The organism is Psychrobacter vallis (genome assembly GCF_904846715.1).
Lineage (GTDB): Bacteria > Pseudomonadota > Gammaproteobacteria > Pseudomonadales > Moraxellaceae > Psychrobacter > Psychrobacter vallis.
On record NZ_CAJHBU010000013.1, the window covers coordinates 1 to 57,671 of the forward strand.

Genomic DNA, 57,671 nt, shown 5'->3' on the forward strand with positions numbered 1-57,671 from the left:
TAATAATTTTAATAAAAAATATGCCGATTAGCGCCAAAAAAAGAGTAGAATTAGGAATTCTCTCAAAAATTTTACTATTACTATTCATAATATAAAGCAGTCCATTTCTCTATTATATCTTTCAAAGAAAATTTTTCCTGGACATGGTTTAAGTTTTTATTGATTACGATACTCTTATCTTCGTCTTCAAGCTCTAAAGCATATTTCATCTTATTCTTTAACGCTATAGCATCAGCAGGTGGTGCTAAGAAGTCAGAGTTGCTTAAGACCTCAGCCACCCCTCCACAGTCGGTTGCTACCACTAAACATTCACATGCCATTGCTTCGGCAACCACTAAACCAAACCCTTCATACTTAGATGGCAGAACAAATAAATCTGCGGCATTCATAAGCTCAGGAATATCACTTCTTCTACCTAGTAATACAACTTCTTTTTTTAAGCTCAAACTACTAATCATATCTTCTATTAGGTTTCTTAACTCGCCATCACCAGCAATTACTACCTTCAAAGGATAGGTTATCTCTTTTTTTAACAAACTAATCGCTTTTAATAGATTAGGATAATCCTTTTGCTCATTAAACCTTCCAACTGCGAGAATTATTCCACATTCTTCCGTAAGATCTAACTCTTGTTTTAATTTTGCTCTAGCTTCTGGTATACAATTAAATTTTTCTAGGTCGATGCCATTATATACAGTCTGCATTCCATTATTAGGAACAGCACCTATAGCTTCAAATGCTTCAGTAGCTTCTTGACTCACATTAGTAGAAATATTGGCCAAATTATGAGTTACCCTATAACTCAACATCCTTAGAGCACCTCCTTCATTACTATTATGAGCGGTGCATATTAATTTTTTGATAGGGGTAGTTACTCTAACCAAACGCATCAGAATATTTGCATGTACCATATGCGAATGCACCACATCTGGTCTAAACTTCCTAATAATTTTTGCTAATCTAATATAAGTTGGCAGCAATGATTTAAAGTCATTCAAATTAGCCTTTATAAGCTCAATCTCTTTGTAATCTGGCTTAGTAAGTGCCTCACCAGTGAGATAAGCAATCTTAACATCATGACCTTTTTTGAACATCTCATTTGCTAAATCGCAAACAACACGCTCAGCGCCTCCGCTACCCAATCCAGTGATTACATATAATATTCTCACTTAATTTACCTTATTCTTTTCAATTAACAATAATTCGATACCTTGAGTAATTTGCCCTAACACTTTGTCTTCATTAAATAATTTAGCTTTATCTATACAAGCATCGTAATAACTGTCTGCATTATCAATCAGAGACAATACACTTTGCTGAAATTTGGGCGACTCTATATCTCTAGGAATAAATGAAACTCCAGTAACACCAGCAAAACCTTCTATAAACTCCGCACAAAACCCCGCGCTCTTGGTTGTAATTGCTGGTATACCACGAGCATGTGCTTCGAGTAAAGTAGTTGCAAATCCCTCATGATGACTGGTTATAGCAAAACATTTGATACTGTCATATATTGCTGGCAACTCTTTTCTATCAGCCCAATCTTGCAAAACTATACTATCTTCTAGACCTGCTTGCTCAATAGCTTTAACTAGATTACTTCTTTCTTCACCACGTCCTAATATCAACGCCTTGATTGGTTCAGCTCGTTGAGAGTTGAGACGTTCAATTAAGTCGATAAAAAGAGGTATATTTTTCTCTCTAGAAAGTCTAGAAATAATGCCTAAATCATATTTTTTAGCCACTTTACAGTCGCTAAAAAACCATGGCGATATAAAATTACCGACAAAATCCACTTCAACTGGAAATATATCTACGTTCTCTTTATTCACACTAAAAATTTTGTCACAAAAAAGACTAGAAAATTTTAATAATTTATATTCAAAAGGAGCATATCCTAGACCAGCAGCATTTTTCTTTTGTAAATAGATATGCAAAAGAGCTACTACTTTTATACCGTGAGATTTAAATATAGGCGCTAGCCAAAGAGAGGACAAGTCATTGAGGACTATTATTTTAATATTGGATTTCTTAAGCTTCTTAGCAAAAGAATATGAATCTAGCAATCGCTTTTTTTTAGAAATTACAGATTCCATTTTCATAGTAGGACAATCAAAGCTCTCTGGTTCAGAAGTCGCAATAGTTGTAGACAGACCTTTATTGTTCATATATTTACATAAATATTCTATATAAACTTGGCCACCACCCCAAATATTCTCACTAGGTGAGTAAATACATATCATAAAATAGTCCAGTAATTTTTTAATTGAGACATTTACTATATTGGTTATTAAACCTATTTATTTTATTCCTTTATAGCTTTTAATAGATTTCTCTAAAGTTACTTTAGGAGCTATACTAATTGCTAAAGCAAATATATACATTTTATCAGCTTGAGGCAAAGCCAATTTTGAGATTTTTTTGGCAGATACAATATCACCTCTATATAGCGAATGTTTAATTCCACTATGCAATCTACTATTTATATATCTTCTAATATTTTTTTGCTTCAAAATTGATGGCTTTAGTTTTGATTCATTTACAATTAAATTTATCGATGGAGATATATCATTTAATATCAAGAACTCTTTAGCTTTTTTAACAGTCTCTTGAGAATCCATTGCACCATTAGTGCCCCTGAAGTAATAAGATGTAACTTTATCTGATATTGCTACAGGATAAGACAACGATATTTTTGCCCAATACTCTAAGTCTTCGCCCATTTTTTTATTACTAAACCCTCCGATTTTATTAAAAATTTCTTTTTTTATAGCAACAGAGGAACTAGTTATTACGCTTATTTTCTTCGAAGCTTCAAAAAAATAATTTACAGAGTGGATATTACTAGACTTATATTCATCAACAGTAGAAAATTCTTTACCATCTTCTAACTCTAAAATTTTTGTAGAAACCATGCCGGAATCAGGAAATTCTTTTATTATATTAAACAACTCACTTAAATGATTCGTAGACCAAGCATCATCAGCATCAAGTAAAGCAATCCACTTATAATTGGATTCAGTCATACCTTTATTTCTCGCCGCACCTACACCTTGATTAGCTTGCTTTATGACTCTAATCCTAGAATCTGAAATATCTTTAATACTTATTAAACTATTATCAGTTGAACCATCATCTACAACAATCAGCTCAAATTCTTTATATGTCTGAGCCAGTACGCTTTCTACTGCACGAAGGATATATTTTTCTTTATTATATAAAGGTATTACCACACTAAACATTGTAGAACCTCAAATTAAATTAAAATCGGTGTACATCCTGATTTTTTACTAAGCTCAAAAAGCTCAGGAGTTTGTATAGAGTCCTTCGGAAGTAGAACAATACATTCTTTACAAAGTGGGCCTATGTTAAGCATCACGCTACTAAACCAACCAACTAATACGATAGAGGCATCTTGTGCATCCGTTATTATTGCCTCTTCAGCAATTCTACCCTTTTTATCTAAAAATTTAGCACCTAAATTAAGAGGGTTACGTTCTCTTGGATGAGTAACGTAACAATCTATTTTTAAGTCTTTGACATGACCTTCTAATCTTTTGATCTGCTCTTGAGACATAACTTCTTCAAATGGGCTGGCTATGAAATAGGTCTTAGTCGTACTTGATTTCTTATATTTGTTTTTTTCAAAGTAATCTATATATCTTAGCTGTTCATTTTCAACAATATTTTCATAATTTTTATATATAGTATAATGGTAGGAAATTCTTCTTTTTATAATATTAAGTGGAACAGCACCTATAGCAAATTGATAAATTCTAGATCTATTAGAGTTAAGATCACTATAAAATATACCGTTATTAACTATATTAGCAGCCCCGTCATCAAAGGTAATTAATTTTGCTTTATTATGTTTAGAGATTAAAGAATTTGGTACTAAAGCATTTATGCTAGCAAAGATCACAGTATTATATTTTTTATACCTATACCACTTATTTGCTTTTAATCGAAATGTTATATGAGAGATTATATCAAATCGTTTAAACCTAACAAATATATAGTCTGACTTATGGGCTTTTAGAGCTAAAGCACTATAATAGTGTTTATCTTCTTCAGAATTATTCTGAGTAAAATACACAAGATCAAAATTAAAGATATTTTCCTTTTCTAAAACTATATTTGCTAACCATGCTTGAAAAGGCGTCCTAACAATCAGTAAAGTTTTCATCATGTATCCTGTTGTTAGTATCAATTTTATAAAAATATAACTAATTATGCCATTAAATAAATTTCAAACATTAATTTTCAAGCAAAAATCTAGCTAACTCAAAGTCATTTTCGGTATCGATATCTATGGATGACTTTCTATTCATTACATAGGCATAAGTCCCATCACTATACAAATTATCTAAATCGCCCACGTAACTTCTATCAAATAGATATACAGCACCATTTAATCTAAAGAAAGTCTCAAGATCCTGAGTTCTTTTATTACTATCAGGCTTTATAAAACCATCCATCGAACCATTTATACCTAGCGTATTGCAGAATTGAATAGGATGCTCAAGCTCACATACAGAAATAACTGCCTTCGCTGACCTTTCATGCATCAGATCCATGGATTCTTCTATGTGTCTTGCATTTCTTAAAGGAGATGTAGGTTGCAAAATAGCTATATTAGAGACCTGCTGACTGTGGTTCTTATCAAACCATTCTACTAAGTGAGTGATAACATCATTAGTTGTTGCAGTATCACTAGCTAATTCCGTAGGCCTCATAAATGGTATCTCAGCACCAAACTTCTTAGATATTCTTGCAATTTCTTTATCATCTGTACTTACAAATACATGATCAAATATATTGCTTTCTAAAGCGGCTTCAATAGTCCATGCAATCAAAGGCTTACCTGCTAGTAGCTTTATATTTTTACCTGGTAAACGCTTGCTACCACCACGAGCAGGAATAATAGCAATGTTCATTAAGTAAATCCTTTAATATCTTGCTGTGCTTTTTGATAATCTGCCATCTGTCCAATATCAAGCCAATAGTCATAGCTGGTATAAATACCAACTTTTTCTTGCTTTTCCATTCTCTCTGCAAGCAATGTAGGTAAATCTATCTTTATGTTTGGTTTAACTGAAGCTACACACTCAGGACTTAAGACGTATATGCCAGTATTGATATGGTAGCGATAAGTTGGTTTTTCGACCATGGCAGTAATTAGATTATCCTGACTTTCTACAACGCCGAAAGAAACTTTGTGTTCAAGTTCACGGACACACATGGTAGCATCGAATTGATGGAATTCATGATGATCTAGTAAGTGTTTAAAATCTATTTTTGTTAAGACATCACCGTTCATCATAATTAAAGGTAATTTAGGTAAGTTTTTTGGTAGTAAACCTAAAGCTCCCCCAGTTCCTAGTGGTGACTCTTCATGAATGTAAGTAACACTAATATTCCATTTGCTTCCGTCATCGAAATGATCTCGAATGACTTCTGACATATAGTGAGTAGATATATAAAAATCGTGAAAACCAAGTCTAATAAACTGATTAATCAAATGCTCTAGCATAGGCTTATCACCTACAGGTAGCATAGGTTTAGGACAATGGTCTGTTAGCGGACGTAAACGTGTACCAAAGCCACCAGCCATGATAAATACAGGGTTATCAATCTTTTCAGGATGTAAAACTTGGTGTAATGTCTCTAATCCTATCAGATGACCCTTATCATCGACCACCAGCAGAGACAATACACCATGTTTGTCCATTATTTCGATACGCTGTTGTCTAGTATGAGATGCCGTTACCGTTTTAGGGTCCCTATTCATCACAGTAGTAACAGAGTCAGTCATATCACATGACACTAATAAACCCCGCCGAATATCACCATCCGTCACTGTGCCAAGTATTTTATTATTATTATCACACACTACCGCTATGCGTAAAGCCGTATCATTGAGTGTACGCATGGCATCTCGAATTGTTGATTTAGGTGTCAGCACCACATCTTTCCAATTAGTCATTAGCTCTTGCTCCTAGCGCAGAATTCGGTTACGTGCAGGGACAATGACCTGTTTTTCTGGTACATCGCGAACTACTGTACATCCAGCGCCTACAACAGATTGCTGTCCGATTTTTATACTTTGTATCACGTTTGCTCCAGTACCTATATGTACTTGAGATCCAGTAATTACACCACCACTTAATGTGGCATTTGGTGCAATATGATTATGAGGTCCAATTGAGCAATCATGCTCAACAATTGCGCCACTATTAATTAAGCAGTTACGATTTATATTCGCGTTAGTCTGAATAATTGCGCCATGCATGATCTGTACACCTTGCGCCAGTTTAGCACTGCTAGCTACAATAGCATGAGGTGAAATTACTGATGAGAAAGTGTATCCATGCTCTGAAAAATAGTTAAATAACCTAAAATGTGTATCGTTACCTGGTATAGCACCAATACCATTTATTAATTCAATTTGATCTGGCGAGTATGTATCTAGCAAACTTTCATCACTTACTAAACGAGTTATACCTTTTAGAGGACTATTCTCATAAACCTGTATGGGCGAAACAACAGCAACAATGTCTCGTCCCTGATTCAAGAGTATTTCAGCGATAACAGACGCATGCCCTCCCGAGCCTATAATCACTAGCGGCTTAGGCATTGATAAGGTCTCCCTCATCATAATCTTTCTGAGATTTTTTACCTAACAATGACCAGTATTTGCATGGCGATAAACCATCGCCTGGTCGCTTAATAGTTAAGTTATTTTCAGTAAACACTTCACCCGCCTTTATTACCTCCGCTGCCACTAAACTTTTACGCGCTATTGGTTTGTTTTTTATCTCTGATGGCTGAGGGCCTTTTATACCATTACCTAAAGCCTGCTCAACATCACGAATAGCTTGTACCATAGCGGTTAATTCATCAGGTTCTAATGATGCTTTATGATCAGGGCCTTGCAGCGTTTTATCAAGAGTAAAATGTTTCTCAATTAATTGAGCACCTAAAGCTGTTGCTGCTATCGGTATAGTAATACCAGCACTGTGATCTGAATAACCAACCGTCAGTTTAAAAGCTGATGCCAATGTCTGCATAGCATTCAGATTAATTTCATTGATAGGTGCCGGATACTCAGTTGTACAATGTAAAAGGGTCACTTTTTCCTGAAGTGCATTTTGACCTGCTTTACTATTATATGCCTCAAAAAAAGCTTGCTCACTAGGCTGTGAATTATGGGTATTCGTTAAACCAAACGCAATCACTGATAATGCGGCCTCGACTTCAGCCAAGCTAGCCATACCAGTAGATACTATTAAATCACAACCTGTTAATGCATGCTCAAGTACAAAAGGAGCATTAGTTAATTCGCCTGATGGAATTTTAAGTGTCTTTAATTTGAGGTCGTCTACTAAAAAATCTAAGCTTTCTTTATCAAAAGCTGTAGACAAAAATTCAATACCAAGTTTATCGCAGTATGCAACTAACGATTTATGTGTATCATAGTCAAGCTCAAGACGATTCAACATGTCAAACTGCGATTCAGTCACACCTGTATTTTGTTTTTGATAATCAGCCTGTTGGGCATTTTTAGTAACTAGATTTTTAGCTTTAAAAGTTTGAAATTTTACGATATCAACACCTGCAGCATAGGCGGCATCAATCAACTTATAGGCCAAATCTGTACTACCATTGTGGTTAACACCAGCTTCAGCTATTATTTTTGTCATAGTTTAGTACTTCCTTAAATGTCATGAAATCTTTTTATAGTTGATAAATCAGCCAATATAAGGACTTCTAAGATAGCTTTACTCGCTTGACCCTTACCATATGGGTTAACAACTTTACTGAAATCACTTTCTAGTGCTACATTTAGCGCGTCGACAATACTTTCAGTCTTAGGAGCACAAGATATTACACTCTCAGCAGCTAACCGTCCGCGCTGTCTTTCCCCAATATTTACTGTAGGTACTTTAAAAGAGGGTACTTCTATGATTCCGCTAGAAGAATTTCCCACAACAGCAGCAGCATTACTTACGGTACTTAAGTAGCGTAATTGACCTAAAGAAGGTATAGCCAACACTCGTTGCGGCTGTTTTTTAGCATAATCTTCTAGAATAGCAACAATCTCTCTGCCACCATCATCAGCATTTGGATACGTCAATACAATTTGTAGCTCTGGAAATTTATCAAGTGCAGCTAATAGATTTAAAAAAGATTGTTTCGCTGGCTCAGAAGCTAAGGTGACGGGGTGATAAGTAACCAAGACATAAGGTTGTTTCAGCTTGAAATTTAAAGAGTCACTCAACTCATCAACTGACATCAATTTGCTACGTTTTAAATGATCTAGCCCTACTGCGCCAACATTAAACACTCTTTCAGGTGACTCACCTAATTGGATAACGCGGTTTCTATGCATTTCAGCAGATGTAAAATGCAACAAACTTAGTTTAGTAATAGCATGACGAATTGCATCATCATATGCACCCTCAGTTATCTCTCCGCCGTGAATATGCGCAATCGGAATACGCAAAATCATAGCAGCCTGAGCCACTGCTAATGCTTCAAAACGATCACCTAAAACTACTAGTACATCAGGGTTCATACGAGCTAAAGCATCTGCAAAACCAATTACACCTAAGCCGATACTTTTAGCAGTACCTACTGCAGAATCTGTAGAAAGTAACATTTCAACTTTCTCAGTAATTATAAAACCATCAGCTTCAATCTGCTGATACGTCATACCAAACTCAGGTGACAAATGCATGGCTGATACAAGTAATTGTAACTCTAAAGTAGGGTCTGCTTGTATATCTTTTAATAACCAATATAACAAACCATATTCTGCTCGTGTACCAGTAAATACTGCAATTTTTCTCATTTAGACTCCTACAGGTGAGCTAGGCAAATTAACAAGCCTAGCCTCTGCCCACTCAGAATGAGTGAGATCACCTCTTAAAGCATCAGCAAACATAGGCAATCGGTGCATCAGCTGCCAAACTGGGCGAGTCATGACACCTTGTGCATTGGTAGTTTCCAACAAATCGTTACGTGTAGCTGCATCAGGGCAAATAATAGCGTTCAACCAATAGTTAGAATGTGCATAATCAGGCTCTTTTACAAACTGAAGGTCACTGTCTTCAAAGAAATTAGCGTACTGTTCAGCTATAACACGTTTACTCGCAAGCTTCGCTTCAAGTTGCTCCATTTGCGCACAGCCTAGAGCAGCATTCAGATTAGGCATTCGGTAATTAAATCCTGCTTCATCATGATAAAACTCATAAGGGTGTGGTACTTTAGCAGTAGTGGTTATATGCTTGGCTCTATCTCCATCCACTTGCCCACGGCATAACAACATACCGCCGCCACCAGTAGTAATTACCTTATTACCATTGAAGCTTAGTGCGCCAAACTGGCCTAAAGTTCCAGTATGCTTGTCTTTATAATAAGAACCTAAACTTTCAGCAGCATCTTCAACTAAAGTTAAATTCCAATCTTTACATACGGCTAATAACTCATCAATCTGGACAGGGTGGCCAAAAGTATGCATAGGCATAATAGCTTTTATTGCTGCACCACTAGCTTTATGGCGGCATTGACTATCAGCATCTAATGTAGCGTTTTCGGATAACCATTCAGATGTAGCCTTAGGACATAAACCAAATGCAATAGGCTCTATATCAATAAAAACTGGCTTGGCGCCCATGTGATGTAACACATTGCAAGTTGCTACAAAGGTTAAAGCCTGAGTCAGTACCAAATCACCCGATTTTATGCCCGCTAAATTTAAAGCCGTATGTAATGCAGCAGTGCCATTTACAGTAGCAATTGCACGTGTGGTACTTGTAAAGTTTTGAATTTTCTGCTCGAACTCATCAACAAACTTACCAACGCTCGATACGAAGGTGCTGGATATTGTCTCTGCTAAATAAGCCTGCTCGTTACCTTTAAAAGTTGGCGCATGTAAAGGAATAAATTCATTAGTAGAATAAATATCTCTTACGAGTTTAATTAGTTTTCTCTGCATTATTGTCTCACATTTTTCCATCTAAATACTTACCCGTTTCTTTATGTCCGAAATCTGGGATCATTTTAAAAAACAGCTCGACAATATCTTTTTTATTCCAAGAAAGATTTTTTCTCATGGAATGAATGCTAGCTTCGAACTCTAAAAGCAAGTCTTTATTGAAAACAGCATCATTTTTGATAATACCTAAATTACTAAAACGCTGCATATCCAAGATTTCTGCATCCGTAAAAAACTCTTCAAAGTCTTTTTCACCTGTTGTATCGCTACCAGTAAAGAGGCAGGGCCATTTGCCTTGTGCAGGTAGAGTTTTAGCTAAATCGCGCGCTTCCTCTTCAGTGCTACATAAAACAGGCTCGAACCCTTTTTGTTCAAGATATTTAATAGCAATATCTGCGAATGAAATCAGATGTAGACTCTCACTAAGTTTAGGAAAAAATATATCGCGATTCTCACCAAATATACATGACATCAAGCATAACTCGCCAGACTCTTGAGGCGTTACAAAATAACGTTTTATATCGTTAGGTGCAACGATAGGCTGATTTTTTTCTAAGCGTTGATTAAAACTATGTAATAGGGAGCCATCAGAAAAAGCAACATTAGCAAAACGCGCAGTAGAAATATCAATTTCTAAACTATGACGCATTAGGAACATTTCCATAATACGCTTAGATGCACCCATCATATTAACTGGGTTAGCAGCTTTATCAGTTGATACGCAAAAATATTTCTTAACACCCGTATTGATAGACTGTTGTAATGTCTTATCAGTATTAAATATATTAACATCAATCATACGCATCAATGTATATGGATCTTTCTCACTACGCACATGTTTCAGTGCAGATAAATTAAGCACATAGTCAAATTGACCATCAGCCTTGATAAAAGCATCATATTCAATAGAGCCTATATCTAAAGCGAAGGTTTGGAAGTCACCATTAATATAACCATATGAACTACGAATATCCCGCACCATTTCGGCTAGGTTATTTTCACTGATATCAACCACATGAAGTTTCTTTGGGTTGCGTTTGAAAATCTCTTTAGTAACGGCCTGACCGATAGAGCCAGCACCTCCAAGCACTAAGAACCTAGAGTTAGAAACAGTTACTTTTAATTGTTCTTCTTGATTTTCTATATCTGCGGCAAAAAGCTCTTTTTCTCTACCGATCAAACTTAAAATAGAAGTCATAATAAACCCATTTACTGAATAAAACTAAACCAAGGCATTGGATGACGCTTTTGAGCTATCCACCAAGTTAGTAAAAATCGAATACCCATAGAAGTAGCAAACGCAATTGCTGCCCCTTCTAAACCAAAAACTCGAACCAATAAAATTAATAAAACTAAATTTAAAATGCCAGAACTGATAGAAGCTGCTGAGAGCAAACCCGTTCTTTTAGAGTAAAATACGTAGTTGGTTACCATAAGATACATTCCTTGAAAACCCTGTCCTAATGCCAACCATCCTACTACCTTACCTGCTTCTGCATATTGCTCGCCTGCTATTAGTACTATTAGAGGAGGACCTATCCAAAATGACAAAATGACACCAGCCAAAATGACACCAAACCATACATAAGTTAGTTTAACTATCTTTTGCTTTTCTTGTAACTGATCTGCTGTTAACCGTTCAAACAGCCAAGGTACATAAGCTTTATTGATAGCATCAAATATAATACCTATAGCGGCTGTTAGTTGGACAGCAACCATATAAATACCTGCTTCAGCCAGTCCAATTTCTCGATTAATCACAATCCTATCGACAGTAGTTAATAGAAATCCACCAGCTACATGGGGCATTAAAGGCACGCCAAATTTTAATACTTCAGATAAATAATCTTTACGCCATGCAAAAATATTGAGTAAGTTATCTTTTTTAAGAAGAAGCAATGCTATTACTACAAAAACCAGACTTGTAAAGATTTGTGCATCTATACGTCCTTCTGCACCTTTTAACAATACGACTACTAACAACAAAGACAACAACATATTAAATAAGCTTTGTGAAATTTGTAGAGCACCATACTTAAATGCCTCTTTTCTTATTTGCCACTGCCCTAACCGCAGATTTATAATTACCATACAAAAAGAAACAGCAACTGCAAAAAGAATATAACTAGGTTCTAAACTCAACCATTCAGAAAACTTATCTTGGAAAACGAAAAGAACTAAAAATACAAGTAATGAAAAAATAATTGTTAATTGAATGCATGCTCCAACAAAGTCAGCCAGTTCTTTTTTGTCAAGATTGGCGTCATAAAACTTCCTATTTGCTGCACCTACGAAAGTTACACCTATAAACGCACCTAATGCGCCTAATAATGTCTGAAACATGGCTACTTCACCATATTCAGATGGACTTAAGTAGCGAGTTAATATAGGCAGTAGAATAAAAGGTATAACAGCATTAAGAATATTTGAAACTAAATAAACACCTGCACCACTAATAAAGCTATTTTTTTTAATCATGCCCATACTAACAGCACCCAGATATTATATTAAGCATTTGTATTATTAAGTGTCGCAATCGACTTTAAAGTATCAGTAGCGGTATCTGACTGATAACCGTCTACAAATTGCTTAAATTGTTGCTTTAGCCAAGTGACATCGAATTGTCTCTGCTTTTCAGTAAGTTCAAACAGTACTGCCTCAAGCTCATTTAGTGGAAAGCTATGCTCTATCGCTTGCATAATCAGAGGATGAGCAGTGTCTTGTACATTATCTTCACCAATAATAAGCTCTTCATAAAGTTTTTCACCAGAGCGCAGCCCAGTAAAGACGATTTCAATATCACCATCAGGATGCTTGTCATCTTTGACCTCATGTCCACTTAAATGAATCATTCGGTGCGCCAAATCCACAATTTTGACTGGCTCTCCCATATCAAGGACAAACACTTCGCCGCCCGAGGCCATTGCGCCTGCTTGGATAACTAAGTTTGCCGCTTCTGGTATCGTCATAAAATAACGAGTCACATCAGGATGGGTCACGGTGATTGGCTTACCTTGCTCTATCTGCTTAGTAAACAATGGTACAACAGATCCTGACGAGCCCAGCACATTACCGAAACGCACCATACTAATGCAGGTTCGGCTATCTGTCTGACTTAGGCCTTGACACACCAACTCTGCTAAACGCTTAGAAGCCCCCATAATATTAGTCGGTCGTACGGCCTTATCTGTAGAGATTAAGACAAAGGTTTCAACATTGGCTGCGATAGCCGCGCGCGCACAGTGGTAGGTTCCTTTGCTGTTATTAATAACGCCTTCAAAAGGGTTGTGCTCCACTAATGGCACATGTTTGTAAGCAGCCGCATGATATACGGTCTGTATATTGTACAGGTTAAAGATTCTCAGTAGGTTAGATTCATTGGTGACATTTCCAATGATGGCGACGATTTTAATCTGTTGATAAGCAGGTGTATTTGCTTGCTTTATAGTTAATTCTTGATGAATACTATAAAGTGCAAATTCAGATAACTCATAGAGTACGAGATATTTTGGCTTATTTTTGATGACTTGACGACATAGCTCACTACCGATAGAGCCACCAGCACCAGTGACCAGTACACATTTGTCACTGATATTTTTTAGTAATAAGAAAGCATCAGGCTCAACAGTTTGGCGATCTAATACATCTAAGATGTCTACTTTTCGCATACTGCTAACAGTCACTTTTTCGTCAGCGATTTCTTCTAGACTTGGTAATTCTTTGATTTTTATAGCAATGCCTGAGAGCTTATCTATAATATGCCTTTTTTGGGCACGGCTAATAGAAGGGATAGCCAAAAACACTTGTGCAATATCCAGCGATTCTACCAAACTTACCAACTCATCAGCAGGATAGATCTTTTTGTCGAGCAGATAAGCACCTGTAAGCTGCGGGTCATCGTCGATATAAGCCACAACATTATATTTGTGAGAGTTTCTTAGACCTTCTAATAAATCTCTGCCCGCTTCTCCTGCACCATAAATAACGACATTATCATAACCTTCTGTATGTTTAGCGCGTTGCTGGCTTTTGCCTTGTAGACGCGTTAAAAATTCACGAATAGTCAGCCTGCTATTCCATAACCAAATAAAGAACAAAAACAAAAATATGATAGGTGCTGAGCGCGGCATAGCAGGAAAAACAGCAAACGAGATAATAACTTCATAAAATATAATGAGCAAAAAAAACAATTGCGAGACGCTTGCCATCACTGCATCAAAGAAACCTCTAGCGACACCTCTGTAGAACCCTATTACATATAAGCCGACGATAGGAATAACGGCATAAAAAAATAATGCCGGTAAACCGATGTGATTGCCAAGATAGCCATAACGTAAAGATAGGGCTAAAAACAAACAAACTAATGACATTACCATGTCAGTGGTAAGTAAAATTCCTCGCTTAACGCTACGGGGCAATGATAAGAAATACTCGGCCATATGTTGTAACCAGCCAACTTTAGCATCAGATGACTGAGACGCATTTTTAGCTTCTGACTTTATGAACATAGCAATCAACTACTTAAAGGATATTAATTTAGATAACACTTTTAAAAATTTAATTATTGGTTATTACCATAAGCATAATTATAGTGATAACTATATTTACTCATAATACCTTGTTGTACATCGTTGAGAACAATACCATCTACTTGTACATTTGATTTTTTCAGCTGATTGATAGCGTAAACCAATTGTCCTTCAATTGAATTATCATATCTAGTAACCATCAATACTTTATCAGCATACTGTGACAGTACCAAGGCATCTGAAGCAGCCAATACAGGTGCTGAGTCAATAACAATATAATCATAATGAGCATTGAGCTCAATCATCAAAGTGTTGAATTTCGCACTTGATAATAATGATATCGGGTTATATGGTTTTTTGCCTCTAGGTATAAAGTCCACATTATCTATACCCGTAGCATGGATCACATCGGCTATTTGATGCTCATCTTGCTGCAAATAGTCAGCCAGCCCGTTGTCTTGGCTCATATTGAATGCTTTATGCAACTCTCCCAAACGCATGTCTGCATCTATAATAAGTGCTTTTTTATCTAATTGCGCAAAGACTTCTGTCAAGTTTGAAGAGATAAAAGATTTGCCGACCCCAGGACTTTCACCAGTAATTAATATAACCTTTGCTCGTTGTCCCATTCGACTTTCTTTTGGCATCCCGAACATCAGGCTGGTTCTCAAACTTTTAATTGCTTCGTAGCTCAAACTGTTACTATCACTATAAGCAAGCAGTCGGCTTGAGGATTTTTTGGTTTTATTTAATTTTGTCAATAATGGTGAGCGTGGAATGGTCGCAATAACTGGCACTCCTGTCTTGGCTTCAAGACGCTCAGGATCTTTGACTACATTTCTCAATAAGCTTTTTAGTAGTACTAAAATTGTACCTAACATAGTACCCAATAACGCTGCTAATACCCAAATTTGCATCTTATTTGGTGCAATCGCATTGAAAGTATTAATAGGCAAATCGATTATACGAGCGTAGCCAATCTGACCAGCTCTTACTATTTTCAACTGCTCATAGTTCTTGAGCAACGTCAGATAGATTTCTCTATTGATTGCCGTATCTTCAGAGAGCTGTAAAAACTCTCGTTGTATCTCAGGCAAGCCTGCAATGGTGTCATTTATTTCTTGCTTTCTACTATTCAATACTGTGAGCTGGTCATTTATTTGAATGACCAAGGGATGATCTTCTGTATAATAAGTCGTCAGCTCCGCTTTTTTCAGTTGAAGCTCACTCAGTTGTGAGTCAATTTGCGCATTCTCTGACAATAGGATTGACGCTTCTTGGCTAACGTCAATAGTGCCGTTTCTAGTACGGAACTCATTAAATATTGCTTCAGAATCCTCTAGCTTTTTCTTTAAAGCTGGAATCTGCGTTTCCATAAATTTAATTGTTTTGGTTGTTTCTTCAGAGCCACGGGTTTGGTTTTGATCTATGTAAGAAAGAATGATTTCTTTCAAAATTAAACTGACCTGTTGTTGATTCGGCCCTGTCATAGACAACTCAACGATACCTGTCTGCTGACCCTGCTCAACCACGGATAAAGTGCTATTTATGGCATCCGTAGTAATTTGTACTGATTGCTTGGTTACCGTAACAGAATGAGAGTTAATAGGTAAATCAACGACCGTTATTTGAATTTGGCCATCTACACCCTTAAATGAGTGCGATTTGTTGAACTCACCTTTAAAGTCATCAAACCCATTGCTAAGTACAAAACCTGTGTCCGATCTCGTTATAGTAAAAGCCTGATTTAGATACCCTTGTGAGACATTAAACTGACTGATCTGCGCTTGGCCGTTTTCAGTCCTTAATGATACTCCTTCGGAAGTACTTACTTGAGTGTCGACACGATTGCTCTTAATTCTATCCATATAGCCAATAGAAGGATCCGCAAGTCGTATTCGTAAATTCAGTTTATCCACAACAGGTTCAAGTATCATACGAGATCGTATAAGCTGAGACTCTGTCTGCGCCTTGCTGGCCTGCGGTGTGATGAGCTCTGATGCAAGATTGCCCAACGCTGATACACCTTGAGAGTTTTCCTCTATTTGTATCAATGCATCTGACTTAAAGGTAGGATTTATATAGCGACCGTAGAGCACCCCTATTAGCAATGCTATCAATGCGAAAAACAATATGGTTTTCCAACCACGTAACACTACAAACAGCAGAGCCAATACATCAATATCATCTTTGTCTTCTACATTAGACTGCCCTGCATTCTTTGTATCTGTATTCATAACCATATGTTCATCACTTAATACTATTAATTAAATATTAGTCATTCAACTAATTTTGTCGGTCCAAAGCTTAAGACTATCAACAATATCCTGTCTTGCTATTTCGAATAATGATATGTCATGCTGATAAGGATCAGCAACCTCCTTATCAATCCAGTGCCCTATCTTAAAAGTTTTTCCACGGCAATATGGCCATCGTTCTTCTATCCACTTAGTTTGACCATCTGACATGGTGAATATAATATCTGCTCTCATAACCAGTTTTTCGTCTACTTGCTTTGCAACATGATGAGACATATCTATATTATACGGATCCATCACTGCTTGTGATTTTGGATCAACTGGATTACCAACTACCGCCGAGAGACCTGCAGAATCAATTCTTTTTTGTGGATATTGTTCTTTTAATAAAGCTTCAGCAATCGGGCTTCGACAAATATTACCCACACAAACCACCAAAATATTATCAAACGCCATGCTGATGACTCCCTATAAACTTGTAAAACCTCTGATCGCTGAAGTTGATGGCAATAGTGAACTGATGATACGGTTCCAACGAGTTAGGCCTGTAGGATCAACATAAATAATATCGTTTGGCTGCATCTCAAACCGATTGGCTAATGCAAAACTGGTGATGGCCTGCATATCTACATAATAAATATTTGTATACTGGGAGTTAGGTTGATCCCGTACCACGTAAATTTTCGCAGCATTGGCAGTATTTGAATTTAAACCTGACGATTCTCCGATAACTTGTGCCAAGCTCAAACCCTGATCCAAGATAGGTACAGGTGCAACTTTGCCAAACTCACCCAAAACGTATACCTTATTGATATCTTCCTTACTGACACGGATAGCATCGCCATTTTGAACATAGATCTGGTTGGCAGACAACCCCGTTTGCTGTAGTGACTGTAGGCCTATACGATAGTCCGTACCATTACGTCTGAGTACAATATTGTTTGAGTCGCCTATCTCTGTTGCCCCACCAGCCATAGAAATGGCACTATATAGTGAAACTGGTGCATCCGTGATGTTAAACTCTCCAGGCTTATTTACTTCGCCATCAATAAAGAATTTGTTACCACGATACTCACTTACTTTCACTTGTGGGTCTGGATATTTTAGATAACGCTGCAAACGCGCACTCAGGTTTGCCGTAAATTGCGGCACACTCAAACCACCGGCCTGTATACGTCCAATCAGTGGGAACTGTATAAAACCCTGTTGATCTACCGGATATCCCGAAGCACCTGCGGTGGTGATATCAGGATAGCCGACCAAAATAATACTCAGTATATCAGATGGTGCAATGCGATAGTTCATTCGACTAGATGAGCTAACTAAAGTAGATATATTACTACTGAGTTGTGGTCGAGTTACTTGCTTGGGCGGTAATGTGGCGAGGGTGAGAGGCTGCACATTAAAATTGATACCGTTGCTTGCCGTAAAAGAACCACTTGGTGGCAACTCACCCGCTTGAAGTCCAGAATTAATAGTGGTAGTGGCGCACCCGTAAAGCATACTGCTAAGTAATAAACACGCTGTACTTAACAACTTAGTTGCCTGTCTCATATAAAAGAGCCTCATCAATCATCGCAATCACGCAAATTTTTAAAAGTAAATTTACTAAAAAACTGCTCTAATCTTGCGTTTTTAACATAAATAATCTGCATAATAACATAAGTTATCCATGTTACTGTGGAGGTAATTTTAGCTGATACAAAAAAAATACGCTTAAATATACTTAATTATATTTAACATAAGTTTTATTTTTCCTAAAAAAGCACTTAGGCATATTAGGGCGTGTCCTCAATTCAATCGATTATCCTCTAAATGGGCTAAAAATGGCGAAATTTTGCCAAACATCGTCAAATAGCTTATCAATATCTCAATATTATTTGCGCTACTTTCCTTGTTTGACGGCAACTTATCTCATTTTTATCCCCATTTTTAAAATGAGGACACACCCTAGCTAAAAGCTAACACTTTACGAAAACATCGATACTGTATATCTCTGCATAGATACTAGAGTGACATTAGTCAAATAAAGAAACCAAAAAGACCAATATCAAATGTCGTTTACTAGTATAATAGCGCGTCATTAAACACTTGCACCTTCTTTATACTGTAAATCCATGTATAAAATGGTGCCTATTCATACATTGAGAAATGTAAACCCACCGACTCAAGGACATCACAATGAAAGATGAAAAATTACAGAAAGCCCTCGCCCGCATGGGGCTAGGTTCGCGCCGTCAAATGGAAGAAGTCATTAAAGCAGGCCGTGTGTCTGTTAATAATGGTCCAGCAACCATTGGCGATCGCGTCGAGCAAGGCGATGAGATTCGCGTTGATGGTCGTCAGATCAAATATACGGCGGAAAATGAGAAGCGTCGCCGTGTGCTAGCATACTACAAGCCTGAAGGCGAAGTTTGCTCAGCCAAGGATCCAGAAGGTCGTCCAACTGTTTTTGAGCGTTTACCAAAACTGACTCACGACCGCTGGGTTATGGTTGGACGTCTGGATATCAACTCAACTGGACTGTTATTGTTTACCAATGATGGAGAGATGGCGCATCGACTGATGCATCCGTCTGGTGAAGTCACGCGTGAATATGCAGTTCGTGTATTAGGTGAAGTAACACCTGATATCGCCCGTGCTTTAACTTCTGGTGTCATGCTAGAAGATGGTATGGCGCAGTTTGAAGACATCAAAGATGGCGGCGGTGAAGGCGTCAATAAGTGGTATCACGTCCAGCTAAAAGAAGGCCGTAATCGTGAAGTGCGTCGTCTATTTGAGTCACAAGGCCTAAAAGTAAGCCGTCTACTTCGTACACGCTACGGTACGATTGCGCTACCAAAAGAATTGCGTACTGGTCGCTTCTTAGAGCTGGATAAAAAAGACATCAATACGTTGACAGATTTGGTGAGCTTACGTCCCCGTTATGGTACTGGTCTACATGGCGCGGCCAAAGAAAAGCAAGAGCGTATCAGAAATAAGCCGCTTAAAGCTCGTCGTACTACTGATACTCGTAGCGATAGCCGCAGTAATAGTGCAAAACCTAAAAGTAGTGCGAGCCCTGCCAGTCGCGGTACACGCAATACTCGTGACCGTAATGACAAGCGTTAATTTCACTTGACCCTCTTTAAGAGGTAGAGTAAACCATAAAAAAGCGGCCAATGACTATTTATCATTGGCCGCTTTTTTATGGTTTGTTTTACAAGAATTTTTGACTATGTATAGTTGAAATACCTTAAAGTCGCGATAGTATTGCTGGGGTAAATTTTTTGCAGCATCGAGCTGCGAAGGCACAGCAAGCAAGAAAAATTTGCACCAGCAGTATGTGCTGTATCGATATGACTTTTCACCGACTATAGCTCAAATTTTAACTATCGTGACTGTCTATATAGCTGTTCATTACTCGTAAACTCTGTAGATGCTGAGCCTCTATTTGCTCTAAAAGAGCGTCTAAACGCTGCTCAATATTATTCAATACTTTTTGCAATAACTCACTGGCTTCAACATTTCTTTCATGATGCGCATTTTTAGCGCTTGTATCGATAGTTGTTAATTGGTGATAACTGGCCAACATTTCAGGCAATCGAGCATGAAGCATCTTATGTAATACGAATTGGGATTCTGTTGCTACAGGCGTTATATTCTGCTGCGGTAACTCTTTTTGATAAACTTCATAGCGGTATACCTTTTCATCGATACACTGTAATTGCCGTAATTGGTGCTCTGGCACATTTTTCAGATGCTTTTGGTTCAGATTTAACCGCTGCCAACTTACAGCGGCTGGCGACAATGGCGTATGGTAATCTTGGTAAGTGAGTACGCCTGGGGTGATGCCAACCGCTTTATGAAAAGCTTGCCAACCCTTTCGCCCCAAATAAAAGGTGGTGATCGTCGTCAAAACGCCAATGCCTATCAATATACTCATACATACTCACTATTTATCGTTCACTTATCTGTCCTATCACATAATTAAAATAACTTACTTTTCACAATCTAATATCCTCAGATTTTGGGCTTTTATCGCTAGGGTTTTCAATGGCTGTGAGGGTGTCTTCGGTATGTGTCAAAGATGGCGCATCAGCCTCTATTTTTGGGATATCAAAACGCTTTTGCAGATACCTGTTGGTGGCGAGTAGTTTTTGCCCATCCTGATGATAAGAGGCATTGAGTAAATCATCAAACTGAGTATTAATCGTCCTCAGCACCTCCAATAACGCTTCTTTCCCCGTGACATTAGAGTGTTTGATCTTGGTGGTATCAGCACGCGCACCATCTAAATCATGCAATCGGCGATAGTCAGCCACGGCGAGTGGAACATGCCTATCCATTAAATTTTGGATCATGACATAAGTTTCATTGACGGTATCTTTGTCATCGATTTTGCCATCATTATTGGTGTCACCATACATAACCCGCAGCTTTTCACCTTTTTGGTTAATTTGGGCGAGTGCTGTTTTGACTTCTTCTGGTAAACTTTTTTCAGGAATATAGCCCAATTGTGGCATCGCTTCATACTCAAGCATTTTGGGCGCCGTTACTTTTTTGATGCCACGATAACCCAGATATAACCCAGCTGCTGGCAGCACCCCATATAACACAAACATCACTAACATCGCAGTCACTTGGGTCATTATATTGTCCTTATCAATTGGCAAATTTACTATAATCGATACCAAACAAAATGGATACCCGATATTATTACGCAAGACTGGTACAAATGTCAGGCAAAAAAGCTAACTCTTTGTCCGGCTTTTGACATAACGGTGCGTTGAGGCGAGGCGATTCATCACCGTTTGATGCAGCTCATCTAATAACTCATCAAGCTCATAATCAACTTCTAAAAACAAATCAGTCAGCAAATCGCCAGCAGTCATTTTGCCTTGTATTGTATTATTTTTGGTGCGATGCGGACTAAAGCGTTGTAGCTGCTCATAATGGGATAACGCCTCAGGAATACTTTCAGATACCAGCTTATCAATGACAAATTGGCGCTCATTGTGTTGCTGCTGTTGCTGGTCATTTAGCTCGCTACTCCACTCTCGGTAGCGCTTCAACTTACTATTGATTCGATCTAGTATAGCAACGGCTTCAATCGGCATGGCATTTAGGGTGGCCTCATCGACCACATCAACAAGCTCAGTCATAATCGGACAGCGTCCATGTTTGAGATACCATAACGTATCTGGGTCAAAAGGGGGTCTGTTTTTGGGGCGAATCTGAGCACGATTGGACAAATAGCGATCTGTCAAAGGCGTGGGCGTTCGAATGTCATGCACTTGCGCCAATGCATCACAAATACGATCTGCACGCTCAGGCGCGGTAAGCGCAGAACGCGTGCTCTTCGCTTGAGCATTATCGTCATCAACGCCTACGTTCTGACGGCTACTCACTTCTTGAGCATTTTTCGCGGCTAGCGTTGGCAGGTCATCTTGAGCTTGTCCAAATGACTGCAGTATTCTCGTCAAACTTACCACCATGACCTACTAGCCCCTCACTCAATGCGTTCATATTGTGCCCGTATTGCATACATGCATTCAATAGCGTATCTTAACAGCTTTTTTTGGCGCTGCCAGTAAACAAAATGTCACCCTTTCTAACCTTCAACCCACTAAGCACATTATTATGAACACGCACGATTATATTTCTGGATTTTTACTTGGGTTATCGCTCATCATCGCAATTGGCTCACAAAATACGTTTGTGCTCAAACAAGGACTCAAACGCGAGCACATATTTTTTGTTTGTCTGTTTTGTGCAGTGAGTGATGCGGTGTTGATATCTGCAGGCGTTGGTGGCTTTGGCGCGGTGACAGCACGCTATCCGCAAGTGGTAGACATCGCAAAATTTGCTGGGGTGATATTTTTGCTGGGTTATGGATTGCAGAGTTTATATGCCAGTGTGCGTGTCTCGCATGCTCTAACTATCGATGGACAAGTCGTGACCAGCTTAAAAAAAGCCTTGCTACTGTGCTTTGGTTTTACTTGGCTCAACCCACACGTTTACTTAGATACATTGGTGCTCGTTGGCATGGTTTCAACAGGCGCAAGCAGCAAACTGACTTTTGCCGCAGGTGCCGTTAGCGCGTCGTTCTTTTTCTTCTTTGCTTTGGGGTATGGTGCTCGTCTACTCAGACCTTTATTTGCCAAACCAAAAGCGTGGAATGTACTTGATGGATTGGTAGGTATATTGATGTTATATCTGGCGTGGCATTTGTACCAAAGTTAAAAGAGCCACTTAAAAATACAATGATATTTACTGGAAATTTGATTGATGGCTGAGTGGGTAGAAAATCTCTATAATGAGTAGAAAACCACTATACCAAATCAGGAAATAAGGTACGCAGACCGTTGACGATAATTTCGATAGAAACCGCAGCCAATAACATGCCCATGATTCTACTCATGATATTCAGACCTGTATCACCCAATAAACGACTGATACGACCTGCTGCCATTAAGGCCAAATAACAAAACAGACTGATGAATAATCCAGCGATTAATATAGCGGATACTTGCAAAACGCCAGAAACTTGTGAAGAGTAAATGATGACCGTCGAAATACCACCCGGTCCAATCATCATAGGAATGGCAAGCGGTACGACGGCAGAGGCCATCGTTGGGGGCGCATCTTGTACATGGTCAACATCAAAATTTTCTTGATCAGGCTTAACGGGATTGCCTTCGCCATTCATCATATTTAGCGCAATTAAAAATACCAATATACCGCCTGCCAACTGAAACGAGCCGATGGAAATACCCAGTATTTTTAGTAAGCCCTCACCTGCTAGCGTAAAAAAGCTGATGGTAATAAAAATTGTCAAACAAGCAACGCGCGCAACTTTACGGCGATTATTCATCGAATAACCACGGGTTAAGTCCAAAAATAAAGTTAGGGCGCTAAATGGGTTAATCAATACCATAAAGGCTAAGATTATCTTGATAATTTCAGTATTCACTGAGCGCTCGCTTGTATATTGATACAACTTGTACAGAAAGTAAGGCCATCGTGCGAGTACGACGATGAGCCGATAGACGTTTGGAAATGGCATTGTAACATAGCCAGATAGGTCGATAAACTGCTTAACCTTGCCTAAATGCTTCTATGTAACCGCTTTGATATATTTGACTATAAAATCTCGAAAATTCAACATATCAAAAACTTAAGCTATGCGCTAAAATCCAAACCGATATCTAGCGCCGTGCTACTGTGCGTCAAATATCCCATCGCGATAAAATCAACGCCTGTTTTTGCGGCTGCCTGTACAGTCTCAGGGGTAATGCCACCTGATGCCTCTGTTTTGGCACGGCCTTTACACATCGCGACCGCCTGCGATAATACCTCAGGCGCCATATTGTCCAGCAATACCAAGTTCACACCAGCATCTAAGGCTTGCGCTAATTGCTCCAATGTATCGACTTCGACTTCGATTGGAATCAGATGACCGGCAAAGGCTTGCGCTTGTTGAATGGCGGTCTTGATGTCGCCAGCAATGGCAATGTGATTGTCTTTAATTAAGATGGCATCATCCAACCCCAAGCGGTGATTGCGCCCACCACCGCAGCGTACCGCGTATTTTTGTATGATGCGTAAGCCGGGAATGGTCTTACGCGTACAGGTAATTTGCGCTGGGTACTCAGCGATGCTATCGACAATGTTTTTCGTATCTGTCGCAATCCCACTAAGATGGGTCATAAAATTGAGTGCTGTACGCTCTGCCGTCAATAGATGACGGGCATTCCCACGAACGACGGCCAAAACGGTACCTGCAGCGACCCTCTCACCATCCGTTACGTGCGCCATAAATTCAATTTGAGCATCGACCAACGCAAAAGATAGACGCGCCAAATCCATACCACATATCACACCCGCCTGACGGGCCTTAATCTGCAATTGTGCTTGCATATCAGCTGGAATGGTCGCTTGCGAAGTGACGTCGCCGCGTCTGCCCAAATCTTCGGTTAAAGCCGCTTGCACCAATGGTCTTAGTAAAACTTCATCCAATGCTGGCTCTGTTTTAACTGTCATCTTTTGCCCTTATATAAACATGCTGGTGAGATCAACTATGGATAATTAAACTCAAAATGAGCATAAATATAGCCTAAAGTTCATCGCCTCGCAAGACAGGCACATCACTTTATTCATCCAGTAAGGTTTGATAAGCGTTAAAACCCATAGATCTTTAGCAATTATTTACGTTTGGGCAACTTGCTATCCATTAGCAAACTCTGCAGTTCAATATCATGACGAAAGCGATAAAGCTTGGCAGGACGGCCACGCTGAGCGCTACTACTCTGTCCTGTTTCTATCACTAAATTTTGCGAATCAAGCAAACGGCGGAAATTTTGTTTGTGCAAACGCACGCCAGACAAGGCTTCTACGCTTTGCTGTAACTGCGATAAAGTAAAGACATCTGGCATCAAACCAAAGATAAGAGGACGATATTCGATCTTAGCACGCAGTCTTGAGATAGCAGTGGCGATAACGCGGCGATGATCGTAGTACATGGGCACGCCGATTAGCTGTGACCAGTCCGCAGGCAAGCTATTTTTTTGCTGACGGGGTAGATAAGTCGGTGCTTCAGGTATCAGCCCCGCTTCATAAAGCATCTCATAACGCAATAACACATGCTCAGCGACCCACTCTTTACTTTCATATTCACTATCGCTTGTTGTCTCACTGCCAGCATTGATATCTGTTGATTCACCACTGATCAACATCAGCTCAGTCAATCCCCAGCACAACTCGACACGCTGACGCCGACGCTGCTGAGTAACGGTATCTTTTGTCTTATCTGCCCAGTCTAATAAAGCAGGCACAATAAAATCCACAATCATACTTGGCATACCATCCAAGTGATTTTCCCATGGGAAATAGTCATACCAATCACGCCATAATGCCTGACTTTGTAATGGCTGCGTCTGCGCCTCTTGCTCTTGTACCAAGCCTAGATAACTGACATAGACCAATGCATGACCATCAATGTTGCGCCTATTGGTATCAACAAAGGTATATAGCTGCTCCAAATAACCAAGCGGTTGCTGGGTTTGCTCTTCAACCCATTGCCGCACGCCAGCTTGCAATGAACGATGTAATGGCATGAGCGGGCCATTGGGCAATAACTTGCCTTGATCGACCGTTAAGACCCGAGCCGTATGATCTGTAATAGCAACCAGTACCGCGACCACTTCTGTCGTGCCACTACCTTGTTGATGCGCATGTGAATAAGACAACGTCATGACTTTAAGGATTATCCTTTATTGTTGAGTGTGATAAAAAAACGGTAAAACTGAGTTTTGATAGCGTGACTTAGGGCGTATCCTCATTTGAAAAATGGTAATAAGAATGAGATAAATTGAAGCCAAACAAGGAAAATAGTGCCGATAATATCGGGATATTAGCCAGCTATTTGACAATGTTTGGCAAAATTTAGCCATTTTTAGCCCATTTAGATGACTATCGATTGAATTGAGGACACGCCCTAGTATAGCGTGAATCTAAAACTATCATAGACTGCCGTTGTAAATATACGAGATTCGCAACGACTCTTTGTATTGTGAGCTGACCATATACCACAAAGAAATGCTCTTTAGACACGCACCTTTGTAGCCATAGGTATAAAAAAAATACTTGTATTTATGCTCAAAACGAGCATAATTAAGACACTTTGTTTTGAGCGGTATTTAATCGACCCACTTTTAGCGACATATGATTTGTCGTTATTGCACCAAAAAGGTTGTCCTTATGAAAACTTATCCGTATGACGCGCCCATGATGAGCACTGACAGTCGCATTGCAACGCAAATGAATGTCGAATATGCCAAAGCCAAAATACCCGTAGATTTGCCACGTACAGAACGCATTAAAGTGGAAGAAAATATTAAGCAGTTATTGCAGGACAACAATGCCGTGCTGGTCGCCCATTATTATGTCGATCCCTTCATTCAGGATTTGGCATTGGCCACGGGTGGCTGCGTTGGTGACTCGCTAGAGATGGCGCGCTTTGGTCAAGCGCATAGCGCGCAAACATTGGTAGTCGCTGGTGTGCGTTTTATGGGTGAATCAGCAAAGATATTAAGTATGGAAAAAACGGTACTGATGCCAGACTTGGAGGCAGAATGCTCGCTTGATTTGGGCTGCCCTGCTGATGAGTTTTCTGCCTTTTGTGATGCCCATCCAGAGCGCACCGTGGTCGTTTATGCCAATACCAGTGCCGCTGTCAAAGCGCGGGCTGATTGGGTGGTGACCTCGTCAGTGGGTATCGATATCGTGCGGCATTTACATGCACAAGGCGAGCCTATCATTTGGGGGCCCGACCGTCATTTGGGTAAATATATCGCGCAGCAAACAGGGGCAGATATGTTGCTCTGGCAAGGCTCATGCCTAGTACATAATGAATTTAAAGCAACGGAGCTGATACAGTTAAAAAATGAGCATCCAAACGCGAAAGTGTTGGTACATCCTGAATCTCCTGATAGCGTCGTTGAGCTTGCAGATGTGGTTGGCTCAACCAGTAAGCTGTTGCAATCGACTTATGAGATGGATGCCGAAACGTTTATCGTCGCGACCGACTTGGGTATCTTGCATGAGATGCAAAAACGCTCGCCGCACAAACGCTTTTTGGCCGCGCCTACCGCTGGTGAGAGCGCCAGTTGCAAAAGCTGTGCCTTTTGTCCATGGATGGCGATGAATGGCTTGCAAGGTATTGAGCAGTGTCTCACTCATCATACTGGCGAAGTGCTGATGACGCCTGAGTTGGCAGCAGCAGCCAAAAAACCGCTACAACGTATGCTTGATTTTGCCGAATCACAAAAGCAGCGAGTAGCCGCTAGTGGTGATATCGTCAAAGACCGCGCCCTGTTTGCTAACGTTGGAGCCGCCTAACATGAATGAGGCATTCAAAATAGAAACGGTCGGCAGTGGTACTGCTGACACAAGACAAACGGATGTTCTCATCATTGGTGCTGGACTGGCAGGATTGAGCACCGCGCTATCTTTGCCAAAGTCGCTGAATATCACGGTATTGAGCAAAGACGCACTTGAGGTTTGCTCAAGCCACTATGCCCAAGGCGGTATCGCAGCCAGTTTGGATAAAAACGACTCCGTTACTGACCATATCGCCGATACACTGATCGCTGGCGCAGGGTTGTGTGAGATTGAGCACACGACCAGCATTCTAAGCGCTGGGCAGCAGGCCGTTCAATGGTTATGTGAGCAAGGTGTTCCATTTACCCAAATCTCTCAACAAAATGCCAAAAAAAAACCGCTGACCGAGTTGCACACCAGTGACTTGCATTTAACTCAAGAAGGCGGTCATGGCTGTCGCCGAGTGGCGCATGCCGATGACGCTACTGGTCGGCATATTATGGAAGCGTTGAACATAAAAGCACATGCTGCAACCAACATTACTATTTTGCCCTATCATGAAGCGTTGACGTTACTTACCTCGCCATTCACTGATAGCCAGCTGAACCCTCATGCGACGATTAAACACTGTCAAGGCGCGCTGGTGTTTGACCACATCAATCAGCGTCAGCTCACCTTTTATAGCCGTGCCGTTGTACTGGCCAGCGGCGGCTTAGGACAATTGTTTAAGCGTGCCAGCGCCCCCAATGTTTGTGTCGGCGATGGCGTTATGATGGCGTGGCAAGCAGGATGCCGCTTAGCAAATCTGGAATTTATCCAATTTCATCCGACAGGTTTAGCACTTGCTAACAGCAGCTTTTTGATATCTGAAGCGTTACGCGGTGAAGGTGGGCGACTGTATTGTCCGCAAACTGGGACGCGCTTTATGCTGGATGTGGACTCACGAGCTGAGCTGGCACCGCGAGATATCGTCGCGCGGGCTATAGCAGAGCAGATTCATCACAATGGACTTGGTTATGTACACCTTGATGTCAGCCACTTGCCAGCGAAATTTTTGCGGGCGCATTTTCCACAAATTGACCAAACCTTGCTAGCACTTGGTATCGATATGACTACTGACCCTATTCCGGTTGCTCCGACTGCCCATTATAGTTGCGGCGGCGTGGTTACTTGCGCAAATGGTTTGACCGATGTAGCAGGGCTTTATGCCGCTGGCGAAGTCGCTTATACAGGCTTACATGGGGCAAACCGCTTGGCAAGTAACTCTTTATTGGAATGCGTGGTGGTCGGACGCAATATTGCAGCCCACTTGCCTCGTTATTTAGAGCGCTTAGAAAACTTACAAAGTGTAAAAAAAACCGATCAGCTAAATAATACTGCCTATTATGAAGCGGCCCAATTAGCCATTGAGGTTTGGTCAGTACCAACCCTTACAGACACGCAATCTGTTATCTTACCTGTCTATGCGCTTGCAGCGCATAAGCATGCCGATAAACGATTCAGCATTTATACTAATTTGGCAAAAACTGATGTCGTAAAAATAATCTCAGAACTGAAGGCACTCATGACAGCCAATATGGGTATCACCCGTAGCGCCAGTCAATTAGAGCAAGCATTAGACCAAATACAAAAATGGCAAGACTGGCTAACAGATGCTGAGTCTGATCAATCCGACGCAAGTAATAAAAACAACCCCACTACTGCCAGCGAACTTGCATACTGTCAATTGGCAAGACAGTTGCAATTAGCGATCTTAATCATTCAATCAGCCTATCAGCGCGTTGAGAGTCGCGGTGGGCATTATCGACATGACTATCCAAACTTAGCAGACACTCCTCGGACGAGTGTGATTGCTTCACTACCAGACCAATTCTATCATCAACATACTGACTTTACTCAATCTGTAAAAGTCGCTCAGCATTATCCACATTCAACTCAGGACGATCAAAGACTGCTAGAAATTTGAGGCATGTCCTCATTTTGAAAATGGTCATAAAAATGAGATAAATTGAAGCCAAATAAGGAAAATAGCGCCGATAATATCAGGCTATTAACCAGCTATTTGACACAGTTTGGCGAATATTTAGCCATTTTTAAGCCATTTAGTCATCCTCGTTCAGATTGAGGACACGCCTTAGTAGTCCGTATTTTTTCGGTGGTGTGATACAATCTTCAGTTTCTTAAAAATGCCTTATCAAAAGCGCCTTATTAAAAATGCTGCGAGCCGACCACCATGCAAAGCTTAATTACTCTTGTTCTGGTATTAATGCCAATGTTTATTGGCTTTGCCATCCCTTCTCATCCGACCATGATCAAACTTGCAGATAAAGGCTTATCTTATTTGGTTTTCATCATTTTAGGCCTTATTGGTATTGAGCTATCACAGGTCGAGGGGCTAGGCAGTCAGCTGGGCGAAATTGCGCTATATGTCACCGTCCTGTCGATATTGACAATTGGTACAGGTTTGTTTGCACTTATGTTGTTTGACCGTGTGCGCCCATGGCACGCCAAAAAACCCAGTGTGAAATCGAAGGAGCATCGCGTTAGTATTCGTGGCAGCTTGGCGCAAGTGGTTTGTGTGCTGATCGGTATGATCATTGGTTATTTCTTGCCAGCCGCTTATATGCCGCCTGAAAACACCATGACTGCGTTGCTCATGTTATTAATCTTACTGGTCGGTATTGGGTTAAAGGGGTCAGGTATTACACTTAAAGAAGTAATGTTGAATAGACGTGGTGTCGAGATGAGTGTCATCTTCACGCTATCGGTATTGGCGGGCGGGCTTGTTTTTGCGGCGTTGTTTACGGACGTGTCATGGACTAAGGGCTTGGCGTTGGCATCGGGATTTGGTTGGTACTCACTTTCAGCGATTGTCATGACCGACGCTTATGGCGCCGTTTGGGGTAGTGTGGCGTTATTTAATGACTTGGTACGTGAGTTTTTTGCGTTATTATTTATCCCCGTCTTTATGCGCAAATATCCATCAGCAGCGGTCGGGCTTGGCGGTGCGACCAGCTTAGACTTTACCTTGCCGATTATTCAACAGTCAGGCGGATTGAAAGTCGTGCCGCTGGCGATTAGTTTTGGTTTTATTATTAATATCGTCTCACCTGTGCTGATGGTGTTTTTTTCAGCAGTGGGATAAATACAAATTTTAGTACCTGATACGTATTAACCATCATTTATATCATTATTCAAATGGTTCACAATGTTTTGCATACTCACCATACATCCGTGAATAGGATACATATTTAAGGTCATTTAAGTCACTGACTTCAGAGCTTGCTCTTAAGGTTACACGGCTTTGTTTAGCCTCAATATCATCAACATTTAGTGCTGCGAGAGTGCGGTCTAAAAAATCTTGTTCTGTCGCTAAGTATCTATTTGAGCAGTCATAAGTATGGATACGCTCAGCAGCAATACCATGGTCTAGTACCAGCATATTTTTGACCATAAGTGCTCGATAACGCGCTAGCGTGTCGCTGCCAAAGTGCGTAACAGCCGCCTCATCGCGCTCACTCGACGCGGTATGACCAAAAATAAACACCGTCGCGTCTGCATGCTCATTAAGTTTTTCTTCTATTTTTGCAAACTCAAGATCGTAAATATCAGGCAGATGACTGCCCATGGACGGGAAAAAACCAGCAAACGACATTTCGAGTGCATCGCCTCCCTCAATTATTATTGTGCACCCTTTCGCATCTACTACTGTATGATTTGGCGTTTTTGGGCAATGATCGATTTGATCTAAAATTCCATCACCATCTGAATCAGTATCTTCCGCTTGCATCGTCATGGTATTTTCATCTTGGATTATATCTGGAGATGGCAATATTACAGTAGTTTGGCAACCCATCAGTGCTAAAGCACTTATCATAATAGTCACTATTGACGATAATTTAACATCCATGTTCTACTCTCTTATCAACCAAAACCCCTACACCCCACTCGCCTGCTTGGCAAACAAACGCATGAGCGGCTTTATTTTGCCCACTCGATACATACCTTCATTGCGTATTTGCTGCACAGGGCGCATTTGGGCAAGTGACCCTGCAAACAGCCAGTTCAGTGCTGAGAAGCTATGCATCATCAGGCTATTATGCGGACGGCGCAAACGCTCATAAGTACGCAATGTTTGATTGCTGCCACTACGCGTGCCGCCACTACGCGTAAAGTCATGGGCTAATTGTTCGCTTAATACCTTCACATCAAGCATGCCCAGATTTAACCCTTGTCCTGCCAGCGGATGCACACCATGTGCCGCATCACCGATCAGTACCAAATTATCAGCCACGTATCGCTTTGCTTGTTGCGCCGCTAATGGAAAGCTGGCGATGGATTCAATCTGACGAATTGCCCCAAGCTCATAGTTACTAGCAGCAGCCAGTTTGTCCGCGACAAAGCGATCTTCTTCGTCTATCAATGCCAATGCCTGATTGCGTGGCAACGTCCATACTATCGATTGCCAATGTTGTGGGTTAGCCTTATCCACATCCGTGATATCCGCTAAAGGCAACAATGCCAGCGTACCCGTTGGCAACATGGCTTGGCGCGCGGTTGCTTGATGCGGCTTTTCCGTTTGAATCGCACAGCAAATCGCCGTTTGATTATAATCCAAGGTATCTAGCTCAATACCAGCTTGCTGACGCACAAATGAACCACGACCATCAGCACCGACCACTAGCGCGGCATCAATTATTGTGCCGTCGTCCAAAGTCACACGATAGCCTTTATCAGCTCCCAGCCAATCCATGTTTACTACTTTTTGACCTGCCATAACGGTTAGATAGTCACTGACATCTTGATCGTGTAAACGCTGCCACAGTGCATGTTCAATAACTGCTGGCTCGACCATACTACCCAGTATCTCAGGCTCGACGTTTTCATCACGGCTCTCACCAAACAGCAACTCGCCCATACCGTTGAGTTGCCACACCTGCATTTGCGAGTAATCTGCTTTACGTTCGGATGCGACAATTTTTTGCCACACGCCTATATCGGTCAGTAAGTTAATGCTAGCCAAGCTCAGCGCATAAACACGGGCATCACGTTTGCTCAGTACATCTTGCCACGTCGACTCATCACGCGCAGGACGTGCATCAATCAATGTCACTGGCATTTTTGCTTGTGCCAGTTTTAGCGCAAGCGTGGCACCGACGATACCACCGCCTATAATAAGTGTATGGTTATTTTTCATGGAACGTCCTTTGTAGAGCGATAGTTTGCTCATAGTATAATCAGGTCAATACAAAAAAGAGTCAGCGAGACTGGGATAAATTTTTTGTCGCATCGAGCGGCGCAGGCACAGCAAGCAAGAAAAATTTGTCCCAGTCTCGCGTCAATATATATTGCATCCATTTTATTTAGTTTGATAAGCCTGTGTATGGTTTGCTTGTCTTCGTAGCATTATGTCTTTACGCACTTTTACGATTTCAAGCCCATTGCATAATTAGCCACTAACGGCTTAATATTTGGCAATTTATCAAAAGCAATCAACGCCACGTTGCGTGCCAGCTTCACTGCTGGGTTCGGGTGAGTAAAACCATGTACCACTGCATCACAGAAGCGAATGACACGTTTTTGATCGCTGACACGCGCTTTTTCATAGCGTTTCAATAGTTGCGTATCGCCAATGTCTTCGCCTCGTAGCACTTGCGCGCTCATCATCTGTGCCAGCACATGCGCATCTCGCATACAAAGGTTAAAACCTTGTCCTGCCACAGGATGCAAGGTATGAGCGGCATTGCCCATGATGACACAGCGACCCGCTACTTGCTTGTCCGCGAGCACTCGGGTCAATGGATAAGCACCGCGGCGACCAGCCGTCACAAACGTGCCAGCGCGTTGGCCAAAAGCTTGCTGTAGCGTCGCCAAGAAATGCGCGTCATCGTCTAAATACTGTGTCTCTTCACCTTTGGGACAAACCCAAACCACTGAGCGCCTATAGCCTTTTTGGTGCTCATCATTGCCATCGCCCTCTGGATCCGTTAACGGCAATACGGCAAGTGGACCTGCTGGGCTAAAACGCTCAATAGCGACATGCTCGTGCGGCATAGAAGTCTCTACCACGCCAACAATGGCGGTCTGCTCGTAATCATAAGTCGTTGTACTGATATTGAGCAATTGACGGACAGTAGAATCGCGGCCATCACAAGCGACCAAGACGCTTGCTTGTAATTGCTGCTCATGTTCTTCTTCACCGTAATAGCTAAAGCTAAGCGTCACCCCATCCGTTTGCTGTTCAACCGCGGTCACATTGGCATGATCAATTAAGGTAATCAGCGGCTCCTCTTGCGCTGCCAATAAAAGCTTACGTCCGAGCCAAGCATTTTCCATCACTTGCCCAAACGACTCTACTTTTTCTTTGGCCTTATTTAACTGCGCGCGCCCAAAGCTGCCCTGCTCACTGATCTGCACCGCATCAATGCGGCAAGCATGGCTTTGTAGCTCTGCCCATAAGCCAATCTCTTGATAAATCTGTACAGTGCGACGTGATAATGCCGTGTTGCGGCTGTCTAAATAGTGGCTACGTTTACTGTCATCATTCGGACTAATGGTTGGATAGCTGTTTTTTTCTAGAAGCGTGCTAGCAATACCATGATGCGCCAATAACAAGGCAAAAGACAAACCCACATGACCACCGCCAGCGATAAGCACCTGTTGCTCGGTTATTCCCTCTATATTTTTAGCGTTTGATAAAGTTGAATCCGTATTGTGCATCGTTATTATTCCTATTTTAAACGCTATGACAAATCGTGATGACAAGTCGCCATAACAAATTCACGATAATATAACCCATAGATTACCACAAATTGCCTAGCATTCAGCGGCCTTAACCGTATGCAAAGCGTGTAGCAAAAATGATAAATTCGTAGAAAAACAAAAGTTGCCATAACGACAAAAGTCTACTGAGTTCAGTATAAAAACGAGTCAGCGGAGCTTGAATATAATGGTTCTGTTTTATTTAGAATCGACTATATCAAATGGGCTATAAAAGTTGTAAATATTAAAAAACGGTTGCAGTCGTTGCAATCGTCATACAAAAACAGCGCCATCTAGCCAAGGTATTGCTTGAAATTTTAAATCTATCTACCATAATGAAGGAAAGATGCTGACTTAAAAAACTCCGCTTATCTGACTCCCTAAAACCAACAATAATTTGACCGTCATTTTTATTATTACAATCTTATCTCTACGTTTTAACACCGATATAAACCTATTAACTATTTATCGTTCAAGCCCGCAGCTTCATCAAAACTAAATCATAACAGCGGGCATACAACACAAGGATAATCGCTTGACTGATTCCATGAGCCGCCGTATAAAGTTTGAATCATTGACGCCAGCACAGCTCAAAACCGTGTTAGGTGAATACAACAATCACATGAAATATATCCAAGAACGCCTCGATATCAAGATCATTCAGCGCCAAGGAGATTTTTGTCTCAGTGGCGATGTGACAGGTGTCGAGCGCGGTGAACGTATTATTTATAAGCTGGTAGATGAAGCACAAAACACCAAAGACATCAGTGCCGAAGAGCTGCATCTTATCATCCAATCAAGCATCTCTCGCGATGAAGACATGGAAGCCGATGAGCAAAATGCAGCAAGCGTAGAAGATGAAAACGACTTAGAGGCTGCCGAATTTACGCCCATTAGCTTACGCACACGCAAAGGTCGCATCGTTCCACGCGGTGGCAATCAACAACGTTATGTACAAAATGTTCTTAACTCTGACGTCTCATTTGGTATTGGCCCTGCAGGTACTGGCAAAACTTACCTAGCAGTCGCTTGTGCCGTAGACATGCTTGAGCGCAATGAGATTGAGCGTATCTTACTGGTACGTCCAGCGGTAGAGGCAGGTGAAAAACTGGGCTTCTTACCGGGTGATTTAACGCAAAAAATCGATCCCTACTTGCGCCCATTATACGATGCGTTATATGAGATGATCGGCGTTGAAAAAGTTGGCAAGTTGATTGAAAAACAAGTCATCGAAGTCGCACCACTTGCCTACATGCGCGGTCGTACCTTAAACAACTCCTTTGTCATTCTAGATGAAGCGCAGAACACTACGCCTGAACAGATGAAAATGTTTTTAACCCGTTTGGGTTTTGGCTCACGTGCCGTCATCACAGGTGACATCACGCAGGTCGATTTGCCTCGTGGTCACAAATCAGGATTGGCACAAGCAATGGAAATCTTAAAAGATATCGAAGAGATTCATATCACTAAGTTTGACTCAAAAGACGTGGTACGCCATCAATTGGTACAACAGATCGTTGAAGCTTATGACATCTTTGATAGTGAGCAATTGATACTAGAAGAAAGACGCAAATTTGAGCGCATCAAAGAGCAAGAACGCAGACAAGTGATCGCTAATGCTGCTGCTAAATTATAAACTGGCAAAATTAATGTGCCAATTTTAAAATAAGAAAACCGGATTACTGCCTCGTAGTCCGGTTTTTTACTGCTGATTTTTTTAGATTTAATCTGAATAAAGCAATCAAAATATTTGAGACAATAAAAGGATAATGGCATGAGTCAGTCTAACAACGATGGCAACCACAATGCAGACGATGAGATCACAAGCAACAACGCCAGTCTAGCCGCACTCGATATCAACGCTACGGATAGTATTGATGACGATATACTTGATACGTTTTATCATCATGACACCTTATTCCCTATCATGATAGCGACGTTAGATTATATGAATGAGCGCGTCAATCATGGGCTGACGCTGCCCTACTTCGTCGATATCGACCCTGCACGCTGGCAGGAAAAGTTTAAAGCGCTAGACATATATGTTACGGACGCTATTGAAGGGCGTGCATTGAATTTGGACGCTCGTGATAAAGATTATGCGACCAATATTTTGTCTTATCCAAGCGACTTACCTACTGCAATCATTGAGCTAATGCCCGTATTACCACTCGGTGAGCTCGTTATCTGCCATGAAGTCGTGGCGACCGAGGCTAAAGAGCAAAACAAAACCGTGACGCAGCATATTAGCCATTTATTGATACATGGCGTGCTGCATCTGCTCGGTTTTGATCATGAGCTTGGCCAAGCCGAACAAGATGAGATGGAACGTTTTGAAATCGAGATTTTGGCAAGTCTAAACCTGCCCAATCCTTATATTTAAAGCCTATTAACCAAGCAGTTTTGATTGATCAGTCCTTGATTGACTAGTCCTTGGTCATGGGTAGTTTTTGTGATTGACCCATTTGATTAATCATCTGATCTAACCCTTTTACATGGACACTACGCTGCGGGAATGGAATCTCAATTTTTTCGTCATCCAACGCGTGCTTAAATTGCTCTAGCAAATCACACTGCATCGTCCACCAGTCGGCATTGGTTGTCCAGACATTTAAGGTCAAATCCACAGAATTATCACCCAGACTGGTCACACGCACAATTGGCGCAGGGTCGGTAAAAGCCATCGTGTTATTTTTTGCCAAGCTCAGCATAACGTTTTTGGCGGTTTTGATGTCGGCATCGTAGCCAATACCAACCGTGATATCGACGCGGCGATTGGGCAACGCTGTATAATTGGTGACAGGTGAGGTCGTGATATCGCTATTTGGAATGATAATATCGTGATTGTTTATCGTCGTTAGATGGGTATTAACCAAAGTGATTTCCGTCACCGTACCCGTATAGCTGCTAATTTGCACATAATCACCCCGTACAAATGGGCGAAAAGTCACAATCATAATACCAGCAGCAAAGTTAGACAGCTGATCTTTCAGTGACAAACCAATGGCTACTGCTGCGCCGCCTAATATCGCGACGACTGACGTGGTCTGTACGCCAACTTTGCTCAAAGCTGCCAAAGCAACCACAACCAACAAAACACCATACAACAGACGGCCCAAAAAGCTAGCAACGGTGTCATCTAAGCGCCCGCGCACCATAACCTTATGGGCAACGCTCACCGCCTTTTTGGCCAGCCAAAGCCCAATGACGAATATTAATATCGCCAACAAAACTTTCATGGCCAAGCTTAACGCATTATTGGTTAGGGTGGCGACATCTACGGTAAAACCTAAAAATTCCATACTGACTCTTTATTCTATAAATGTAAGGATAAATTCATATTGATGAACGTTAATGTTCATTTCTTTAGCAATAAAAATCAACCATTAATAAGTGACATCGACTTTGTCGCTATAACGATAAGTACGTATCAAACGTAACTCGACAATATCTTTCATATCCTCAGTAAATTCACCAAAAGGTGCTGCTTGGCGCACGGACTGCTTAGCCGCTTCATCTAATATCGTCGAATTTGAGCTTTCTAGCAGTCGAATGGCTTTAATGTTACCATCATTACTAATAATGACCATCAGGCGCACATCACCAGTGATGCCTTGTGCTCGCGCTTGTACTGGATAATGCAGATTGCCAACGCGCTCAACATGCTCACGGAAAGTATCGATATAATCAGCGGCCGCACCGCGCGTCGTCGAGTTGCTGTCCATCGTCACGACTTTCGACTTGGTTGCATAGACTTGCTGACGTTGAGAGAGTTGTGCTTCTAACGTTGCGATCTGTTTACGTAGCCGCTCTTCTTGTGCCATGATGTCATCTTTGGCTTGTTTGCTGTCGTTATCAGACTCAACCGTTGCTTGGCGCCAGCTTAATGTGGTTCGCAGGTAGCTTTCTTGATAGCGCTGCTGACGAACTTGGCGCTGCAAATTAATGACGTCTTGCGTCTCACTCATTTGTTCAGCAGACAAAGGGCTGGTCTGATCGGTCTCTTGCCTTAATGTCTCTTGTATCGTGCCACCGCCTTCTTGTGAGGCGTTGGCAATAAAATGCGCGTCTTCATTTGGCTTCATGTTATCTGTGAGCGCTTTTGCAACATCTTGCATCATGGCGGCGGGGTCTTTGCCCATCGAAAAGCTGATACCAAAAATAATCAGCACATGTATTGCAACGGCAATAACAATAGCAACAGGCAAGCCAAAGTCACGTTTAGGGGCTTGTGCAGAAAAGTGGTAGCTTTGCGAGTCTTTGATATAAGCCACAATAGGTCTCAGGTTGATGAGGATAAATTAAGCAAAAAGTAAGCGCTATCATAACATGACAGAGAATTATGCTGCTAGCATAACCATAGATGACTCATGCTAACCCATTTATGCACCATTTCTAACCTTTGGGTCATTTATTAAAAAAACGAATAGCCAAAAATGTTATAAAACACGCATCATAATATTAGGGCGTGTTTTTAACGTCAGTTTCCAAATGAGTTGACACAAAATACCTGTGTTTACTTTGAAGTTCTCGTATTTGATATATACTGTTTTATAGTAGGCGTATTGATGCGACCTAGTATGAGCAAATATAAATAGGTAATAGGCCTTGTTGAGGCGACCTAGTCAATGACGACCCTATCATCATAAGGATAATAAGTTTGAGTGGCTTTGATAACATGAGTGATAATTTGAATAATAATGTGAATAATTCAGAAAACTTTGATGAGTTTTTTGAAAATATGGGCTATCGTTTTGATGAGTCATTTAGTGATGGCTGGGAGCGGCTCACGCAGTCTATCAAACAGATATATAACAAAACTGCCGATAAGTTTGAAGACGAACTTGCGCTACCCGTGGCCCAAAAGTACGTCAATGATGCATTGCAAAAGTTCGTGACTGATAATGTAAAAGCCATTTTAGAGTTACGCGTTGAGATGCATGACGGCTGGTTTCGTCTATACTGTACGGTCGATGCCAGTGGTATTTATGCTGAGGTGGCCAGTAATTTTAGTTTGGTTCATGTACAGCTTGATCGCAATGTTCAACGCTTTGTCTTTGGTCAGCAAACTTATACTGATGTCCTGAACCTACGCTGTGAATCTTTTCTTAAACGCCAAGGTATCAAGCTGTTTATCTGGTTCAACCACAGCGTCCTCAAAAAAGATCCGTTAGGGTTTATTTTGTCTTATATCAATATTGCTCGCGCAAAAGATGAAGTCATTTATCTCGATATCAATCGCTGGCTTAAAAGTAATAATAAAATTATCAGTACCTTGCATAAGGTTCAAGTGAACTATGGTGAGCTTGAAGAAGAACAGCTTATCTTAAAGGCGCAAATCAATTATCGGGATTTGTTATCAGCAAATAGCAACGAAGACATCATTAACGATGATGATGAGCCTGAGCTGATGCAAGGTCCTATCAATCCGATAGACGATGCGACTGAACCAAGCCAAGTGTAAAACACACTAACTTTCGCCTCATATAAAAACGCGGTATCCAAAAAACAATTGTCTTTTGGATACCGCGTTTTTTCAAAAAATTCTGCTGTAGACTCATATCAATAAAATAACTACCAATAATTTTCTACCGCAATGTTGCCTTCACCGCGTCGATTCATCACCAGTCCCAGCGTTTTTAACGTCTCTTTTGTGTCTTCCACCATATCTGGATTGCCACATAGCATGACATGGGTGCTATCAATATCTAACGACATTCCTACTCGCTCTTGTAATGTGTCCTCTAGCAGTAGCTTTGGCAGACGTTCTTTCAATGCCCCTTCAACAGGCTCGCGTGTGACAATTGGAATAAAGATTAATGTTGCTGGATTGTCTACTAATGAGCCAAAATCTTCCTGTAGGCTTTCGATTTTCTCTATATAAGCCAGCTCTTCTAGCGAACGTGCACTATAAGCCAATACAATGGTTTCGTAATCTTCCCATGTTTTTAGGTCTTGGAGCATCGATAAGAATGGCGCAAGACCGGTTCCTGTCGCGAGCAACCATAAGTCTTTGGGCAATGGTTTTTGATAACGCGCCAACGTCAAAAACCCAAACGGCAGCGTATTAAGCAGCAACTCATCCCCTATTTGCAAGTGTTGCAATTGCGAGGTAAATGCACCATCAGGGATAACGATAGAGAAAAACTCTAACACTTCATCAAAGGGTGAGGAAACGATGGAATAAGCACGAAAGATGTCTTCATTCAGTGCGGCATTCAGCTTGTCATCAATGGCTGCACTAGATATTTCGTCTTGCTGCTTATAATGCTGTAGCTGACTGGGATTGACGCCCAGACGTACGAATTGCCCTGCCGTAAACTTAAAGCTATCGGGACGACTGACGGTAAAACTAAACAGATTTGGCGTCCATGTGGTTTTACTGAGCACCGTTACTTTTTGAATATTGTCACTCATGATGATTCACTCACTTATTATTTATACTTATACTTAAACTTTTTAAATGATACAAACGAAAAGATGCGCCAAGCTTATCACAAAGCTGGCGCATCTTGGTTTTCTGACAGTAATAATAGAACAATAACCACATATAAGCAGCGGCAACTTATCTCATGTCTTTTATGACAAAACCACCAAACATGACAGTTCTACCAAATATCACAACCTTACCAAATACGAGCCAAACTTGCGAACTCAATCATACTGTTTGGCAAGACACCGAAGAAGACGATAATTACGGTCACGGCAATGACCATGATACCGCCAGTACGAATACCCCATTGCTTAGAAACATCAAACTCAATGAATTGCTTAGGACGCTTGAATAGCGTGAGCATGACGCGCAGGTAATAGAATAAACCAATCGCACTACCCAAGATAATCATCCCTGCCAAGAACCAGTTGGTACCTTGTACTGCAGCCAATATGGCAAATAGCTTAGTGATAAAGCCTGCCGTCAACGGAATCCCTGCCAATGACAACATCATAATCGTCATGACAGCGGTTAATACTGGACGACGCCAAAATAGCCCCTGATAATGAGTCAACTCATCCGCTTCTCCAGACAAGCGATACGGACTAGACATCAACGTCACGACCCCAAAAGCCCCAATAGAAGTAAAGGCATAAATGGCCATGTACATACTAGAGATACTATCAGCTGCTGTACCGATACTGACAATGACGATCAACACATAACCCATGTGCGCAATCGAAGAGTAACCCAATAGACGTTTGAGACTCGTTTGACGTACCGCCAACAAGTTACCCACCAAAATCGATAATGTCGCCATCACCATCAATAACATCTGTACCGATGGTAATGCCAATAAAGACGTATCTATCAAGAATCGAACTGCCAACGCCATCATGGCAACTTTGGATACCGATGCTAAAAATGTTGCGATGGGCGCTGGTGCACCTTCGTAAACATCGGGCGTCCACATATGAAAAGGCGCAGCAGACAGTTTAAAGGCGATACCGAACATCATCATCGCCGCCCCAAGTATCAACAGTGGCGACTCAAAGAGATTACCCAATACCATACTAATAGGTTTGAACGCAAGCGAGCCTACTTCTGCGTAAATAAAGGCCATACCCATTAATAATGTTGCAGATGCCGTTGCAGACAATACCAAGTATTTTAGCCCCGACTCAAGCGAGCGGTTGCGCATATAAGTATAAGACAATAGGCCATAAAGTGGCACCGAAAGCATCTCTAAACTCATAAAGAACGATGCCATATGTTGAGCACTTACCATGAGCAGCGCGCCAATGGTCGATAACAACATGAGCAAATACAGCTCATCTTTATTGTCTTTTATATTGATCAAGTACGCATAAGATAGCGTACAACATGCCAATGCACAGATAAAAATAACCACCATATTGAACTGAGCAAAATTATCAATAACAAATAATTGCTCAGCATTTGGCGCGATGGCACCACTCTCGATGACACCAGCCATTTGCCCAATTAAGGTAAACAGGCCAATATTTAAACCGACGACCGTGACCGTACCAGTAACTATATGTGAGCGTTTAACTGCGATAGCAATCATGACAACCAACACCGTAATAACAACGGCAATAATTGGTGCATAAGGCAGCAACCCCATCAAATCATTCATCGTAATCTCATTCATGACTTAACGTGCCTCCATTGCATCAAGCAGTTGCAGGGCATCTACTTGTGTCACTTGACTGTATACATACGCATTGTTAATCCACTGCATAGCATGACTTGACGTATCCAAAAATGGCTGTGGATATAATCCAAGCCATACCAACCCAGCTGCTAGCATCAATAACAACGACAGCTCACGTTTGCCCAAATCTTTTAATTTACGCGGTGGCAAACCATGTGATTTGGTTTCTTGCTCTGCTACTGCTGCAATATTGTTTTCACCAAATAAGGCGCGATGAATCAGAATAAGTGAGTATAGCCCTGCAAGTACCAAACTAAATGTGGCAAATACCACAAACACCGGATACTGGGCGAAGGCACCAAATAAAATCATAAATTCGCCAATGAAGTTACCTGTACCTGGAATACCTAGCAGTGCCGCACAGAAGAACATCAATATCGGCGCATAGTAGCGAAACTGTCCCCACATACCACCCATCAAAGTCAAATCGCGTGTATGCAGACGCTCATATAACTGACCTGCCATGATAAACAATGCCGCCGAGCTTAAGCCATGTGCGAGCATCTGAATCATGAGACCTTGTAAACTGAGCAATGTTCCAGCATAAATAGCCAAGACCACAAAACCCATATGCGAGATACTGGTATAAGCAAGCAAACGCTTCATATCCGTCTGCATAAAGGCCAGCCATGCCCCGTAGAAAATACCAATCGTCCCTAAAGTCATGGCAATGGGTGCAAAATCTTGTGACGCTGCTGGAAATAATGGCAAAACAAAGCGAATCAAACCATAAGCAGCCGTCTTAATAAGTACACCTGCCAAATCCACCGAACCTGCTGTCGGTGCCTGCGCGTGCGCATCTGGCAACCAGCCATGGAAAGGAATAATTGGCAATTTAACGGCAAAACCAATAAAGAAGCACAACATGATGGGATATTCCCAGCCGCCAAGTGACGTACCGAGCAAGTCATTATAGTTAAAGCTCACCATACCTTTTTGTGCGTAGCTAATAATGACCAATATCAATATACCAACGAGCATGATTAGCCCAGACGCTTGGGTATAAATAAAGAACTTGGTTGCTGCGTATTCTTTGGTCTTACCAACGACATCATGACCCCAAATCGCGATCAAGAAGTAAATAGGAACCAGCATCATCTCCCAAAAGAAGAAGAACAAGAACATATCGATGGCTAAGAAAACACCGATGACACCGCCCAAACTCCATAGCAGGTTCAAATGGAAGAAGCCAACACGGCGCTGAATCTCATTCCACGAACACGCAACAGCTGCTACGCCAAGCAGTCCCGTCAACGCCACCATCATCAGCGACAACCCATCTAACGCCAAATGGAAGCTGATACCAAAACTCGGTATCCACGGCACGCTGAATTCAGCAACCCAAGGCACATTTGCGTCTGGCGCAATCACTTGCTTACTCATGCCACTAAAGTCACCGTACTGCCACAGCACTAATGACAGCACAAAGGTCAACGTCATACCGATCAAGGCAATCCAGCGCGGCAGACGTTTATTAAATCGCTCTACCAACCAACATAGCAACCCTGCAATAAAAGGAATTGCAATCAATGCTGGTAGCATCCACGTTTGTTGTAACTCAATCATCTTATACCACCGTCATCATTACCAGCACGAGCAATACAGCCATACCCAAGCCAAAGCTTGTAGCATAACCTCGGAGTGACCCTGTTTGCGTCGCAGACAATACCTTATTACCTGCTGAAGCCAGCTTAGGTAATACATACCACGTTTTATCAATAGGGTCGGCTTTAAATAAACGGCCGATGAATAAAAAGGGTTTTACGAAAATTACATCATATAGCGCGTCGAAACCTAAACCATGGTAGCACCAGTGATATAGAGCCCCACCAATACGTGTGCGCTTAAAGCTAGTGAGCAAGCGACCTTTATTGACGACATATAATAGTGCAGCCAATATCAAACCAGCCAGCATGGCGCCCATCGCTATGTATTCTGCCGTGTGCTTGGCATGATCTTGACCTGCCACTTCTAATAAATGCCCAACGCTCTCTGGCAACACACCGTCTAACGGCGGTGTAATCCAAGCACCAACGGCTGTAGATAGTACAAGCAACACGGTCAAAGGCAACCAATACGACACACCGGATAATTTGTGCGCAGGGGTTTTTTCTTCGCCGAAGAATATGATCCAAATCATACGGAACGTATAAAGTGCCGTTAAGAACGCACCGAACACCCCCATATAAAACAGTACCATGTGGCCGGTGGCATAAGTCTCCCAAAGAATCGCTTCTTTAGAGTAAAAACCAACCGTGACCCAAGGTATCGCTGCCAGTGCACCGCCACCGACGATATAGCACCAAAATACCAATGGTATCTTTTTGCGCAAGCCGCCCATCTTAAAGATGTCTTGCTCATGATGTACAGCAAGGATAACGGCACCTGATGATAAGAATAATAAGGCTTTAAAGAAAGCATGTGTCATCAAGTGGAAGATTGCGCCTTGCCATGCGCCCACGCCAAGTGCTAAGAACATATAGCCGATCTGACTCATGGTTGAATACGCAAGGATACGTTTGATATCCGTTTGTGCCAAGGCACAGAAGCCCGCAACGACCAGCGTCAACGCACCAACCCCGCCGACCCAATACAATAAAATACCTGGCGTTAGCTCAAACAAGGGATGTAGACGGGCAATTAAATAAACCCCTGCCGTCACCATCGTTGCGGCGTGAATAAGCGCTGATACAGGCGTTGGACCTGCCATCGCATCGGCAAGCCACGTATGTAATGGCAGCTGGGCTGATTTACCCATTGCGCCGCCCACCAACATCATGGTGGTCAACATCATGATCGGATTATTGATATCGAACACTTCTGGCGCCCGAGTAATAATCTCTTGGATATTAAGCGTGCCAAATTCGCGGAATAATAAAAACAAACCAAAGGCCAAAAACACATCACCCACGCGCGTGACGGTAAAGGCCTTCATCGCGGCAAGACCGTTGGCTCGGTCATGATAATAATAACCAATCAGTAAGTACGAACAGATACCCACGCCTTCCCAACCAAGATAAAGCAAAAACAAGTTATCTGCCAATACCAGCAATAGCATACTAGCAACGAACAAGTTCATGTAGCTAAAGAAACGGGCAAACCCAGTATCGCCTTTCATATACCAAGCGGCAAACAGATGGATTAAAAAACCAATACCCGTAATGACTCCAGTCATGGTTAGCGCCAAGCCATCAAAGCTCAGTCCAAAGTTCGGCGCAAAATCCCCAACTTGAAACCATGTCCATAGTGGCATTTGTACCACTGTGCCTGCTGGATTGGTGGTCAAAAAGGTGTAGCTGACCACCAGCGTGCATAATGCTGATAACAGCATGCTACCGACACCGACAATCGCTGCTACCTGTTCGGTTAATTTGTCGCGCATAAAGGCTAAAATCAAAAAGCCAACGAGCGGGAATATAAAGGTTAATGGTAATAAACTCATGACATCATCCTTTCATCTCATTGGCGCTATCGACATCGAGATGCCCACGCTTATGATAAAACCGCAATAATATTGCCAAACCAATGGCCGCCTCTGCTGCTGCTAACGTCAAAATAAAGATAAACATAATCTGTCCATCAGGATCAACCCAGCGACTACCTGCCACAACAAATGCCAATGCTGCCGCGTTCATCATGATCTCAAGGCTCATTAGCATAAATAAGAAGTTACGTCGTACCATGACGCCGCATAGACCAATGGCAAATAAAATACCTGCCAAAATTAGTCCATGACTCATCGGTATCATACCCAATACATTTTGCGCCTCAGCAGCAGGCTGTACTAAGCCTGCTACCTCATGGGCAAACGGCACATTTGACACATCTTGTGCCACGCTCGCTGCTAGTACCATCAGTCTAACTCCTTGGGCGTGACTTTGTTCACACCTACTTGACTACCTACCTTCATACCTACATAGTCATGTGGGTCAACATCTTTATATTCGTAAGGTTCAGCCATTTTTACAGCATCGTATTCTGTATGAGTACTCTCATTTTCATATTCTCTGATACTGCCCACGCTTGGCTGAAAGTTTTGATTTTCATTACCGACAATCTCATCATCGATCGCTTCTTTACCCAAATGATAAGCCGCAACCAAAGCCGCCAGTAGTAGTAAAGCCGCCACTTGTATGAGCATAACGTATTTGGTAAACAATACCGTACCGACGGTTTTGGCTGAAACTGTTGTGCCACCAATCATAGCTGCTTCGTCGTGATTGAGACCAATCATCGCATACAGCACCACGGCAATAATAATTGTCAGTCCAGTCGGTATCGCCCACGTACCGGCATCCAGCCAGCGCTCTTCGCGCTCATCATTGCTCATACCTAAGTTCAGCATCATAATGACAAAGACAAACAGCACCATAATAGCGCCCGCGTAGACAACAATCTCTAACGCCCCTGCAAATGGCGCGCCCAACACAAAAAATATGCCCGCGATCGCCAGTAATGACACAATCATCGATAAAATAGCATGGACTGGATTGGCTTGCGTCACCACGCGCAGACTGGCAAATATTGCCACGGCAGCGAGTGAATAAAACCCTGCCAATTCAGGATGGTTCAAGATATTCATCATGGTAGCAAGCTCCTTAGATCAATCGGTGCAGCTTCATTTTGTGCCGCACCTTTTGGTTTGTCCGCTACCGCCATACCCGTCACACGGTAATAATTATAATCAGGATATTTGCCTGGCCCTGAAATGAGCAAATGCTCTTTTTCATAGACCAAATCTTGGCGCTTATATTCACCCATCTCAAAGTCTGGTGTCATCTGAATGGCGGTCGTCGGGCAAGCTTCTTCACACAGTCCACAAAAGATACAGCGCGAAAAATTGATCCGAAAAAACTCCGGATACCAGCGGCCATCCTCACGCTCCGCTTTTTGCAAAGAGATACAGCCGACCGGACAGGCCACCGCACACAAATTACAAGCGACACAGCGCTCGTCCCCATCAGGGTCGCGCGTGAGGACAATACGTCCACGAAAACGCGGCGGCACAGGAACCGGCTCTTCAGGATAAAGAATGGTGTCACGCGGTCTGAGCGCATGACTATTGACCATCCACATGCTGCGAACAATGGTAAATAGTCCAATGACGGTCTTTTTTATGGTAGTAAACATGGGATTATTATCCTTATCAGCTTTACCCTAGTTCATCAATGATGGCTAGTAATGGCTACTAGTGATGACTATAACGTTGGAGAAAAGATTAAAATGACTGCAGCAGTAACCAATAAATTAATCAACGTTACTGGCAGGCAAACTTTCCAGCCAAAATTCATCACCTGATCATAGCGCGGACGCATGAGTGAGCCTCGAGCCAAAACAAATAGGGTCATAAAGAACAGCGTCTTAATCATGAACCAAAAAGCTGGTGGAATAAACGGAATATCTAGGTTAAAAGGTGCAAGCCAGCCACCGAAGAATAGGCATGTCATTAACGCAGAAATCAAGACAACATTGACGTATTCGCCAATAAAGAACATACCGAATTTCATGCCAGAATATTCAACATGATACCCTTCAGCCAGCTCTTGCTCGGCTTCTGGTTGGTCAAATGGATGTCTGTGTGTCACCGCCACACCAGCCACCACAAAAGTCAAAAACCCGAAAAACTGCGGTATGATATACCAGCCATCAACTTGCGACTCAACAATGGCGCGCAAGTTAAATGAGCCTGTTAGGGCGACCACACCCATCAATGACAAGCCCAAAAAGACTTCATAACTGATCGTTTGTGCCGCTGAACGTAAGCCGCCCAATAGCGAGAACTTATTGGCAGATGCCCAACCGCCAAACATCACGGCATAGACAGCAATGCCTGCCATCGCAAAGAAGAACAGAATACCAATGTCCCAATCAGCCACACCAAGCGTTGGTGAAATAGGAATAATGGCAAATGAGGCCAAGGCAGTAAACATGGCAACCGCAGGCGCCAAGGTAAACATAAATTTATCGGTAAAATTCGGTGTCCAATCTTCTTTAAAGAAGATTTTTAGCATGTCAGCAACCAGCTGCAATGAACCAAACGGCCCAACACGGTTAGGACCGTAACGGTCTTGCCATAATGCTAGCATGCGGCGCTCATAGATGATCATCATCGCAGCAACCAGTACCACGACTAAAAAGATAACCAACGATTGGCTCACCAAAAACAGAATGGACCAAGCATCAAAGCTCATGCTGCCGGCCAAAAAGCTTGGCACATCAGGGATAATACGGGTAACTTGCATATTACACCTCCTGTGTGGTGGTCGGCGCTGCGTTCATTGGCGCGGCATCATTATTATTCATCATATCGTCAGCCATACTACCCATCATCATCACTGGCGCATCCACTTTGCGTACCGACGCTGGCATTGATGGGTGAATGATACTCACCTGTCCAACTGGATAACCGATGCAGCCTTCTGCTAAATAACCAACCAACTGTACTGGCAAGGTAATTTGTTGCTTATCAATCTCAATCGCTAAGTAATCGCCAGCAGCGATATCCCAGTCTTTGGCATCATCCATACCGATGCGCCATGCCGCAATTGGTAATTGCTCAGCAACGATTGGACTACGCGAGGCCATCATCGAGCTGGCATAGATATTATAGATCGGCACCAATTTGGCTTGTCCTTGCTGCAGGTCAGTCGTACTCGAAGCCGTTGCTTCTGGTGCGACATACTGACGAGTGGCCAAACGCTCTAACCCATCAAACAAACGCACACCCGGATCACCATTTTTTAGATGACCGCCGACTTTGTCTTGATATTTGTTCCACGCTTGCGGTGAGTTCCAACCTGCCGCATTGGCAAACGGAATCATCGAGCTTGGCGTTTCTTTACCGCTATAGCCTTCCATTGAAAAGGTTAAGCCTGTATCTAAGTCTTTTGGCTGCATCGGCTCATGGACTGAGATCGGCGCACGCATGGCGGTACGACCCGAGTAACGACGCGGCTGACGAGCAATTTTAAGACCCGTGATACGGTAATCAGCGTCAGGCGCAGCGCCTTTGATACCCGCAAGTTTAGGATGCGTGACTATTAAAGCATTAATCACATCGTCTAGCTGTGTCCAGTCGACATCTCTACCTTCTAAGCTGCTATGGACGGCATGTAGCCAGCGCCAGCCTTCTTTGATGCTGCTCATTGGATGATAGTAATTGTTATCATAAACTTGGAAAAAGCGCTGAGCACGGCCTTCAGCTGATATCAATGTGCCATCGGCCTCAGCAAAGCTTGCGGCTGGCAATACGATATCGACGTCTTTATGCCAATCAAGCAATTGATGGTCTAATGCAATGATCGTTTTATCGGTCAATAGCTGCGTTAATTTATTGGCATCAATCGCATCTGTCAGCTGGTTTTCCGCAACGATGACGACATCAAAATCCGTAGCCAACAGCTCTTCAACGGATTGACCACCAAGCATGCAAACGCCTATGCTATTGGCATCAGGGACGGTTAAATAAATACCGGCTTGTGCGTGATAACGGTCATTGATTTCTTTCAGTTCAAGCTTTTCTGCAGGCTCACGCTCGACATCGTCTTGTGCTTCTGTATTCACACCCGTTTCAGGCTTGTTCGGTTTGGCCGACAGCTCTTGATCTTCTTCAGGTTGATCGGTTTGTACTTGTTGCTCTGCTGCATGCACTTTGGCATTATGAGTGTCAATTTGATGTTGCTCTGTCGCCTTAATTGCCGCACGTTTTTGTGTTAATGCTTGAGTAATTTGCGCGGCGGCTTCTATCAATGCGGTAGACGATAAGCCCGTACCTGAGATTACCAATGGTTTATCCGCTTGTACTAAGTCATAAGCAATTTGCTGAGCCAGCGCTTGCATGCCATCAGTATCAGCATTAACGTCTGCATTGTCATCTGCATTTTGTTGCGTAGTGGCTTGTGGATTAATGACTTCTGATAAATCATCAGAAAAATTAGCAATCTCAGCAGCCACTTTAAAGCCAAGCTTGGTAATGTCTTCGGGCGTTGCAACCACGCTGACTTTACTGATGTCTTCCAATTTAGTTTGGGTCACATCAATGACATAGACTGGGCTTAAAGCATCTTGGGCAATACGTTTGACTGGTTCAGCAAGCCAAGATTGCGTCTGCAACGCTGCAGCCATTTTCAGGCCTTCGTTTTTTGCGGCTTGACGTACTGACAACGCCACTCGTGATGAGGTTTGGGTAATGTCTTCGCCCAGCACCAATACGGCATCGTAACTTTCGATATCCGTCATGCTTGGATTATAAATGCCTTCCGTGCTGAGCACTTCGATACATTTATTGACCAGTGCTTGCTGCTGGTGGTTCAGACCTGTAGAAAATTTATCGTAGCCGACGAGATTTTTTAGCGCAAAGTTGGTCTCTAGACTGGCACGTGGTGAGCCGATACCAATAACTTTTTTATCTTTAATACGTTTGATGGTTTCATCTAAAGCATAATCAATATTAATTTTGACGTGCTTATCATTGATACGTTCAAGCGCTTGAGTTGGGCGATCGTCACGATTGACGTAGCCATAACCAAAACGACCTCGATCACATAAAAAGTAGCGGTTCACTTCGCCGTTATAACGGTTTTCGATACGGCGCAATTCACCATAACGTTCACCCGGTGAGATGTTACAGCCAGCCGAGCAGCCATGACAGATGCTTGGCGCATACTGCATGTCCCATTTACGGTTATAGCGCTCAGAATGCGTCTTATCAGTAAAGACACCCGTTGGGCAAACTTCGGTCAAGTTACCTGAGAACTCACTTTCGAACTGACCATCTTTATCACGGCCAAAATAAACACGATTGTTTGAGCCATACACGCCCAAATCTTCGCCGCCTGCATAGTCTTTATAAAAACGGACACAGCGATAGCACGCGATACAGCGGTTCATCTCATGGGCTATAAAAGGTCCAAGCTCTTGGTTGTGATGGGTACGTTTGGTAAAGCGATAACGACGACGGCTATGACCTGACATGTAAGTCATGTCTTGCAAATGACAGTGACCACCTTCTTCACAAGTTGGGCAGTCATGCGGATGGTTGGTCATGAGTAGCTCAACCATCGACTTGCGGAAGGCTTTGGCTTCATCATCGGTGACTGAAATGTACATGTCATCGCTAGGGGCAACCATGCATGACATTACGAGACGACCGCGACCGGCTTTCATGTCATCGGCGTTTTGATATTGCTTGACCGCGCACTGACGACATGAGCCGACTGAGCCGAGGGCGGGATGATAACAAAAATACGGCACATCAATGCCGAGTGATAAGCAGGCTTGTAGCAAGTTATCTGCGCTATCTACTTCGACAGTGGTTCCATCAATATGTATGACTGCCATGCCGCTCTCCTTATTTCACTACTGGCTGTTGGTTGGCTGCAGCATCAATAACATCGACACCAACCGCCTGCGCGATTTTTTGATCAAACTCTGGACGGAAATATTTAATCGCACTCATCAGCGGTTCCATCGCACCCGGCGCATGCGCACAGAATGTTTTACCAATCCATAAGTCACGCGTGAGACCCTCTAACTTTTCGACATCGCCGATTTGCCCTTCACCATCATTAATGGCAGTGAGTAATTTAACACCCCACGGCAGACCATCACGGCATGGCGTACACCAACCGCAGGATTCGCGCTGAAAGAAAATCTCAAGATTGCGCAGCAGTGGTACCATGTCTTGTGCCTCATCAACCACCATAATCAGCCCAGTACCCATACGGCTACCCGCTTCTTGGATGGTATCAAAGTCTACAACCACGTCTAAATGGTCGGCGGTCAAAAAGTCAGTTGATGCACCGCCCGGTAGCCAAGCTTTCAGAGTCTTACCATCTTTCATACCACCCGCCAAATCCTCAATGATCTCGCGCGCGGTGTAGCCAAATGGCAGCTCCCACAGACCGGGATCATTGACCAAGCCTGAGCAACCAAACAGCTTGGTGCCTGGGGTTTTGCTTTTGCCTTTGATATCGGACAATGACTGATACCATTCGACGCCATGGTTCAAGATAGCTGGCATGTTGCACAAGGTCTCGACGTTATTGACAACCGTTGGTCTGCCCCATGCGCCAGAAATCTGTGGAAACGGCGGCTTGGTTCGTGGGTTAGCACGGCGACCTTCTAGACAGTTAATAAGTGCGGTTTCTTCACCGCAAATATAACGGCCAGCGCCCGTATGCACATGCAGATTAAAGCTAAAATCTGAGCCTAAAATATTGTCGCCCATGAGATTATTGGCCAAGCACTCTTCGATAGCAGTAACCAAGCGCTGAGCGGCTAAAATGTACTCACCGCGAATAAAGATATATCCGTCAGTTGCACCAATCGCATGCGCCGTAATCAACATCCCTTCGATAAGCTGGAATGGTAGGCGCTCCATTAACAAACGATCTTTAAACGTTCCCGGCTCCATTTCATCAGCATTGCAGATGAGATAGCGCGGCAAACCGTCCGGCGGTGACATAAATGTCCATTTCAAACCAGCATTAAAACCTGCACCGCCGCGACCTCTGACGTTAGCCGCTTTAATCATATCACCGACTGCTTTAGGCGATTTAGATAACGCCTCTTTTAAACCGGTAAAACCTTTTAGAGACTCATAAGTCGCCAAATCAAGCACGGCATCGTGATGCGCTAGACGCCATGTTAATGGTCTGGTTTCGCTCGTGGCTGTGGCTTTATCACCATAAATTGGAACACGCTGTGCATTTAGTTGGCTTGGCGCTTGGCCTTGGCCGCGACGAGCAATCTGCTCTGAAATCGTTAAACTCATGCGTATAGCTCCAATAATTGCGCGACTTCGGAGGGCTGAACAGGACCATAAGTGTCTTCGTCAATCAGCACCGCAGGACCTTTGTCACAGTTGCCCAAGCAACAAATCGGCAATAGCGTAAAACGACCATCAACGGTCGTCTGTCCATACTCAATGCCCAATTGCGATCTGAGTTCAGCCGATAGCGCCTCATAACCTGTCAAATAACAGGCCACAGAATCACAGATTAGAATCACGTGACGACCGACAGGCTGACGGTAAATACGGTTGAAGAAGGTGGCGACGCCATCCATGTCTGACATCGGAATATCTAGAATATTGGCAATGGCATTGACTTGCGCATCATCGACCCAGCCGTTACGTTTTTGCACAATTTTTAGGGCATCGAGAGAGGCCGCACGTGCCTGTGGATAATGATGCATAAATTCATGAATCGCGGCGATTTCCTCAGTGGTGAGGATACTTGCCACATCTACTTTTGGCATTTTGTCGGAAACAATTTTCATAATCTTCTATCTTTCCTCACTCATCACGCTCTATTACATTATGACGTCAGTCGTGCGACGACTGTCGTCACATTGAAATATGACAGCATTTTGGTGTGCCATTTGGCAATAATATATTGATTAACATCTCTTTTTTAAAAAACTCTAACGGTCACAATCCGCCATCACAATATCAATCGACGCCAGATACATAATGGCATCAGAAACCAGTGAGCCATTGATGACGGATGGCATCTGTTGCAAATGCGCAAATGTCGGCGTACGAATACGGGTGCGATAGCTCATCGTGGCTTTGTCTGACGTAATGTAATAGCTGTTCAGACCTTTGGTCGCCTCCACAATCGTGGTGCATTCACCTGCTGGCATCACAGGACCCCAAGATACGGAGATAAAGTGGTTAATCAGCGTCTCGATATCGTTCAACGTACGGTCTTTCGGCGGTGGTACAGCTAATGGATGATCCGCCTTATAAGGACCTTGTGGCATGTTGTCCATGCACTGACGAATGATACGTAAAGACTGACGCATCTCTTCGACTTTGACCATACAACGATCATAAGCATCACCGTTATAACCAACTGGCACTTCAAAATCGTAATTCTCATAGCCCATGTATGGACGTGCTTTACGTAGATCAAAATCCACGCCTGTGGCACGTAAACCTGCACCCGTCACGCCCCAAGCCAATGCTTGCTTGGCATTGTACTGCGCCACACCTTGGGTACGACCTTTGAGCACACTGTTTTGCAATGCCGCTTTGACATACTCGTCCAAGCGCTTTGGCATCCAATCTAAGAACTCACGCACCAAACGCTGCCAACCGCGCGGCAGGTCAGCGGCAGTGCCACCAATACGGAACCAAGCTGGATGCATACGATAGCCAGTCACCGCTTCGATAACGTCATAGGCTTTTTGGCGATCAGTAAACATATAGAATACAGGGGTCATACCACCCGCATCCTGAATAAAGGTACCGACAAACAGCAGGTTATTGGTAATACGGAAAAACTCGCTCATCATCACGCGGATGGTTTCAGCACGAGGCGGAATGGTAATGCCTGCTAGCTTTTCGACCGACATGATGTACGGCAGCTCATTCATCACACCGCCAAGGTAATCAATACGGTCGGTATAAGGAATAAATGAGTGCCATGTTTGACGCTCAGCCATTTTTTCTGCACCGCGGTGGTGATAGCCGATATCAGGAATACAATCCACGACTTCTTCGCCATCAAGCTGTAACACCAAACGGAATGCACCGTGAGCAGAGGGATGGTTAGGACCGATGTTCAAGAACATAAAGTCTTCATCACGACCTGAGCGTTTCATGCCCCACTCTTCTGGGACAAAACGTAGGTTCTCTTGCTCGTATTGCTGCTTAGCCGTATTTAAGAAGTACGGGGTAAATTCAGTCGCACGTGCGTGATATTCTTTACGCAGTGGATGACCTTCCCAGTATTTTGGCAGTAAGATACGCGTTAAATGCGGATGACCTGTAAAGACAATACCAAACATGTCCCACACTTCACGCTCGTACCAGTTGGCATTTGGCCAAATCTGGGTGGCGCTTGGCACATTGAGATCGTCCTCACTCAGCGCGACTTTAATGCGTACATCACTATTGCGCTCAAGCGACATCAGATGATAAAACACTGTAAAATCGCTGTCAGGCAACCCTTGGCGATGCTGACGCAGACGCTCATCTATCGCTGACAAATCAAACAGCATGACGTAAGGCTTAGGCAGTTTGCGCAAGAATAAGAGAATGTCTAACAAATCAGCACGCGCCACCCAAACCGTTGGAATCTCATCCACAGTGTGCTGCACGACAAATTTACCAGCATATTTTTGCTCCAGCTCAGTTATGACTGCTGGAACAGGCTTGATATTAGGATCTGTGTTTTCGACTACCGTGACCATGAATGATGCATTCCTTCATTAATCATAACTAAACTATGTCAACCATAACTGAGCTATGTTAATCATAACCGAACTATGATGAGCGCATAAAATGTTGAGGTTATTGCTGTGAATCTAAATGCTGTCTAATATTTAAATACTATCTGGGCTACGCAAGTTTTTGACAGCGATACGATCTGCTTGCTTACGATCACGCTCAGGCGTCATTTGCGGCTGATAGATGCCCTGCTCATTGACATGAATACCCAGCGGGCGACGCTCTTTAGTAATAGATTCTTGTAGCAACATCAAACCCTGAATCAACGCTTCTGGACGCGGCGGACAGCCGGGCACATAAACATCGACAGGGATGATTTTATCCACGCCTTGTACGACAGAGTAGATATCATACATACCGCCCGAGTTGGCACAGGCCCCCATCGAGATGACCCATTTTGGCTCAAGCATTTGCTCATATAGACGCTGGATGACAGGTGCCATTTTCACGAAGCAAGTACCGGCGACGATCATGACATCTGCCTGACGCGGCGAGGCACGAATGACCTCTGCCCCAAAGCGAGATAAATCGTGAACCGCGGTTAAAGTGGTGGCGTATTCGACATAACAGCAAGACGTACCAAAGTTAAATGGCCATAGTGAGTGCTTGCGCCCCCAATTTGCTGTCGAGTGAACGAGGTCTTCGAGGCGACCCATAAAGACGTTTTTATTGACTTCGTCTTCGATAGGATCATTAACCGTTTGACTGGTCTGTGCAGGATAGGTATCTGCATCAGGGTTGGCTTTTGTTAATGTGTATTTCATAACATACAACCTTTATATTAGGTGTAGCGTGGCAATCATCTTGCCGTCACTATTGCCTTAACGTCTATTATTAATAAATGCTCATTCATATGGATTTAATATACCAATATGATTGCGTCATTATATTTCTTAGCAGTCTTTGCAGGCTTTAGAAAGCCAAAACAAAAGCCATCAAAATCAATTAGCGCCGAGCATTGTCTTGCCGTGCAGACGAACTGAAATCCACAGAAGTAACATTACCCGTGGTATTAATATGATCGATATTTTGTAGATGACGACGATTGGTCTCAATGTTGTTTGAGACATTGATTTGACCGGAGGACTGCGCGGGAACCTTGCCCGTTGGATCAACCATCAGCTCGTGAGCACCATCAAACTTGGTGATATCAGCCAAATTGAAACCAGCTGGCGCTGCATGTAGACGGGCTTTTTTGCGACGTTTGTCAGCAGGTGCCCAGTTCATCGCACCAAGGCTAAGCTCATATATCAAACCAATGATTAAAATAGTAATGAATACGGCGGCAGCAGCAAAACCAAGCCAGCCAGCTTCACGTACTGAAACGGCATACGCATAAAGATAGAGGGCTTCTAAATCAAAAATCACAAAGAAAATCGCCACCAAATAAAATTTGGCAGACAAACGAATACGGGCGTTGCCAGATCCGACAACACCCGCTTCAAATATTTCTTCTTTTTGTGAGCCTTGAGAACGACCGCCAAGCAAACGCGGCACGACCAGCATAAAGACAACTAGCCCAATGGCGGCTAAGATAAAAGCAACTGCTGACCAATTAAAAGCAGACATGATAATACGTGCTCCTCACCCAATCGAGTGTTAAGCCCAGCGCAAATATTGACCTGTTTTAAGGCCGTCTAGCGATAGGCATAACGCAGACGAAAACACAAAGCGACTGTCATTGAGCCACTGCATTTACGTTACTATTTTAGGGCCTTTGCTGGTAATAACCAATTATCAAGCTTATTGACGACGATGTCAGACGTGACCAACTGTAGATATTCCGATGTGCGTGCGGATAAAAGGCTGGTCGCCTAACGCATCTCCTAACAACGTAAGATCAACGTATTAAAT

General features: G+C 42.4%; 49 protein-coding genes. 8 read left to right on the plus strand and 41 right to left on the minus strand.

Going from position 1 to position 57,671, the window contains the following annotated elements; all coding sequences use genetic code 11:
• Positions 1–80: 80 nt before the first annotated feature.
• The 16 genes from JMY02_RS09110 to JMY02_RS09185 all read right to left on the minus strand — a co-directional run bounded on the left by JMY02_RS09110 (position 81) and on the right by JMY02_RS09185 (position 18,341).
• Positions 81–1,169, minus strand: coding sequence for a glycosyltransferase (locus JMY02_RS09110; RefSeq protein ID WP_201597393.1), 1,089 nt, complete (start codon positions 1,167–1,169; stop codon positions 81–83).
• Complete coding sequence (locus JMY02_RS09115; RefSeq protein ID WP_201597395.1) at positions 1,170–2,243, minus strand: glycosyltransferase family 4 protein; 1,074 nt, start codon at positions 2,241–2,243, stop codon at positions 1,170–1,172.
• 57 nt (positions 2,244–2,300) lie between these two features.
• On the minus strand, positions 2,301–3,242 hold the full coding sequence (locus JMY02_RS09120; RefSeq protein ID WP_201597397.1) for a glycosyltransferase family 2 protein: 942 nt from the start codon (positions 3,240–3,242) through the stop codon (positions 2,301–2,303).
• Positions 3,243–3,256: 14 nt separating this feature from the next.
• A complete protein-coding gene (locus JMY02_RS09125; RefSeq protein ID WP_227678462.1) occupies positions 3,257–4,186 on the minus strand; it encodes a glycosyltransferase family 52 in 930 nt (309 codons plus the stop codon).
• A gap of 70 nt (positions 4,187–4,256) precedes the next feature.
• Positions 4,257–4,937, minus strand: a complete 681-nt coding sequence (gene pseF / locus JMY02_RS09130) for a pseudaminic acid cytidylyltransferase (RefSeq protein WP_201597402.1) — start codon at positions 4,935–4,937, stop codon at positions 4,257–4,259.
• The gene (locus tag JMY02_RS09135) at positions 4,937–5,986 is read right to left on the minus strand and encodes a nucleotidyltransferase family protein (protein ID WP_201597404.1); all 1,050 of its coding nucleotides are present in this window, start codon (positions 5,984–5,986) and stop codon (positions 4,937–4,939) included. Before JMY02_RS09135 ends, pseF begins: the two co-directional genes overlap by 1 nt.
• Before the next feature lie 12 nt (positions 5,987–5,998).
• Positions 5,999–6,637 (minus strand): acetyltransferase, encoded by a 639-nt coding sequence (locus JMY02_RS09140; protein WP_201597406.1) that lies wholly within the window; start codon positions 6,635–6,637, stop codon positions 5,999–6,001.
• Positions 6,630–7,703 (minus strand): N-acetylneuraminate synthase, encoded by a 1,074-nt coding sequence (neuB, locus tag JMY02_RS09145; protein WP_201597408.1) that lies wholly within the window; start codon positions 7,701–7,703, stop codon positions 6,630–6,632. Before neuB ends, JMY02_RS09140 begins: the two co-directional genes overlap by 8 nt.
• A gap of 14 nt (positions 7,704–7,717) precedes the next feature.
• Complete coding sequence (gene neuC, locus JMY02_RS09150) at positions 7,718–8,854, minus strand: UDP-N-acetylglucosamine 2-epimerase (RefSeq protein ID WP_201597410.1); 1,137 nt, start codon at positions 8,852–8,854, stop codon at positions 7,718–7,720.
• A complete protein-coding gene (locus JMY02_RS09155; RefSeq protein ID WP_201597415.1) occupies positions 8,855–10,000 on the minus strand; it encodes a LegC family aminotransferase in 1,146 nt (381 codons plus the stop codon).
• 7 nt (positions 10,001–10,007) lie between these two features.
• Positions 10,008–11,198: a UDP-N-acetylglucosamine 4,6-dehydratase gene (locus JMY02_RS09160; RefSeq protein ID WP_227678463.1), complete on the minus strand. Its 1,191-nt coding sequence runs from the start codon at positions 11,196–11,198 to the stop codon at positions 10,008–10,010.
• Between the two features lie 11 nt (positions 11,199–11,209).
• The gene (locus JMY02_RS09165) at positions 11,210–12,484 is read right to left on the minus strand and encodes a lipopolysaccharide biosynthesis protein (RefSeq protein ID WP_201597416.1); all 1,275 of its coding nucleotides are present in this window, start codon (positions 12,482–12,484) and stop codon (positions 11,210–11,212) included.
• A gap of 23 nt (positions 12,485–12,507) precedes the next feature.
• Positions 12,508–14,508, minus strand: coding sequence for a polysaccharide biosynthesis protein (locus JMY02_RS09170; RefSeq protein ID WP_201597417.1), 2,001 nt, complete (start codon positions 14,506–14,508; stop codon positions 12,508–12,510).
• Positions 14,509–14,561: 53 nt separating this feature from the next.
• Entirely contained in the window at positions 14,562–16,766 is a 2,205-nt protein-coding gene (locus tag JMY02_RS09175) for a polysaccharide biosynthesis tyrosine autokinase (protein ID WP_201597424.1), read from the minus strand.
• 45 nt (positions 16,767–16,811) lie between these two features.
• Positions 16,812–17,243: a low molecular weight protein-tyrosine-phosphatase gene (locus JMY02_RS09180; protein WP_201597426.1), complete on the minus strand. Its 432-nt coding sequence runs from the start codon at positions 17,241–17,243 to the stop codon at positions 16,812–16,814.
• A gap of 12 nt (positions 17,244–17,255) precedes the next feature.
• A complete protein-coding gene (locus JMY02_RS09185; protein WP_227678464.1) occupies positions 17,256–18,341 on the minus strand; it encodes a polysaccharide biosynthesis/export family protein in 1,086 nt (361 codons plus the stop codon).
• Between the two features lie 627 nt (positions 18,342–18,968).
• On the opposite strand from JMY02_RS09185, the gene rluB reads away from it, so the two are divergent.
• The gene (gene rluB, locus JMY02_RS09190; RefSeq protein WP_201597430.1) at positions 18,969–19,898 is read left to right on the plus strand and encodes a 23S rRNA pseudouridine(2605) synthase RluB; all 930 of its coding nucleotides are present in this window, start codon (positions 18,969–18,971) and stop codon (positions 19,896–19,898) included.
• 256 nt (positions 19,899–20,154) lie between these two features.
• Here the strand turns inward: rluB and JMY02_RS09195 are convergent, their stop codons facing one another.
• The 3 genes from JMY02_RS09195 to JMY02_RS09205 all read right to left on the minus strand — a co-directional run bounded on the left by JMY02_RS09195 (position 20,155) and on the right by JMY02_RS09205 (position 22,261).
• Entirely contained in the window at positions 20,155–20,712 is a 558-nt protein-coding gene (locus tag JMY02_RS09195) for a hypothetical protein (RefSeq protein ID WP_201597431.1), read from the minus strand.
• A 61-nt stretch (positions 20,713–20,773) separates the two neighbouring features.
• The gene (locus JMY02_RS09200) at positions 20,774–21,418 is read right to left on the minus strand and encodes a hypothetical protein (RefSeq protein ID WP_201597432.1); all 645 of its coding nucleotides are present in this window, start codon (positions 21,416–21,418) and stop codon (positions 20,774–20,776) included.
• Between the two features lie 102 nt (positions 21,419–21,520).
• Positions 21,521–22,261, minus strand: a complete 741-nt coding sequence (locus tag JMY02_RS09205; protein WP_227678466.1) for a hypothetical protein — start codon at positions 22,259–22,261, stop codon at positions 21,521–21,523.
• 148 nt (positions 22,262–22,409) lie between these two features.
• Between JMY02_RS09205 and JMY02_RS09210 the strand changes: the two genes are divergently transcribed.
• Positions 22,410–23,012, plus strand: a complete 603-nt coding sequence (locus JMY02_RS09210; protein WP_201597433.1) for a LysE/ArgO family amino acid transporter — start codon at positions 22,410–22,412, stop codon at positions 23,010–23,012.
• A gap of 88 nt (positions 23,013–23,100) precedes the next feature.
• Here the strand turns inward: JMY02_RS09210 and JMY02_RS09215 are convergent, their stop codons facing one another.
• The 3 genes from JMY02_RS09215 to JMY02_RS09225 form a co-directional block, all read right to left on the minus strand.
• A complete protein-coding gene (locus JMY02_RS09215; RefSeq protein WP_201597434.1) occupies positions 23,101–23,742 on the minus strand; it encodes a MarC family protein in 642 nt (213 codons plus the stop codon).
• A 209-nt stretch (positions 23,743–23,951) separates the two neighbouring features.
• Positions 23,952–24,812: a carboxylating nicotinate-nucleotide diphosphorylase gene (nadC, locus tag JMY02_RS09220; protein ID WP_201597435.1), complete on the minus strand. Its 861-nt coding sequence runs from the start codon at positions 24,810–24,812 to the stop codon at positions 23,952–23,954.
• 161 nt (positions 24,813–24,973) lie between these two features.
• Entirely contained in the window at positions 24,974–26,023 is a 1,050-nt protein-coding gene (locus tag JMY02_RS09225) for an NUDIX hydrolase (RefSeq protein ID WP_201597436.1), read from the minus strand.
• Positions 26,024–26,528: 505 nt separating this feature from the next.
• Here JMY02_RS09225 and nadA point away from each other — a divergent pair.
• The 3 genes from nadA (at position 26,529) to JMY02_RS09240 (ending at position 30,795) form a co-directional block, all read left to right on the plus strand.
• Positions 26,529–27,668, plus strand: coding sequence for a quinolinate synthase NadA (gene nadA / locus JMY02_RS09230; protein ID WP_201597438.1), 1,140 nt, complete (start codon positions 26,529–26,531; stop codon positions 27,666–27,668).
• A 1-nt stretch (position 27,669) separates the two neighbouring features.
• A complete protein-coding gene (gene nadB / locus JMY02_RS09235) occupies positions 27,670–29,616 on the plus strand; it encodes an L-aspartate oxidase (protein WP_201597440.1) in 1,947 nt (648 codons plus the stop codon).
• Between the two features lie 267 nt (positions 29,617–29,883).
• The gene (locus JMY02_RS09240) at positions 29,884–30,795 is read left to right on the plus strand and encodes a lysine exporter LysO family protein (RefSeq protein ID WP_201597442.1); all 912 of its coding nucleotides are present in this window, start codon (positions 29,884–29,886) and stop codon (positions 30,793–30,795) included.
• 45 nt (positions 30,796–30,840) lie between these two features.
• On the opposite strand, the gene JMY02_RS09245 is transcribed toward JMY02_RS09240, so the two are convergent.
• From JMY02_RS09245 to JMY02_RS09255, 3 genes are all read right to left on the minus strand, one after another.
• On the minus strand, positions 30,841–31,560 hold the full coding sequence (locus tag JMY02_RS09245) for a hypothetical protein (RefSeq protein ID WP_201597444.1): 720 nt from the start codon (positions 31,558–31,560) through the stop codon (positions 30,841–30,843).
• Positions 31,561–31,587: 27 nt separating this feature from the next.
• Entirely contained in the window at positions 31,588–32,847 is a 1,260-nt protein-coding gene (locus tag JMY02_RS09250; RefSeq protein ID WP_201597446.1) for an FAD-dependent oxidoreductase, read from the minus strand.
• Between the two features lie 227 nt (positions 32,848–33,074).
• On the minus strand, positions 33,075–34,370 hold the full coding sequence (locus JMY02_RS09255) for an FAD-dependent monooxygenase (RefSeq protein WP_201597451.1): 1,296 nt from the start codon (positions 34,368–34,370) through the stop codon (positions 33,075–33,077).
• Between the two features lie 589 nt (positions 34,371–34,959).
• Between JMY02_RS09255 and JMY02_RS09260 the strand changes: the two genes are divergently transcribed.
• Positions 34,960–36,048 (plus strand): PhoH family protein, encoded by a 1,089-nt coding sequence (locus JMY02_RS09260; protein WP_201597531.1) that lies wholly within the window; start codon positions 34,960–34,962, stop codon positions 36,046–36,048.
• A gap of 138 nt (positions 36,049–36,186) precedes the next feature.
• Positions 36,187–36,795, plus strand: coding sequence for an rRNA maturation RNase YbeY (gene ybeY / locus JMY02_RS09265; RefSeq protein ID WP_201597457.1), 609 nt, complete (start codon positions 36,187–36,189; stop codon positions 36,793–36,795).
• A gap of 43 nt (positions 36,796–36,838) precedes the next feature.
• On the opposite strand, the gene JMY02_RS09270 is transcribed toward ybeY, so the two are convergent.
• On the minus strand, positions 36,839–37,714 hold the full coding sequence (locus JMY02_RS09270; protein WP_021813446.1) for a mechanosensitive ion channel family protein: 876 nt from the start codon (positions 37,712–37,714) through the stop codon (positions 36,839–36,841).
• A gap of 84 nt (positions 37,715–37,798) precedes the next feature.
• Positions 37,799–38,686 (minus strand): energy transducer TonB, encoded by an 888-nt coding sequence (locus JMY02_RS09275; protein ID WP_201597458.1) that lies wholly within the window; start codon positions 38,684–38,686, stop codon positions 37,799–37,801.
• Positions 38,687–39,090: 404 nt separating this feature from the next.
• Between JMY02_RS09275 and JMY02_RS09280 the strand changes: the two genes are divergently transcribed.
• Positions 39,091–39,876 carry a hypothetical protein gene (locus JMY02_RS09280; protein WP_201597533.1) on the plus strand — a complete coding sequence of 262 codons (786 nt, stop codon included), beginning with the start codon at positions 39,091–39,093 and terminating at the stop codon, positions 39,874–39,876.
• A gap of 110 nt (positions 39,877–39,986) precedes the next feature.
• Here JMY02_RS09280 and JMY02_RS09285 read toward each other — a convergent pair whose 3' ends face one another.
• The 14 genes from JMY02_RS09285 to ndhC form a co-directional block, all read right to left on the minus strand.
• Positions 39,987–40,829 carry a ferredoxin--NADP reductase gene (locus JMY02_RS09285; RefSeq protein ID WP_201597460.1) on the minus strand — a complete coding sequence of 281 codons (843 nt, stop codon included), beginning with the start codon at positions 40,827–40,829 and terminating at the stop codon, positions 39,987–39,989.
• A 209-nt stretch (positions 40,830–41,038) separates the two neighbouring features.
• Positions 41,039–42,517: an NADH-quinone oxidoreductase subunit NuoN gene (nuoN, locus tag JMY02_RS09290; protein WP_201597461.1), complete on the minus strand. Its 1,479-nt coding sequence runs from the start codon at positions 42,515–42,517 to the stop codon at positions 41,039–41,041.
• 3 nt (positions 42,518–42,520) lie between these two features.
• Entirely contained in the window at positions 42,521–44,146 is a 1,626-nt protein-coding gene (gene nuoM, locus JMY02_RS09295; RefSeq protein ID WP_201597462.1) for an NADH-quinone oxidoreductase subunit M, read from the minus strand.
• A 1-nt stretch (position 44,147) separates the two neighbouring features.
• Positions 44,148–46,022, minus strand: a complete 1,875-nt coding sequence (gene nuoL, locus JMY02_RS09300; protein ID WP_201597463.1) for an NADH-quinone oxidoreductase subunit L — start codon at positions 46,020–46,022, stop codon at positions 44,148–44,150.
• Between the two features lie 4 nt (positions 46,023–46,026).
• Entirely contained in the window at positions 46,027–46,335 is a 309-nt protein-coding gene (nuoK, locus tag JMY02_RS09305) for an NADH-quinone oxidoreductase subunit NuoK (protein WP_040641932.1), read from the minus strand.
• Positions 46,336–46,433: 98 nt separating this feature from the next.
• Positions 46,434–47,165, minus strand: a complete 732-nt coding sequence (nuoJ, locus tag JMY02_RS09310) for an NADH-quinone oxidoreductase subunit J (RefSeq protein WP_201597464.1) — start codon at positions 47,163–47,165, stop codon at positions 46,434–46,436.
• A complete protein-coding gene (nuoI, locus tag JMY02_RS09315) occupies positions 47,162–47,710 on the minus strand; it encodes an NADH-quinone oxidoreductase subunit NuoI (RefSeq protein WP_201597465.1) in 549 nt (182 codons plus the stop codon). Before nuoI ends, nuoJ begins: the two co-directional genes overlap by 4 nt.
• A 68-nt stretch (positions 47,711–47,778) precedes the next feature.
• Positions 47,779–48,771: an NADH-quinone oxidoreductase subunit NuoH gene (nuoH, locus tag JMY02_RS09320; protein WP_201597535.1), complete on the minus strand. Its 993-nt coding sequence runs from the start codon at positions 48,769–48,771 to the stop codon at positions 47,779–47,781.
• 52 nt (positions 48,772–48,823) lie between these two features.
• On the minus strand, positions 48,824–51,919 hold the full coding sequence (gene nuoG / locus JMY02_RS09325; protein ID WP_201597467.1) for an NADH-quinone oxidoreductase subunit NuoG: 3,096 nt from the start codon (positions 51,917–51,919) through the stop codon (positions 48,824–48,826).
• 10 nt (positions 51,920–51,929) lie between these two features.
• Complete coding sequence (gene nuoF, locus JMY02_RS09330; protein WP_201597468.1) at positions 51,930–53,354, minus strand: NADH-quinone oxidoreductase subunit NuoF; 1,425 nt, start codon at positions 53,352–53,354, stop codon at positions 51,930–51,932.
• Positions 53,351–53,860 (minus strand): NADH-quinone oxidoreductase subunit NuoE, encoded by a 510-nt coding sequence (nuoE, locus tag JMY02_RS09335; protein ID WP_201597470.1) that lies wholly within the window; start codon positions 53,858–53,860, stop codon positions 53,351–53,353. Before nuoE ends, nuoF begins: the two co-directional genes overlap by 4 nt.
• Positions 53,861–54,004: 144 nt before the next feature.
• Positions 54,005–55,780: an NADH-quinone oxidoreductase subunit C/D gene (gene nuoC / locus JMY02_RS09340; protein WP_021813432.1), complete on the minus strand. Its 1,776-nt coding sequence runs from the start codon at positions 55,778–55,780 to the stop codon at positions 54,005–54,007.
• Positions 55,781–55,912: 132 nt separating this feature from the next.
• On the minus strand, positions 55,913–56,581 hold the full coding sequence (locus tag JMY02_RS09345; RefSeq protein WP_021813431.1) for a NuoB/complex I 20 kDa subunit family protein: 669 nt from the start codon (positions 56,579–56,581) through the stop codon (positions 55,913–55,915).
• Between the two features lie 181 nt (positions 56,582–56,762).
• A complete protein-coding gene (gene ndhC / locus JMY02_RS09350) occupies positions 56,763–57,386 on the minus strand; it encodes an NADH-quinone oxidoreductase subunit A (RefSeq protein ID WP_201597479.1) in 624 nt (207 codons plus the stop codon).
• Positions 57,387–57,671: the final 285 nt, after the last annotated feature.

Bases quoted from the DNA above. Each gene is read 5' to 3' on its own strand.
- nadC (WP_201597435.1), bottom strand. From the start codon at position 24,812: ATGACAGTTAAAACAGAGCCAGCATTGGATGAAGTTTTACTAAGACCA.
- nadB (WP_201597440.1), top strand. From the start codon at position 27,670: ATGAATGAGGCATTCAAAATAGAAACGGTCGGCAGTGGTACTGCTGAC.
- JMY02_RS09270 (WP_021813446.1), bottom strand. From the start codon at position 37,714: ATGGAATTTTTAGGTTTTACCGTAGATGTCGCCACCCTAACCAATAAT.
- nuoL (WP_201597463.1), bottom strand. From the start codon at position 46,022: ATGAGTTTATTACCATTAACCTTTATATTCCCGCTCGTTGGCTTTTTG.
- JMY02_RS09125 (WP_227678462.1), bottom strand. From the start codon at position 4,186: ATGAAAACTTTACTGATTGTTAGGACGCCTTTTCAAGCATGGTTAGCA.
- nuoN (WP_201597461.1), bottom strand. From the start codon at position 42,517: ATGAATGAGATTACGATGAATGATTTGATGGGGTTGCTGCCTTATGCA.
- JMY02_RS09180 (WP_201597426.1), bottom strand. From the start codon at position 17,243: ATGGCGTTTGATAATATTTTGGTGGTTTGTGTGGGTAATATTTGTCGA.
- nadA (WP_201597438.1), top strand. From the start codon at position 26,529: ATGAAAACTTATCCGTATGACGCGCCCATGATGAGCACTGACAGTCGC.
- JMY02_RS09255 (WP_201597451.1), bottom strand. From the start codon at position 34,370: ATGCACAATACGGATTCAACTTTATCAAACGCTAAAAATATAGAGGGA.
- nuoI (WP_201597465.1), bottom strand. From the start codon at position 47,710: ATGTTTACTACCATAAAAAAGACCGTCATTGGACTATTTACCATTGTT.
- JMY02_RS09185 (WP_227678464.1), bottom strand. From the start codon at position 18,341: ATGAGACAGGCAACTAAGTTGTTAAGTACAGCGTGTTTATTACTTAGC.
- nuoG (WP_201597467.1), bottom strand. From the start codon at position 51,919: ATGGCAGTCATACATATTGATGGAACCACTGTCGAAGTAGATAGCGCA.
- ybeY (WP_201597457.1), top strand. From the start codon at position 36,187: ATGAGTCAGTCTAACAACGATGGCAACCACAATGCAGACGATGAGATC.
- JMY02_RS09155 (WP_201597415.1), bottom strand. From the start codon at position 10,000: ATGCAGAGAAAACTAATTAAACTCGTAAGAGATATTTATTCTACTAAT.
- ndhC (WP_201597479.1), bottom strand. From the start codon at position 57,386: ATGTCTGCTTTTAATTGGTCAGCAGTTGCTTTTATCTTAGCCGCCATT.
- nuoM (WP_201597462.1), bottom strand. From the start codon at position 44,146: ATGATTGAGTTACAACAAACGTGGATGCTACCAGCATTGATTGCAATT.
- JMY02_RS09210 (WP_201597433.1), top strand. From the start codon at position 22,410: ATGAACACGCACGATTATATTTCTGGATTTTTACTTGGGTTATCGCTC.
- JMY02_RS09165 (WP_201597416.1), bottom strand. From the start codon at position 12,484: ATGGGCATGATTAAAAAAAATAGCTTTATTAGTGGTGCAGGTGTTTAT.
- JMY02_RS09260 (WP_201597531.1), top strand. From the start codon at position 34,960: ATGAGCCGCCGTATAAAGTTTGAATCATTGACGCCAGCACAGCTCAAA.
- JMY02_RS09200 (WP_201597432.1), bottom strand. From the start codon at position 21,418: ATGACCCAAGTGACTGCGATGTTAGTGATGTTTGTGTTATATGGGGTG.
- rluB (WP_201597430.1), top strand. From the start codon at position 18,969: ATGAAAGATGAAAAATTACAGAAAGCCCTCGCCCGCATGGGGCTAGGT.
- JMY02_RS09245 (WP_201597444.1), bottom strand. From the start codon at position 31,560: ATGGATGTTAAATTATCGTCAATAGTGACTATTATGATAAGTGCTTTA.
- nuoF (WP_201597468.1), bottom strand. From the start codon at position 53,354: ATGAGTTTAACGATTTCAGAGCAGATTGCTCGTCGCGGCCAAGGCCAA.
- pseF (WP_201597402.1), bottom strand. From the start codon at position 4,937: ATGAACATTGCTATTATTCCTGCTCGTGGTGGTAGCAAGCGTTTACCA.
- JMY02_RS09120 (WP_201597397.1), bottom strand. From the start codon at position 3,242: ATGTTTAGTGTGGTAATACCTTTATATAATAAAGAAAAATATATCCTT.
- JMY02_RS09345 (WP_021813431.1), bottom strand. From the start codon at position 56,581: ATGAAATACACATTAACAAAAGCCAACCCTGATGCAGATACCTATCCT.
- JMY02_RS09280 (WP_201597533.1), top strand. From the start codon at position 39,091: ATGAGTGATAATTTGAATAATAATGTGAATAATTCAGAAAACTTTGAT.
- JMY02_RS09285 (WP_201597460.1), bottom strand. From the start codon at position 40,829: ATGAGTGACAATATTCAAAAAGTAACGGTGCTCAGTAAAACCACATGG.
- neuC (WP_201597410.1), bottom strand. From the start codon at position 8,854: ATGAGAAAAATTGCAGTATTTACTGGTACACGAGCAGAATATGGTTTG.
- JMY02_RS09140 (WP_201597406.1), bottom strand. From the start codon at position 6,637: ATGCCTAAGCCGCTAGTGATTATAGGCTCGGGAGGGCATGCGTCTGTT.
- JMY02_RS09175 (WP_201597424.1), bottom strand. From the start codon at position 16,766: ATGAATACAGATACAAAGAATGCAGGGCAGTCTAATGTAGAAGACAAA.
- nuoH (WP_201597535.1), bottom strand. From the start codon at position 48,771: ATGAGCTTTGATGCTTGGTCCATTCTGTTTTTGGTGAGCCAATCGTTG.
- JMY02_RS09135 (WP_201597404.1), bottom strand. From the start codon at position 5,986: ATGACTAATTGGAAAGATGTGGTGCTGACACCTAAATCAACAATTCGA.
- neuB (WP_201597408.1), bottom strand. From the start codon at position 7,703: ATGACAAAAATAATAGCTGAAGCTGGTGTTAACCACAATGGTAGTACA.
- JMY02_RS09195 (WP_201597431.1), bottom strand. From the start codon at position 20,712: ATGAGTATATTGATAGGCATTGGCGTTTTGACGACGATCACCACCTTT.
- nuoJ (WP_201597464.1), bottom strand. From the start codon at position 47,165: ATGATGAATATCTTGAACCATCCTGAATTGGCAGGGTTTTATTCACTC.
- JMY02_RS09115 (WP_201597395.1), bottom strand. From the start codon at position 2,243: ATGATATGTATTTACTCACCTAGTGAGAATATTTGGGGTGGTGGCCAA.
- JMY02_RS09225 (WP_201597436.1), bottom strand. From the start codon at position 26,023: ATGACGTTGTCTTATTCACATGCGCATCAACAAGGTAGTGGCACGACA.
- JMY02_RS09250 (WP_201597446.1), bottom strand. From the start codon at position 32,847: ATGAAAAATAACCATACACTTATTATAGGCGGTGGTATCGTCGGTGCC.
- JMY02_RS09160 (WP_227678463.1), bottom strand. From the start codon at position 11,198: ATGACTTCTATTTTAAGTTTGATCGGTAGAGAAAAAGAGCTTTTTGCC.
- JMY02_RS09240 (WP_201597442.1), top strand. From the start codon at position 29,884: ATGCAAAGCTTAATTACTCTTGTTCTGGTATTAATGCCAATGTTTATT.
- nuoC (WP_021813432.1), bottom strand. From the start codon at position 55,780: ATGGTCACGGTAGTCGAAAACACAGATCCTAATATCAAGCCTGTTCCA.
- nuoE (WP_201597470.1), bottom strand. From the start codon at position 53,860: ATGAAAATTGTTTCCGACAAAATGCCAAAAGTAGATGTGGCAAGTATC.
- JMY02_RS09170 (WP_201597417.1), bottom strand. From the start codon at position 14,508: ATGTTCATAAAGTCAGAAGCTAAAAATGCGTCTCAGTCATCTGATGCT.